Below are 57,135 nucleotides of genomic sequence, written 5' to 3'. Positions count from 1 at the left end.
GCACTTTCGAGGCCGTGCCGTCCTCGCGCGAGCCGACGCGTCCCACCAGCTGAGTTGCGCCAAACCGGTCCCAGACCTCGTCGTTGTCTGACGCGTGCTTGCCATCGCGGTGTCGGTCGCGGCGACACGCCGGTCGATCAGCCACAATCGAACGGATGTCTGAGTACTGGGATAGGCTGCGAAGCGGGAAGTTGCACCGCGGCGCCTGGCGCGCGGCATAGCTACCCGTAGTGACGGCCCTGCCATCCAGTGCTGACGAAACAAGGCGAAGGAATCGACAGTGAGCATGACGTTCCGCATGGGCGAGCTATTCTCAGGTCCAGGAGGGATGGCCCTGGGCGCGCACATGGCGGCTACGGAGCTCAACGTGGACCTCCGGCACGCTTGGGCGAACGATCACGACGAAAGCACCGTCGATACCTACGTCGCCAACATCCCGGGTGCGACGTCCGACACGGTGCATTTCGGCGACGTCCGCAATCTTCCAATCGCCGAGCTCGGGAGCATCGATGGCTTCGCATTCGGCTTCCCTTGCAACGACTACAGCCTCGTCGGTGAAAGTCGCGGGTTGAAGGGAGATTTCGGCCCTCTGTACCAGTTCGGCATCGATGTGCTCGATGAGTATGAGCCAGCCTGGTTCGTAGCGGAGAACGTCTCCGGATTGCGAAGTTCGAACGGCGGCCGGGACTTCGCGAAGATTCTCCGCGCGATGTGTGACGCTGGCCCGGGCTACGTCCTCACCCCGCACCTATACAAGTTCGAAGAGTACGGGGTGCCGCAGCGCCGCCACCGCATCATCATTGTCGGCATTCGTGCAGACCTCGCAACCGCAGGCGTGACTTTCCGCGTTCCGAAGCCGACTCACCCAACCAAGTCGGACTGGAAGACCGTCGGACAGGCGCTCACGGGGATTCCGGCAGAGGTCACCAATCAGGAGCGCACCCGCCAGTCGCCCACCGTCGAGCGGCGTCTGAGCTACATCGATCCCGGCGAGAACGCCTTCAACGCGAAGCGGATGCCCGAGGACCTTAAGCTCAAAGTCAAGGGCGCGACGCTCAGTCAGATCTATCGTCGCTTGCAACACGATCGTCCGTCGTACACGCTGACCGGCTCAGGCGGCGGTGGCACACATGGCTATCACTGGAAGGAGAACCGCGCTCTGACCAACCGTGAGCGCGCGCGAATCCAGACGTTCCCCGATTGGTTCAAGTTCAAGGGCTCGAAAGAAAGCGTCCGCCGACAGGTCGGTATGGCTGTGCCTCCCGAGGGCGCGCAGAAGGTCTTCGAAGCGCTGTTCAAGTCCTTCGCTGGTGCCCCGTACGATCACATCGAGCCGAACCTCGCGGTCACCGACGCGACCGTGCATCTGGCGTCCCCGCGGAGCCTCGAGAGAGACGTGTAACACGAGCACCAATCCCTTTGCGTATTCTTGCAGGGACGGTCAGGGAGGACGCGACGCATGCGAGAAGAGCCATTGGTCCCTGGTGTGGAGCTCCTTGAGTCCATGCGGTCTGTCGGGTACTCCTTCAACGCGGCAGTCGCCGACATCGTCGATAACAGCATCGCCGCCGGCGCACGGCACATCGATGTCCTCGCTGACACCGTGAGTGGTTCATACGTGTGCTTCTTCGATGATGGCTCCGGCATGGACGCCTCCGGGGCCCGCGACGCACTCAAGCTCGCCGGTACGCGGAACTTCGTGCGGGGAGAGACAGACCTGGGCAGATTCGGCCTCGGTTTGAAGACAGCTTCCCTCTCTCAGGGGCGGCGGCTCACGGTACTGACGAAGCAGGGCGGAGTGGTGACCGGGCTCCAGTGGGACCTCGACTTCGTTCTGCGCACAGGAAACTGGTCGATCCGCGTGCTCGAGGAAGCGGATATCGATGCGGCGCCTCAGAGCGAGCTCATCCGCCGCGGGGATCACGGGACGCTGGTCATATGGGAGTCCTTGGATTACCTCCTCGCCTCGGCGCACGATGTCTCGGGCTGGATGAGTTCACGCCTCAGCGAGTTACGCAACCACCTGGGGCTCGTGTTCCAGCGGTTTCTTGAAGGTCGCGACGCGCTACGGCTCAGTGTGAACGGCATCAAGGTGAGCCGAATCGATCCGTTCCTCGAGGACAACCGACGCACTCAGGTGTCGCCTGTAGAGAACGTGACGATCGAGGGGCACCCGGTCGTCGTCGAGGCCTTCACTCTTCCGCACGCGAGCGACCTCACCACCAGCGAGGGCAAACGTGAGGACCTCGGCGCCCGGATGCGTGAACATCAGGGGTTCTACGTCTATCGGAACCGCCGCCTTGTCAGCGCCGGAGGCTGGCTCGGTCTTGCAAAGCAGGACGAGCTGAGCAAGCAGACTCGCGTGCGGGTCGACATCCCGCCCGAGCTCGATCACCACTGGCAGCTCGACATCAAGAAATCCCGCGTCGAGCCACCTCAGGCGTTCCGTCAACGCTTCCGGCAGATCATAGACCAAGTCAAGATCAAGAGCACCCGCATACACACATTCCGGGGGCGGCAATCCGAGCCCACGGACTTCACCTTTCTCTGGAAAGTGATCGAGGACCGCAACGGGTTTCGGTACGAGGTGAACTCGGACCACCCTTCGGTGCAGGCCGTTCGCTCAGCATTGCCGAGAGGCGCAGCAGGCACGTTCGAGAATCTCCTTGCGGACCTCGCGACGTGCTTTCCAGCGGCCGACGTCTACGCACGCATGGCGGGCAATCAGCAACGAGAAGTCCCCCTGCTCGTTGAGACCGCGATCGCCGCCCGGTTGCGAGCGCTCCGCGATGGAGGAGCGATCGACACCGAACCTGCACGAATGTCAGAGGCACTTGGCAAGATCGAACCATTCAACTCTGTAGAGAACCTGCGTGACCTCGTGACCGAGGTGTGGAAGGAAGTCTGATGCAACTCAGCCCCGATGCCGCAAGGCTCCGCGAAACGCTCGCGGTCCAGATTCGCCATGACCCCGGCCACGTGATCGAGCTCACGCGACTTCAGGAACTCGCGGGGACACTCGCTCCACTGATGGCACCCGAACTCTCGCGTTCTGAGATAGACGTTGTGCTCGATCTGCTCATGGAGCAGTACAACGTCGTGATGGCAGACGGCTACGGCGTCGTGGACAAGGAGACGTTTACGCCCTGGCTCGCGGATCGGAAGACGGAGGTCGACCTTGCTCGGTCCGAGGCGTACGCCGAACTGTTGCTGCAACGCGGATGGTCTGGCGCGGTGATCGACGCGCTCGACCGCCAAACGGATCGCATCATGGATCTGCTCGGGGACCCAGCCAAGACCGGCGATGCGCCCCGGCGGGGAATTGCCATCGGAGAGGTGCAGTCTGGCAAGACCGCGACCTACATCAGTCTGCTGGCGAAAGCGATCGACTACGGCGTCAAGGTGATAGTTGTCATCGGAGGTCACACTGAGGACCTCCGGCGTCAGACGCAGAGGCGCATCGACTCGGACCTGACCGGCATCGATTCTTCTTATCTTGCCGACAATATCGCGAGCAACGACGTCGCGCACGTCGGGATCGGGAAGATCAACAAACATCTTCCGCTGTCAATCAACGTGCTAACGACCACGCAATCCGACTTCAGTGCGCGAAGCAAACGAGCCGGTCAGGTCGCACTGGGAGCCGGAACGCCAACCGTCTTCGTCGTCAAGAAGAACAAGACAGTTCTCAACAATCTGGCCCAGTACCTAAGCGCCGCCATGCCAACAGGTGGCGACCAACCACCGCTACTCGTTATCGACGACGAGGCCGACTGGGCGTCGATCAACACGAACGACGAGACGAACGTGACTGCGGTCAACGCCGCCATTCGCAAGCTACTCAAGCAGTCGGCGCACAACAGCTATCTGGGCATCACTGCAACTCCTTTCGCAAACATCTTCATCAACGACGAGATCGAGCAGGATCTCTTTCCCCGCGACTTCATCCAAGTGTTGGAAAGCCCGTCGAACTACCAGGGAGTCAACGCCTACTTTGGGCGCGCGGCACACCCGGCTCTGGTCGAGGACGTGGATGACACTCTCGCGGTGTTGCCCTACGCACACAAGGCGAACTCGCGAATCGAAGAGCTGCCCCTCTCGGTGCGCCGCGCGATTGCAGGCTTCTACGTAGGCACGGCGATTCGTAGAGTCCGCGACGGCGACGCCAGCCCCGCTTCGATGCTGATCAATGTAAGCCGGTTCAAGGCAGTCCAAGCGCAGGTCTTTCACCACGTGCAGGATTGGATTCGCGCGTTGTCATGGGCAATCACGTCTGAGTTCGGCCTACCTGAGGGCGGATCGATGAGCAAGCGGACCCAACTCCTCGAGGAGGCCTACAACGACCTTTACCCTGACGTCGACGTCACATGGATGAGTGTCCGCACTGAGCTGATCGGTGTGGCTGATGAGCTTCGAGCGCAACTCATCAATGGCGACACCAAAGCCGAACGTGACAAGTGGCTGATGCAGACCCCCCGCCGGATAAAGGAAGCGGATGCTCTGATCCCAACCGTGTACGTGGGTGGCGACGTGCTCGCCCGCGGACTCACGCTCGACGGGCTCCAGGTGAGCTACTACGCACGTCGGGCGGCTGCTGCCGACACGTTACTTCAGATGGGACGGTGGTTTGGGTACCGTCCCGGCTACGAGGATCTTGTCCGCCTCTGGATCGATCCTGCAACTGCTGAGCTGTTTCGGTGGACCTCCGAGCTCTCGCAGGAGCTCCGTGACTCTCTCGCCGAGATGGAAGCAAAGGAGCTCACTCCCAAGCAGTTTGGGCTTCGTATGAGACGGCATCCCGAGGGATTCCTGATCGCGAGTGCACGAAAGATGCAACACGCCGAAGACTTCGAAGGTACTATCTCGCTCAACGGCAGGACCTGGGAATCGCACAACCTCGTGCACGACGAAGACGAGCGACGCCGGAATCTGGAGGCTGTCGCCACGCTCTACACAAACCTCAGCGACCGACCACAGGCACCTCAGTCCGACCCATACGTATGGCGGGATGTCCCTGGTGAGGTGATCGCTGACTTCCTTGCGTCGTTCAAAGTTCACCGGTCCGACCCCACACTCGGCTCCGCTCCGGGGCAGCTGAGCCCGCTCCTGGCGCGGTTCTCGGATATCAAGGGGAGCGAACGTTGGGACGTCGCGTTCATGCAGGGCGCAGGTAAGGAGGCTGACGTGCCCGGACTGCCGGCAATCGCGACGAGCGTGCGCAACACTATGTATGTCGAAGGCGACGAGCTCCACTTCAAGAACCGTCGTGTCGCTGCGAGCGGCGACCTGTTCAAGACGCTCCCCGCTGCGGACAAGGAGGAACTCCAGCATCTGTACGCGGATAGCCACGCTGCCGACTACCGAGTGCGCGGAAGGCTCCCTCGGCCAGTACTCGTCGTATATACCGTCACCGGAGCAACCAATACCAGTAAGAAGCTCGAAGGTGGACGGACACCATACACGGCAACGGTGATCAATCCCGTTGCAGCAATCGTGATCGCGCCCCCAACTCTCACCCCCGAGGAGGAGATCGACGAAATCGCGAATGACCGTGGTGTGAAGTGGAAGATCAATCGCGTCTTCGCACGCCATGAGCTCGGTATGTTCGAAGACAATGACTTCGATGAGGAGGAGCAATGACCTCCGCGAAGCAGTTCGAGCTCGCGCTAGCAGGCGTCGATCTCAAGACGGTGCCCCTGCACCACGGCGTGTTGAGCGCATACGCGCTCAACGCACACGGGCACCCCGCGCTACTCGTCAGGGTGCCGCAGGAATTCGATCGAGAGGTCGAAGGGACGCGCGGCATCGACGTCCATGTTGACCCCGTCGGCTCGGCTAACCGCTTCTTGCGCTTCCAGTCCGAGTCCGTGGGTCTCACAGTCATGTTCGAGGCCATCGTTGACTCACTCCTCGACGCGAGCAACGACGCCGACCGGCTGGAGGTTGCTCTGGTTCACCTGATCCGGCACTTTGAGGACCTCCGGGACATGTTTGCTTCTCGCGATGGACACCTCAAGGGGGACTTGATCCGCGGGCTGTACGCGGAGCTCGCCATGCTTCTAGAGCTTCGGGACGCTGGCCTCGCGGCCGACGCCGCGGCAGCCGCGTGGCAGGGGCCATATCGCATCGCCAAGGACTTCGTGCTGGCCCGGGCGCGGTGCATCGAAGTCAAGTCGATCAGGCGCGTCAATCATCGGATCAAGATCTCCAGCGTGGAACAGCTCGATCCTCGCGACGATGACCTTCGGCTCGCGGTCCTCCCAATCGAGAGATGCGCGCCCGGGGATGGGCGCGGGTTGGTGGATCTCGTCAGGGAGGTCGCCGAGTGGATGGACTCGCAGCCCTCCGCGCGGGCCGCGTTCGCGAAGGCGCTCGCGGCGCTTGGATTCGAGGCGGACGACCCGTTCTACCAGCGCTATCACTTCGAACAGGGAGACTGGAAGTGGTTCTCCGTGCACGGCAACTTCCCCCGTATTCGCCCTGACGACGTGCCCACTGCCGTGCAGAATGTCACGCACACTCTGGACATCGACCAGCTTGGCGACTTCACCTCGAGCTCACACTGGACACTAACGCACTGAGAGAGTGACAGCATTGTCTGACTTCTACGACGAGTTCGCGAATTCCATCCATATCCGCGCCGAGGGGAACTCCGCCTTTCGACTCGAGGCATTCGGCTATGAGGCCGCCGATCGCCTCGAGACTGCCGAGGTCGTTCAGGACCTCACGATCGTGCCACTCCAATGCCGCGGGCGCAATCGATCACCGCTTCGAATCCTCGGGTACGCAGAGGACACAGCAGATAGCTCGCTCGTCGTCATGTGCTCGGCGTTCTACGACGGGCCAGGCGCGAAGCTGACGAAGACTGACGCGCGAGTTGCTTTCAAGGCGGGTGTTGGCTTCATCGAGCAGTCTGCGGACGGCTATCTCGGCGAGAACCTCGAGATCAGCTCGAACGAGGCGGAGCACGCAACGTACTTCCGCGACCTCCTTCGGAGGGACCCCCGAAACTCCCTCGGCAAAGTAGTCAAGTTCAAGTTCATCCTCGTGACTGACGGCACGATGAGCGACCGGATTCGATCTATCGATTCCGACGAAGTGTGTGGTCGGCCAGCGACCTACTCGATCTGGGATCTCCGGCGGTTCGAGGACCTCGCGAAGTCCGAGAGTGGTCAGGATGACTACGACGTCGACATCACGAAGTGGCTTCCCGACGGGCTCCCCTGTCTTCCCGCTACCTCGAGTGAGTCGCCCACGCAGTCCTATCTGGCGGTCATCCCGGGACATCTCCTCGCGGGCGTGTTCAATGAGTACGGGAGCCAGCTACTCGAGTCGAACGTGCGCACCTTCCTCAGTGCGCGCGGCAAGGTCAACCGAGGAATTCAGCGAACCCTCGCAAACGAGCCCGAAATGTTCCTCGCATACAACAACGGGCTGACGACCACGGCCACAGGCGTTGTCGTCAGAGAGACGCCTGAGGGACCGAGGATCACGTCGCTTCACAACTGGCAGATCGTCAATGGCGGCCAGACGACTGCGTCCCTCGCCCACTTCATTCGAACGCAACGCGGCACCAGCGTCGACCACGTTTCGGTTCCCATGAAACTTGTCACCGTCGCACCCGAAGGGGCAGCCGATGTCGTCTCATCCATCTCGAGGTACGCCAATAGCCAGAACGCTGTCAGCGAAGCTGACCTGTTCTCGAACAGTCCGTTTCACGTCCGACTCGAGCAGATCAGTCGACGTCTGCGCGCTCCTGCCCCCGACGGACACCACGTCCAGTCGAAGTGGTTCTACGAGCGAGCCCGGGGGCAATGGGAGAACCAGCGCAATGCTGGACCAGCGTCGCACGTCAAACGATTCGAGCTTGAGTACCCGAAGAAGCAACGGGTCACGAAGACCGACTGGGCCAAGTACGCGTTCAGTTGGAGCAAGCGGCCGCACGAGGTCAGTCGCGGTGCGCAAAGCAACTTCATGGCGTTCGCGAAGCTCGCAGCTGAAATGTGGGAGAAGGACGAAGACCAGTTCGGTGACGCGTACTTCCGCGCGGGTGTCGCCAAGGCGATCATTTTCACTGAGACACGCACCGCGATCATGGCATCCGAATGGTACGGCACCGGCTACCTGGCAAACATCGTGACGTACGCAGTTGCTCGATTCGCGTATGAACTAGAGCAACGCTTTCCAAAGGCAAAGTACGACCTCGAGAAGGTGTGGCGCACGCAGGGGATCTCGGCCGCCAGTCGCGAGTCCCTCGTATCGATCGCACGCTCGATGAGCGAAGTCCTGACTGACCCGACGCGCCCCCAAGCGAACGTCACACAATGGGCGAAGCAGGAGGAGGCCTGGAAGCGTGCCCAGCGGCAACCTGTCACCATCGACCCTCGCGTCGAGGCGGACCTCGTCGATGCCGCGGAGGTCCGCGCGCGGACAGTCGACGCAAAGAGGGAGCGGGTAATCGACACGGGCCTCGAGGCCGTCACTCGTGTCATGAAGGTAAGGAAGTCGGTGTGGGCGGACGTACTACGTGAGGCAAGCGGGGCGGGCGTCCTGAGCCCCACAGATCTGGACATCATCAAGGTGGTGACGAGTGGCGCCATTCCTTCCGATCGTCAGGCAACCCGCGCATGGCGAGCGCTGGAGCGGTGCGTCGATGAAGGGTTCGTTCTCGCTGACGACCTGTCGGCGTGACATGGGGCAGATCGGGATGATCCTGGCGACGTGGCCTCATGCTCCATCCTCATCGACGCATCCGACGGCCTGACCCTCGCACCCCGCTTCGGTCTCCGTCAACGAGGCCAGGGTCGAATTCCGCGTCGTCGTGGCCGACGACGCAGACGGTGCCACCTGGGTACTGCGGATCCCCCTCCCGAGGTTGTGGATGAGGCCAAGAAGGAGGCGCAGATCCTCGATTCCGAATCTCAACGTCGCCGGCGACCACAGATAATCGAATATCTGCTCGTTGCACAGAGTCGCCTGCCGCTCCTCCCAAACTCATGCTCCGTTCATCGACACCGTCCGCTACTCTTACTCGAAGGTTCACGAGTCACAGCTGTCGGTACCTGGCCGGCTGTGCGGCAACCCTCTCGGTCGAGTGGGGTGCCCCAGGGGAAGAACCGGCCCGCCACGGCCGTGCGCGGGCAAGTCGATGGATGCCCGCTGGCGGCGCGCGCTCGCGCACCCGCGGGATCCGGGAAGGAGCACTCCCATGTCTCTCATCAACGTCGATTCCGGCGACCGCGACGACCTCGACCCGCACGACGGGTGGGGCGACGTCCCCGAGGCCGACCGCCCGCTCTGGTCGCGGTACATGATCGACCACCTGCCGTGGTTCCCCGGCGCCGTCATCATGGCGCACCTCGCGCCCGGCCTGCTCAACGGGAACACGCACGCGCCGAAGACCTGGAAAGACACCGCCCGCGCCCTCCACGCCGCCGGCTTCACGCCCGCTCAGTACTACCTCCTCGCCGAGCTGCTGAAGAGCGAGTTCACCCGCGGCACCCTCGACATCCGCGCCCACGCCCACCTGTTCGAGCTGTGGCCGCACGAACGGCGCGGACCGATCCAGTTCCGGCTCAACGCGCACGCCTGGGCCCCGTGGCTCGAACGCGTCGCCGCCGGCGAATCCCCGCGGCGCGCGCTCCAGCACGTGCTGCGCGGAGGCCACCTGCCCCCGCTCGGCGGGCTCCTGCACCCCGACGGGACGCTCGAGACGATCGGCGACTGACACACCGGCGGGGCGGGCTGAGAGGCCCGCCCCGGCCACGCCGACGCTCGAATCGCAGAATCGGCTCAACTCCGTCAGCCTGACCCCAGCGCTCGACTACCAATAATTGGTACCCTTGGTTCATGGCGCAGAACACCTCGATCAGCCTCGACGATCACTTCTCCGCGTTTCTCTCGCGCGAGGTCGACTCCGGGCGCTATCGCTCCGCGAGCGAGGTGATCCGCGCTGGTCTGCGGCTCCTGGAAGACCGGGAGACGCAGCTCGCCGCTCTGCGAGCCGCGCTCGTCTCCGGCGAGAACAGCGGCGAGGCCGAGGAGTTCGACTTCGACGCGTTCATCGCGTCGAAGAGGCGATGACGCCCTACCGGTTCACGCCTGCGGCACAGCGTGACCTCTCCGGAATCTGGGACTTCACAGAGGAACGCTGGTCTCCTGCACAGGCCGAGACATACATCCTGGAGATCCGTGCGGCGATCGAACGGATCGCGACGGATCCCGATCGCGGACATAGATGCGATGACATCCGCGAGGGATACCGCCGCTATCGCATCGGGAGCCATCTCGTGTTCTACGTCGTCACCGACGATTCGATCGACGTGATCCGCGTCCTGCACCAACGCATGGAACCGGGCCGGCATCTGTAGGCCCACCTCCTCCTCGACGGCGAACGGATCACCGGCGTGATCGACTGGACGACCGCCCGGGTCGACGACCCCGCCCGCGACTTCTCCTTCCAGCTCGGCGCCGCTGGCGACGACATGCTGCAGGTGGCCGTCGACGCGTATGTCGCGGCCGGCGGGCGCACCTGGCCGGGCCTCGCGACGCAGGCGCGCCGCATCTGGGAGGCGAGCCCCCTCACGTACGGGATCTTCGCCCTCGAAACCGAGGATCCGGTCCACCGCGCCGCCGCCGAGGCGATGCTGAGCCCCGAACTGTAGAGGCGCCGAGAGAAGGCAGCATCACCGAGGATCGCGCCAAACCGCGATAATCCCCTTCTCTCGACGATTCGGCCTCATCTCGGAACTGCGCCCGACGCCGCGCAACCTGCCGCCACGCATTGGCACCCCACCCCGCACCCCACGTACCGTGGCCGTATGAGCGACGAGCAGCCGAAGAACATCGTCCAGAACGCCCGCGTGCAGGAGGCGCTTGCGGCGTGGGCCGAGAAGAAGGATCCGCAGACGCACAGCGACGTGCTGCGGCGCGCGGCATCCGGGCAGCTGCTGCTCGACATCAGCCATTCCGAGTTCGCGGATCCCGAGAAGCCGATGCAGGAGGGCGACAAGCTCGTCGTCACGTCGGTGCGCGACGACGAGGGCAAGGATCTGCTGCTCGCGTTCACCGACAACCCGCGCCTCGAGGCGTTCGCGCCCGGCGACGAGGGCCGCTCGCTCGCGCAGCCCGCGGCGGCGACGCTCGCGCAGGCGATGGAGCACCACGACGGGATCGCGATCGACGCGGGATCCGACGGCGCGTTCATCACATACGCCGACGAGATGACGCGCGCGTTCGGCGACAGTCTCGCCGACGCCTCGCGCCTGGCATCGGCCATCGTCGACGGCGGCGTCGAGCTCGACGAGTTCGTGCGCATGCTCCACGACGCGGTGGTCTATGTGGGCGGGATCCCCGTGACCGACGACGACGGCGACACGATCGGCTACAACATCGCGAGCGCCACGCGCCCCGACGGCCAGGTCCTGCACGCCCTGTTCACGAGCCCCGCCGAGCTGTGGGCGTGGGAGTCGGCCGCGATCGCCCAGCCGACGACGCTCGAGAAGGTCGTCGCGTCGGCGAAGGACGACGGGATGGCGGGGATCGTCGTCAACCCCGTCGGCCCCGCCGCCGAGCTCCAGCTCGACTGGTTCGAGGACGCCGAGAAGGCCGGCGGCGCGGAGGCAGGCGACGCCGACAGCTGACCCCGCCTACTCCCCCGCAGCCTCACCGACGAGGATCCGCGCGAGCTCGTCGGGCTTCGTCAGCTGCGGCCAGTGGCTCGTCGGCAGCTCGATCACCGACATCTCCCGCACGGCGCGCATCTCGGCCGTCATCGGGTGATCCGCCGCGACGAGCTGCTCGAGCTGCTCGACGGGGAACGCCGTCGCGACGATCGTGATCGGCACCTCCCAGCGCGCCTCGTCCGACAGGACGATCGGATCCGTCGCGACGCGCTCGGGCACCGGGATCGCGCGCGCGATGAAGTCCGCGAGCTGATCGTCCGCGAAGTCCTGGAACTCGACCTCGGCGAAGTACGCGGCGCGATCCTCGGGGAACGGCACGACCCCGCCCGCAGCCGGCAGCTCGTCGTTGACGGCGAATCCCTCCGGCGGCGGGAAGGCGTCGACGAAGACGACCCGCGCCACGCGATCAGGCCGCGCGTCGGTCGCCCCCACGCCACGGCGCCGCCCGCCGAATGCCCGACGAGGACGACATCGCCCTCGACATCGTCGATGATCCGCACGACCGCATCGACGTGATCCTGCAGCCCCACATCGATGCCGTCGCCCGGCGCATATCCGGGCAGGGTGGGCGCGTGCACGCGATGGCCCGCCGCCTCGAGTGCGGGCACCTGGCCGCGCCCCGACGATCCGTCGAGCCAGAATCCGGAGATGAGGATCACGTCCATACCGCGAGGGTAGAGGGAACCCCCGACGAGGGGAACAGGTGGATTCGCACGCTGCCCCGCCGTCGTGGTATCCAAGGCGGATGATGTCCTCCCCCGCGCCCGCCGTCGACCGCGCGGCCCGCCTCGCCGTCACGCTCTTCCCCGTGCTCGTCCTCGTGGCCGCCGTGATCGGCTTCTTCGCCCCCGGCGCCGTCGTCCCCCTCGCGCCATCGATCCCGTGGCTGCTCGGCATCGTCATGTTCGGGATGGGCCTGACGCTCACGCTGCCCGACTTCACCCGCATCGCGAAGCGGCCGTGGATCGTGGCGATCGGCGTCGCCCTGCAGTTCATCGTCATGCCGCTCGCCGCGTGGGCCATCGCGGTCGCCCTCCAGCTCCCGGCGGAGCTCGCGGCGGGCCTCATCCTCGTCGGCTGCGCGCCGGGAGGCACCGCCTCGAACGTCGTCACCTACCTCTCGCGCGGCGACACCGCCCTGTCCGTCACGGTCACGGCGTGCTCGACGCTGCTCGCGCCCGTCCTCACGCCGCTGCTCACACTGTGGCTCGCCGGCCAGTTCCTCGACGTGCCGTTCTCGGCGATGATGCTGTCGGTCGTCCAGACCGTGCTCGTCCCCGTGATCGCCGGGATCCTCGTGCGGATCCTGCTGCGGCGCTGGATCGAGCGGGTGCAGCCCGTGCTGCCGTGGGTGTCGACGATCGCCATCGCCCTGATCGTCGCGATCGTCGTCGGTGCAAGCGCCGAGCGGATCATCGAGGCCGGGCTCATCGTCTTCCTCGCCGTCGTGCTCCACAACGGCTTCGGGCTTCTGCTCGGCTACGGCGCGGCGTCCGCGATGCGCATGACCCAGCGCGAGCGCCGCGCGATCGCCGTCGAGGTCGGCATGCAGAACTCGGGCCTCGCGGCGTCGCTCGCGGCCGCGCACTTCTCACCCCTCGCGGCCCTGCCGGCCGCCGTGTTCTCCGTCTGGCACAACCTCTCGGGCGCCGTGTTCGCGATGGCCCTCGGGCGCCGACCGATCACGGATGCGGATCGCCCGGAGGCGCAGACGGAGCGCGACACGCGCTGAGCGGGACCATTCAGCGGCGCGCGGTCGCCTGCCAGCGCCTCATCGCGTTCAGCCCGCCAGCAGCTCCTGGTGCTCGGGGTGCGCGTCGAACCAGTCGGCGACGTACCAGCACACCGGCACCACCCTGAGCCCGCCGCGCGCCTCGATCGCGTCGACCGCGCGCTGCGTCACGACCGCCGCGTAGCCGTGGCCGCGGCGGGCGGGGTTCGTGAAGGCCCGGGTGAGGGCGATCGTGTCGCCGCGCACGCGGTAGTCGAGCACGCTCACGAGCTCGTCGCCGCGGCGCAGCTCGTATCGCGACAGGTCCGCGGCATCCGTGAAGGTCAGGTCAGCACTCACCCCACGATTCAACACCCGTTCAGCGCACCACGACCTCGATCTCGGGATTCCGGAACTCGGGAGCGAGCTCCTCCTCGCGCTCCATGTCGAGCACGGGGAACCCGTCCGATGCCCAGTGCACGCGGCGCACGAACGTGTCGCGCCCCGTCAGGCCGTTGTGGTCGGTGCGGGCGTGGAAGACGTAGAGGTCGTTTCCGTCCTCATCCGTCGACCACATGCCGTGCCCCGTGCCGAGCTGCCACTCGCCCGCGAACGGGCCCGACTTCTGCAGCGGATGGTTCAACCGGGTCCACGTGGCGGGATCCGCGAGGTCGGCGCCGACGCCGGCGGGCGCCGTCGCGAGGCCCGTCGTGTAGGTGTCGCCGACCGACGAACCCGAGTAGATCATGTGGATCACGCCGTCCCGCACGAGCACGTTGGCTCCCTCGGCGATGACGTTGTCCCACGCGTATTCGGGCGCGATGATCCGCACGGGATCCGTCGTGAGGCGCGTCGGATCCGCGGGATCCATCTCGGCGAGGAACAGCGATCCGAGCATCTGCCACACGTAGTGGTGGCGCCCGGAGTCCTGGAAGTACGTCATATCGAGCGAGATGCCCTCGATGTCGTTGAGGTCGGATCCGTCGGCGCGCAGCACGTGGCGGGCCGCGGTCCAGTTCGCCGGAACGGAGGGGTCGAGGTCGCGGCCGTCCGCGTCCTTCTTCAGCTGGACGATGCTCGCCCGCCCCGTCCACATATCGGGCTTTCCGTCGGCCCCGTCGTAGCAGGGCATGAACAGGATCGACAGCGTGCCGTCGATGATGTGGAACTCGGGCGCCCAGAAGCACCCCGTCATGACGCCGCCGTGCGCGTCGACGTCGCCGGTGCGCAGCAGGTCGATCTCGGCGTTTCCACCCGCGGCGATCGCCTCGTCGGACAGCTCGGCGATCGTCCTGCCCACGCGGATCGGCATGTGGGGCCCGCCCGGCACGTCCGGATCGACGGGGTTCATGTGCAGGTCCTCGGTCGCGATCAGGAGGAAGATCTGCGTGCCGTTCCCGTCGAACGCGAAGATCGAGGGATCCGCGCGCTCGTCCGCGAACGGCGCCGGGTACTCCGCCTGCCGCACGGATCCGCGGATCACGTAGCGCCCCGGCGTCGAGGTGTCGACGGCGGCGATCGCGTCGGCGTCCCACGCGACGGCGAGGGATCCCGTGGATCCGTCGTCGTAGCCGAGCGAGATCCGCGCGGGCAGGCGCCCCGCGTCGAGTGCCTCGCCGACGGCGAGCTCGACCGGCTCGAACGCCCCGGCCGAGGTGTTCCGGATCCGCCCGAGGCGCACCCCGAGCGCCCGCGCGATCTCGGGCGGGACGTCGATCGAATTGCCCGAGCGGAAGTCCTCGACGCCGGGCGCCGACGCCGCGCGCGCGAGCGCCGGCACGGCGCCCGCGGCGACGGGACCGCGCGTGGCGGGATCCGCGAGATCGGCGAACGTCGTGTGCATCGGCTCGCCCGCATCGGACGTCCAGGCGACGACATAGCGCTCCTGATCCGCGTCGTATATCGCGGCGGGGGCGTTCACACCGTCGTCGACCCCGAGGTCGATCAGCCCGATCTCCTCGTACGCGAGCAGGTCGACCGATCGCGCGTAGAGGAGGCTCGACGCCTGCGTGCCGTCGGAGCCGCCGCCGCGCGCGACGCGCGTCGCGACGATCCCGAAGCCGCCGGGCTCGACATGGATGTGCGGATCCACGAGGCCGCGGACGATGTCGCTCGGCGTGCCGCGCGGCCCGGGCGCCTCAGAGGTCTTCGCGAAGAAGACGCCGTAGTTCTCGTTGAGCGGCACCCAGCCGTCGCCGAAGTCGAGCGCGAGGTGCACGCTCAGCGCGATGTCAGCGTTGTTCGCCTCCTGATCGGTCGTCGGAACGCGGTCGTACGCGAGCAGGCGCACGGATCCGTTCGGTTCTCCCACGGTGGACTCCCCTTCGAGCTCGTCGCGGCGCGCGTGCGCCTTCCTCCGCCCCGACTGTTACCGGGAACACGATGGAGCCAGGGTATCGCGCGCCCCTGCCGCCCCCGCGGCGCACCCCGACACGCGCTGTCACAGAACCCGTCGCAGATTGACACGAACGGTGATGGGCCGTCACAATGAGCCACATGACTGACGACACGCAGGTTCTGTCCGCCCGGGAGGCGAACGGAGTCTCCGGTGCGATGATGCCGGGTCGCGTCGTCATGTGCTGTCGAATGTGTCGCTGAGCCGCCCCGCCAGCTGAGCCCTCCCCAGACGCCGCCGGATCCGCGCCCCTCGCGCGCCGCACCCGCCGATCTGGAGCACGCATCGCCTCGCTCGAGGCGCGTGCACCGCGCCGCACGCGCATCGACGCATTCCCCGCGCATCCGCACACCGGATCCGCGCACACCACAAGGACCTCCCTCATGACCACCCTCACCGCACCCGCCATCCGCACCGCCCGACCGACCCGCGCGACGCACCTGCACGCGGTACCCTCACTCCGTGAGCAGCAGGCTTCCCGCACGGCACATCCCTCGAACGGCCGCATCGTGAACGACACCCCCGCGCCCCAGCCTGCCCAGACGACGGCGGGCCTGCCCGCCGGCACCGAACCGCGCGGATTCGCCCTCTACGTCGGGCTCGACGAGGCCTCGGCGGCCGCCGACGGTGTGAGCCTCAACGTGCTCGTCGACGCCCTGCGCCGCACGATCGCCGACCTCTCCCCGCGCGCCGACACCTATGCGACGGTCGCGCTCGCGCCACAGGACGCGGGCGGCCGCGACATCGACATCGTCCGGCTCGCGCTCAAGGAGCCGGGAGCCGTCGCACGCGTCCGCGCCGAGGCACCCGCGCGCGACGCCGACTCGGGCGTCGTCGTCGACATCTCGCGCAAGCGCGTGACGATCGACGGCGAGAGCGCGGCCCTCACCTACAAGGAGTTCGAGCTGCTGCAGTACCTCGTGCTGCGCGAGGGCCGCACGATCGAGCGCGCCGAGCTCGTCGACTCGCTGTGGCAGACGGGCGACGACGACGCCCCCGGCGAGCGCACGATCGACGTGCATGTGCGCCGGCTGCGCGCGAAGCTCAGCCGGTACGAGGACATCGTGCGCACGGTGCGCGGCATCGGATACCGCTTCGACCGCCACGCCGACGTCACGATCCGCTACGGCGCCGGCGCCCCCTCGCCCGATCGCTTCTGACGGGCATCCGCGAGCGCGCGACGCCTCGGTGGGATTCGGGTCACCCTCCCGGGAACCGACCAGTCTCCTGACGGGACGCGCGCCTCACGGCCCGTGTGTTCTCTTCTGTCGGTGGTCAGGCATAACGTGACAGCCATGCTCACCACCGTTCGCGAATCGCCGCTGCAGGCGCGGTATGCGCCGCGCGGGCCGCTCGATCTGCGGGTGACGGTCGGCTCGCTCCAGCGCGGGCCGGGCGACCCGACGCAGGCGCTGGCAGGCGGCGTGATCTGGCGAGCGGTGCGCACACCGGACGGCGTCGCGACCCTCGCGCTCTCGCAGCTCGCCGACGGATCCGTGCGGACCGCCGCCTGGGGTCCGGGACGCGAGAGGGCGATCGCGCAGGTGCCGGCGCTGTGCGGGGCGGGCGATGACGTCGACGAGTTCGACGCGTCGCACCACCCGCTCATCGCCGAGGCGCACCGGCGCCATCCGGGCCTGCGGCTGACCCGCACCGACGCGCCCTTCGAGGCGCTGGCGCAGGCCGTCATCGAGCAGAAGGTCACGGTGCGCCAGGCGTTCGGCGCCTGGCGGCGGCTCGTGGCGGGCTTCGGCGAGCGCGCGCCGGGGCCCTCCCCGCGCGCGCTCTTCGCACCCCCGCCAGCCGAGGCGTGGCGGCGGATCCCCTCGTGGGCGTGGCACCGTGCGGGTCTCGAGCCCCCGCAGGCACGCACCCTCGTCCGCGCGGCGGCGCGTGGCGCGTCGCTCGAGCGCGCGCTCGCGACGGCGCCTTCGGGCGACGCGCGCGGCGCGGTCCTCACGTCACTGCCCGGCGTCGGGCCGTGGACGGCCGCCGAGACGCGGATCCGCGCGTTCGGCGACCCCGACGCGGTCAGCGTGGGCGACTTCCACCTCGCACACCACGTGGGCTCTGCCCTCGCCGGCTCGCGCACCGACGACGACGGCATGCTCGCACTGCTCGAGCCGTGGCGGGGGCAGCGTCAGCGCGTCATCCGCCTGATCCTCGCGGCCGGCGTCGTCGAGCCGCGCCGCGGGCCGCGCCTGCACGTCGAAGACCACCGGGCGCGATGAGCCGCGGCCCCGCGCCTCGCGGCCCCAGATCCCGCGATCCGCGCCACAATGGAGGCATGTCGCCGCGCGCCCGCAGGATCCTCATCGCGATCGGTCTGTTCGCCCTGGCCGTCCTCATCGGCTCGATCCTCGGCAGCCCCTGGCTCGGCGGCACGATCGGCGTGCTCGTCGGGATCGGCGCACTCATCTCCTTCGAGTCGAAACGCGGCGGCAACCAGGGCATCTACGACAAGGACGACAACGGCGCCGAGCTGTAGTCGCGGCGCCGCTCTCACCGCTCTCGCAGGAGACTCAGAGAGCCCGGTCGTTACCTGTTCGTTATCAAAAGGTGACAGACCCGCGCGATCGGCGCCGTGACGCGGATCGCGGGTATCTGACGCGCGTTCTCAGGTTTCCGGCCCGATCGGGGTCTCCCACGTGCGAATCCGGACGATACCGGGGGTTCTCCGCGCGCGCACCCAGAATCGCGCCGCATCGTCGATGACCGGCGGACGTGCCAGCGCACCCTGAGGCGCACCGACCGACGCCCCGCAGCGACCCGACTGCGATCCCCCGCACAGATCTTTGGACGATTTCCCGGATGACGACTGACGAGACGCCCCTGCTCACCCCCTTCCCCCGCGCGAACCACCTCAGCCTGCTCCGCCGCGAGCGCGAACGCCGCCGCACGCGGATCGGCCTCGTCTCCGCACTCGCGGTCGGCGTCCTCGCCGTCGGATCCGGCACCGCGGCGTATGCGATGGACACGCCGCTTCCGCGCGAGGACGCGGGCACCGTCGAGCTCGCCTCGGGCGAGACCGCCGCTGAGGCGCAGGAGACCCTCGACGCCGCGAAGAGCCTGCTGAAGCGCGCGGAGGACAAGGTCGACACCTCCGGCCTCACGGCGTCCGTCGAGTACCTCGAGAACTACGAGGGCATGCCGGCGTATGTCGCGAGCGACGCGACGGCCGATGCCAGCGCGGCGATCGAGGAGCTCACCGTCGAGGTGACGGAATACGAGCGCGAGCAGGCCGAGAAGGCCGAGCAGGAGCGCAAGGAGCAGGAGGAAGCCGCCGCGGCCGCCGCCGCCGAGGAGAAGGCGGCAGCCGAGGCCCTCGCCGATGCGAACACCGTCGACGGGGCGAAGGCCACGGCCCAGCAGCTCGCTCTCGACACCTACGGCTGGGGATCCGACCAGTTCGGCTGCCTCGACCTGCTGTGGACGAAGGAGTCGGGCTGGAACTACCAGGCCGCGAACCCGTCGAGCGGCGCATACGGCATCCCGCAGTCGCTGCCCGGCAGCAAGATGGGCACCGTCGCGGACGACTGGGCGACGAACGCCGCGACGCAGATCACGTGGGGCCTGCAGTACATCTCCGCGACCTACGGCACCCCCTGCGCCGCGTGGGGTCACTCGCAGTCGGTCAACTGGTACTGATCCGTGTCGCGGGCGGCGCGGCTGGATCCGCCGCCCGCGACACGATGCGCCCCTACTTGGTGCTGAACGCCGCGTCGAACGATGCCTCCGGCGGCGTGATCGCGTTGAGCTTCCGCACGAACTCGAGGGCCTCCGGCGCGCCCTGCAGGCGATCCATGCCGGCGTCCTCCCACTCGACGCTCGTGGGGCCCTCGTAGCCGATCGCATTGAGCGCACGGAACAGCGGCTCCCACGGCACCTCGCCATGACCCGTCGAGACGAAGGTCCAGCCGCGACGCGGGTTGGCCCACGGCAGATGGGATCCCAGCACGCCGTTGCGGCCGTCGAGGTTCGTCACCGACTCCTTCACGTGCACGTGCAGGATGTGGTCGGCGAAGTCGAGCACGAAGGCCACGGGGTCGAGCTGCTGCCACATGAAGTGCGACGGATCGAAGTTGATCCCGAAGCCCGGGCGGTGCCCGATCGCCTCGAGCGTGCGCTTCGCCGTCCAGTAGTCGTACGCGATCTCGGACGGGTGCACCTCGAGCGCGAAGCGCACGCCCTCCTCTTCGAACACGTCGATGATCGGGTTCCATCGGTCGGCGAAGTCCTGATAGCCGGCCTCGATGGCCTCGTCGCCGACGGGCGGGAACATCGCGACGTACTTCCAGATCGACGACCCGGTGAAGCCCGTGACGGTCGTCACGCCCAGCCTCGCGGCGAGGCGCGCGGTGTTCTTCAGCTCCTCCGCGGCGCGCTGACGCACGCCTTCGGCATCCCCGTCGCCCCAGACGCGGTCGGCCAGGATGTCCTGGTGCCGCTGATCGATCGGGTCGTCGCATACGGCCTGGCCCGTGAGGTGGTTCGCGATCGTCCACACCTTCAGGCCGTTGCGCTCGAGGATCGCCTTGCGGTCCGCGATGTAGGCGTCGTCGTCCCAGCGGGACGGGTCGAGGTGGTCGCCCCAGCAGGCGATCTCGAGCCCGTCGTAGCCCCACTCGCCCGCGAGGCGGCAGACCTCCTCGAACGGCAGATCGGCCCACTGGCCGGTGAACAGAGTGATCGGTCTCGTCATGTGCTTCTCCTCCTGAGATCGGCCGGTCAGACGGCGGTCCAGCGGGCGTCGGCGGCCGAGCTCTCCTCGACGGCCGCGAGCACGCGCTGCACCTGCGCGCCGTCGTCGAATGTGGGCGTCGGCGCGGATCCGTCCGCGATCGCGTCGACGAAGTCCTTCACCTGGTGGCTGAAGGCGTGCTCGTATCCGAGCATGTGCCCCGTCGGCCACCACCCCTCGAGGTACGGGTGGCCGGGCTCCGTCACGATGACGCGGGTGAACCCCTGCTCGCCGTCGGGCGCCGTGCGGTCGTACACCTGCAGTTCGTTCATGCTCTCGAGGTTGAACGCGATCGCGCCCGCGGAACCCGAGATCTCCACCGTCAGCTCGTTCTTGCGGCCCGTCGCGAAGCGTGTCGCCTCGAACGCCGCGAGCGCGCCGCCGGAGAGGCGCCCCGTGAAGATGGCGACGTCGTCGACCGTGACGTCGCCGTACTCGTCGCCGCCCTTGCCCGCGATCCCGACGCGCTCGGTCTCGACGGGGCGCTGCTTCACGATCGTCTCGATGACGCCCGAGACCGTCGTCAGCTGCTGCCCCGTGAGGAACTGCACCAGGTCGACGGCGTGGCCGCCGATGTCGCCGAGCGACCCCGCGCCGGCCTCGTCCTTCTTCAGACGCCACGAGAGCGGCGCCTCGGGGTCGACCAGCCAGTCCTGCCGGTACGCGGAGCGCACCTGTTGCACCGTGCCGATCCGCCCCTCGGCGATGAGGTCGCGCGCGCGGGTGAGGGCGGGGACGCGGCGATACGTGAAGCCGAGCATCGCGACGCCATCGGACCCGCGCGCGGCGGCGGCCATGCGGTCGGCATCCTCGACCGTGTTCGCGAGCGGCTTCTCGCACAGCACGTGCTTGCCGGCCTCGAGAGCGGCGATCGCGATCTCGTCGTGCGAGTGGCCCGGCGTGACGATGTCGATCACGTCGAGGTCGTCGCGCGCGACGACCTCCCGCCAATCGGTCGCGGCCTCGGCCCACCCCCACTTCGCGGCGGCCGACGCCACCGCGTCCTCGTTCCGGCCCACGATCACCGACATCTCGATGTCGCGCGGCAGGTCGAACACCCGCGGCGCGGTGCGCCACGCCTGGGAGTGCGCGGCCCCCATGAATCCGTATCCGATCATCGCGACGCGGAGGGGGGCGCGTACTGGTTCGCTCATGTACTGATTCCTTCTCTCGTGTGGTCGGCCCGCGGGCGCGGACCGGGCGGCGGGGTCGGCCCCGCCGCCGGGGTCAGGCGGTCAGGACCGGAAGCCGATCTCGAGGTAGTGCTCGACGTTCTCGGCCGTGACGACGGGCGCGTTGAGCTGGATCATCCGCGGCACATCGGCCGAGGCGAGGTCCGAGAAGTCCTTGTCCTGCGCGACCAGTCGGGCCAGCTTGATGCCGTCGGCCGCCTGCGTCGACGGGTAGACGACCGTCGCCTGCATGACCGTGTCGCCGGCCTGGATCTGCTCCATCACGTCGAGGGATCCGGCGCCGCCGACCATGAAGAACTCGTCGCGACCGGCGTTCTCGATCGCCGCCAGGACGCCGATGCCCTGATCGTCGTCGTGGTTCCAGATGGCGTCGATCTCCGGCTCCGCCTGCAGCAGGTTCGACGTCGCCGTCTCGCCGCCCTGGATGGTGAAGTCGGCGGCGACCTGCGTCGAGACGGACAGGCCGCAGTCGTCGAGCGCATCGGCGAAGCCCTGCGAGCGATCCTGTGTGAGCGGCAGGTTCGCGATGCCCTGGATCTCTGCGACGACGGCATCCGGCTGGTCGCCGAGCTCCTCGCAGATGTACGTGCCCGCCGAGACGCCCATGCCGTAGTTGTCGCCGAGGATCGTCACACGGGACGCGAAGGGGCTCGAGAACTCGCGGTCGACGTTGATGACGGGGATCCCCGCCTCCATCGCGTCGAGAGCGACCTCCGTCAGGGCGTCGCCGTCGAACGGCAGCAGCACGATGGCGTCCACGCCCTCGTTGATGAACTGCTCGATGTGGCTGATCTGCATGTTGACGTCGTTCGTCGCCTCGGCCTGGCGCAGCTCGATGTCGTCGTACTGCTCGGCGGTCTCAAGTGCGGCGCTCGAGATGGCGCCCATCCAGCCGTGATCGGCGGCAGGCGCCGAGAACCCGATCGTGACGGTCTCGCCGGTCTCGTCGTTGGCGGTGCCGCCACCCGAGCTGGTGGTCGTGCCGCCGCCCGTGGTCTCCTCCTCGGGCGGTTCGCCGCCGAGGCAGCCGGTCAGCAGGAGTGCGCCCGCGGCGAGCGCGGCGGGGACGGCGACCATGCGGCGCCTGATGGTGCGTTCGGACATCTGATCTTCCTCGATTCCATCCGTGGGTGTGTGCTGTGGGAGGACGTCGCGCGTGCGGTCAGGTGGATCGCGGGCGACCCGCGAACCGCTGCTGCAGGAGCACGGCGACGACGATGATGGCGCCCTTCGCGACGAGCTGCGCCGATGTCGACATGTTGTTGAGCGTGAAGATGTTGGTCAGGACCGTGAAGATGAGCACGCCGAGGACGGTGCCGAAGATCGTCCCGCGACCGCCCGCGAGGAGCGTGCCGCCGACGACGACCATGGCGATGGCCTCGAGCTCGTAGAGCATGCCGTGCGTCGAGGTGCCGGCGCCCGTGCGCCCGAGCATCATGACGGCGGCGATGCCCGCCGTGAGGCCGGCCAGCCCATAGATGTACAGCATGTGGCGGCGCACCTTGATGCCCGCCAGCCGCGATGCCTCGGCGTTGCCGCCGATCGCGACGGTGCGGCGCCCGAACGTCGTGCGGTTCAGCAGGAACCAGCCCGCGACGGCGACCACCGCGAAGATCCAGACGAGGATCGGCACGCCGAGCGGATCCAGCCGGAAGAAGTCGCTGAACTCCGTGACCGTCACGCGCTGCGTCTGCCGGTTCGAGATCAGCTCGGCCAGGCCGCGGGCCCCCGCGAGCATGGCGAGTGTCGCGATGAACGGCACCACCTTCCCGTAGGCGACGATCACACCGTTGACGAGTCCCGCTGCGGTGCCGACGACGATCGCCGTCACGGCGATCACGAGCCAGTGGACGTTCCCGGCCATGTTCTGCGTCGCCCACGTGGTGGCCCAGACGGTGGCCAGCCCCATCACGGATCCGACCGAGAGGTCGATGCCGCCCGAGGTGATGACGAACGTCATCCCGACGGCGAGCACGCCGAAGACGGCGGCCAGACGCAGGACCGTCATCAGGTTGCCGATGTCGACGAAGCGCTCGCCTCCCGTGATGGCCCCGACGATGCACAGCAGCACGAGCGCCACGATGAGCCCCAGGCTGTGGCCGCCGGCGCCCGACAGCATCGATCGGATCCGCCCCTTCTCCCGGGATGCGGTGGTCACCTGTTCGCTCACGCGTCCGTTCCTTCCATGACGAGGTCGAGCACGCGGTGCTCGTCGATCTCCTGCGCGGGCGCGGTGTGCACGATCCGCCCCTCGGACACCACCAGCACGCGATCGGCGAGCCCCAGCACCTCGGGGATCTCGCTCGACACCATGAGGACCGCCGTCCCGGCGTCGGCGAGGCGCCGCACGAGGGCGTAGATCTCGCTGCGCGCGCCGACGTCGACGCCGCGGGTCGGCTCGTCGAGCAGCAGCACATCGCAGCCGTGCACGAGCCATCGGGCGAGCATCGCCTTCTGCTGGTTGCCGCCCGACAGCGTGCGGATCGGGCGCTCGACGCCCGTCGGCCGCAGGTCGAGCGCCGTGGCCTGCTCGGCCGACTCCGCCTTCTCGCGGCGCTCGTCGAGCCAGCCCGCCTTCGCGATGCGCGCGAAGGACGAGAGCGTGATGTTGCGGTAGACGGGCTCGTCGAGCAGCAGTCCCTGGCTCTTGCGCTCTTCGGGGGCCAGCCCGATGCCGGCGCGGATGGCGCCGACCACGGATCCTCTCCGCAACGGCTCCCCGTCGATCGCGACGCGGCCGGCGGCGGGGCGGCGCGCGCCGTACACGGCCTCGAGGATCTCGGACCTCCCGGATCCGACGAGGCCGGCCAGGCCCACGATCTCGCCCGCCCGCACGGTGAACGACACGTCCGAGAACTCTCCGGGGGCGGTCAGGCCGTCGACCTCGAGCCGGATCGGCGCGCCCGCCGGCACACCGGGGCGCTCGGGGAACGCCTCGGCGACCTCGCGGCCCGTCATGAGCCGGATGAGCTCGTCGGTCGGGGTCGACGCGACGTCGAGGCCGCGCTTCACCGTGCGGCCGTCCTTGATCACGGTGATGCGGTCGCCGATGCGGCGGATCTCCTCGAGGCGGTGCGAGATGTAGATGATCGCGATGCCCTGCGCTGTGAGGCCGTCGACGACGCGGAAGAGGTTGTCGACCTCGCCGGAGTCGAGCACCGCCGACGGCTCGTCCATGACGATCACCCTGGCGTCGCGCGAGAGCGCGCGGGCCATCGACACGATCTGCTTGCCGGCTGCCGACAGGGATCCGACGATGCGGTTCGGTGCGATCTCGGCGTGGCCGAGCCGCTCCATCAGCCCGCGCGTGCGCTCTGCGGCCATGCGGCGCTGGGTCACGCCCACTGTGGCCAGCTCGTGGCCGAGGTAGATGTTCTCGGCCACCGTCAGGCCGTCGACGACGTCGAGCTCCTGGTACATCGTCGCGATGCCGTGCCCGAGCGCGGCGACGGGATCCGGGATCTCGATCGCCTCGCCGTCGATGAGGATCGTCCCCTCTGTGGGCTGGTGAGCCCCCGCGAGCACCTTGATGAGCGTCGACTTCCCGGCGCCGTTCTGGCCGAGGAGGCAGTGCACCTCTCCGGGGCGCACGTCGAGGTCCACTCCGTCGAGCGCTCTCACGCCCGGGAATGCCTTGACGATGCCCTGCATCTGCAGGAGCGGTTCGGTGGGGTCCTCGCTGACCATATGGCGAAGCTATCCCGACTTTTGTTGCCTGTCAATCAAAAGTGTGTGTACGTTGCTGTCACCGGCCGCTGGCGGACAGCGGGCGCGGACGACGGGACCGACGAAGGTGCGTGGTTGAATTTGCTCATGGAAGGGCTGCAGAAGTTTCCGCCGCGCCCCACCGGCGCCGGGGACATGTTCCAGCTGTTTCGCGACGGGGCGCCGCGCACCCGCGCCTCCCTCGTCTCCGAGACCGGGCAGGCGCGATCCACCGTCGCCGCGCGCATCGACGCGCTCACCGCCGTCGGGCTCCTGGCGCCGGCCGGCGAGGCCACCAGCACGGGCGGGCGCCCCCCGTCGACGTTCGCCTTCGCACCGACGAATCGGATCGTGCTCGGCGTCGACCTCGGCGCCACACACGCCCGCCTCGCCGTCACCGATCTCGCGGCGAATGCGCTCGCGGCGACGCAGGCGCCGCTCGCCATCAGCGATCCCCCCGAGCGCGTGCTGGCGTGGGTCGCCGAGACCGGCGCGGCCCTCGTGGCCGAGGCCGGCCGCCGACTCGACGAGCTCGCGGGCGTGGGCATCGGCCTCCCCGGCCCCGTCGACCACGCCGCCGGTCGCCCCGTGAGCCCGCCCATCATGCCCGGCTGGCACGGCACCGACGTCCCCGGTATCCTGCACGGCATGCTCGGCGCCCCCGTCGTCGTCGACAACGACGTGAACGTCATGGCGCTCGGCGAGCACCGCACCGTCTGCCCCGACGAGCAGAACCTGCTGTTCGTCAAGGTCGCCACGGGCATCGGCGCCGGCGTCGTCATGGACGGCGAGCTGCGCCGCGGTGCGCAGGGCGCGGCGGGCGACATCGGTCACGTCGCGGTGCCGGGCGAGACCGACACCACCTGCCGCTGCGGCAACATCGGATGCCTCGAGGCCGTCGCGGGCGGCGGCGCGATCGCCGACCGGCTGCGGCGAGGCGGCGCGCACATCGACACGACGCAGGACATCGTCGACCTCGTCCGCGCCGGCGACATCGCGGCCAGCCAGGCCGTCCGGCAGGCGGGGCGCGACATCGGCCTGGTGCTGGCGACCTCGGTGAGCATGCTGAACCCGTCGCGGATCATCGTCGGCGGGATCCTCTCCGGCGCCGGCGAGCACCTCATCGCCGGCATCAGGGAGATCGTCTATCAGCGCTCCCTGCCGCTCGCGACCCAGCATCTGCGGATCGTGACCTCGCGCGCCGGCGCACAGGCGGGGGTCGTCGGCGCGGCCACCCTCGTCACCGACCGGTTCCTCGCGCCCCACTCGATCGACGCGCTCATCACCGTGAAGGAGGACACGTGAACACGCGCACGGCTCTCGTCGTCCGAGGCGGCTGGGAGGGACACGATCCCATCGGCTCCACGGACGTCTTCATCCCGCACCTGAGGGATTCCGGCTTCGACGTGACCGTCGAGGATTCGCTCGAGGTCTACGCCGACGAATCCGTCATGTCGGGCGTCGACCTCATCGTCCAGTGCTGGACCATGGGCGACATCCTCGTCGATGAGATGCACGGGCTGCGCCTCGCCGTCGAGAACGGGGCGGGCCTCGCCGGCTGGCACGGCGGGATCCTCGACGCCTTCCGCGGTGCGACCGACTTCCACCACATCGTCGGCGGCCAGTTCGTCGCGCACCCGGGCGACGCCGTCGACCACGAGGTCGTGGTGCGCCCCGAACGCGCGGACGATCCGATCCTCGCGGGCATCGGGCCGCGGATCCGCCTCACGACCGAGCAGTACTGGGTGCAGACCGATCCGCTCTGCGACGTGCTCGCCACGACGACGCACGCCGTGCGGCCCGACGCCCCGTGGAACGAGCCCGCCACCGTGCCCGTCGCCTGGACGCGCCGCTGGGGACGCGGGAAGGTGTTCGTCTCGACGATCGGCCACGGTCCTGAAGACCTGCGGATCCCCGAGATCCACACGATGATCAGCCGCGGGCTGCTCTGGGCGGCACGGGAACGCTGAGTCACGTTGACTCAGGGTCCGCCCCGTGCCGCTCCGCGTGACGGCGCGCCGAGATTCTGACGGCGCGCCGAGATTCTGACGATTCCGACGGATCCGTCAGAATCTCGGCGCGAAGTCAGTTCCTCAGCGCGAGCGGGCGAGGATCGCGTCGACGAGGACCTCCGCGGTGTCGCGTTTCGTGCCCTCCACGTCGGCGACGACCTCATCGGAGTCGTCGACGACGAGGAGGTGGTTGTCGTCCTGCTCGAATCCGGCCGTCCAGCCGACCTCGTTCGCGGCCAGCAGGTCGGCGCCCTTGCGGCGGCGCTTCGCCACGGCGCGCTCCGTGAGGCTCTCGCCGTCGACGGGCGTCTCGGCCGCGAAGCCGACGATCGTCTGGCCCTCGCGGCGGCGCCGCGCGAGCCCCGCGAGGATGTCGGGCGTCTCGACGAGTTCGAGGCGCAGCGGCCCCTCCGCGTGCTCCTTCCGGAGCTTCTCATCCGCGACCTCATGCGGGCGGTAGTCGGCGACCGCGGCGGCCATCACGACGACATCCGCGGCCCCCGAGCGCGACTCCACCGCACGCTCGAGATCCTCGGTCGTCGACACCGGGACGATCCGGATCCGCGGATCCCCCGCCGCCCGATCGAGCACGGACCTGTCGACGTTGGCGGCGAGGAGCGTCACGTCCGCGCCGCGCCGCGCGGCGGCGAGCGCCACCTCGACGCCCTGGCGTCCGCTCGAGCGGTTGCCGATGAAGCGCACGGGGTCGAGCGGCTCGCGCGTGCCGCCCGCGGTGACGAGCCAGGCGCTGCCCGCGGCACCACCGGATCCGTGGTGCAGCTCGCGCAGGACGGCGTCGTGGATCCGCTCGGGCTCGGCCATGCGGCCCGGCCCGCTGTCGCCGCCCGTGAGCTCGCCCGTCTCCGGGCCGATCATCCGCACGCCGCGCGTCGTCAGAGTGTCGACGTTCGCCTGCGTCGCCGGGTGCAGCCACATCTCGGTGTGCATGGCGGGGGCGATGAGGACCGGCGCCGTCGTCGCGAGGAGCGTCGTGCCGAGCAGATCCCCCGCGAGACCGGCCGCCATCTTCGCGATCGTGTTCGCGGTCGCGGGCGCGACGACGACGAGGTCGGCGCGCTGGCCGAGCGCGACGTGCCGCACCTGGGCGACGTCGTCGTGCACGCTCGTCGTGACAGGGTTGCGGCTGATCGCCTCCCACGTCGGCTGGCCGACGAAGCGGAGCGCGTCGTCGGTCGGGATCACGTGCACGTCGTGCCCGTCCTTCACGAGCAGGCGCACGAGCTGCACGGTCTTGTATGCGGCGATCCCGCCTGTCACACCCACGACGACGAACATGGATCCATCCTCGCAGGATCCCGCCAGTCCGTGTCGCGCGCGCCCGCATACGCTGGAGGGCGATCCCCATGTGCACCGTCGTCTTCCGCGTCCCAGGCGCCCCCACAGATCCCGTCCTCGTCCTCGCCGTGCGCGACGAGGATCCCGCCCGCGCCTGGAACCCGCTCGGCGAATGGTGGCCGGACCGGGCGGGCGTCATCGGCGTGCAGGATCGCCGCGCGGGCGGCGCCTGGCTCGCCGCCCATCCGCGCCGCGGCCGCCTCGCCGTCACGCTCAACCGCGAGGGCGAGCCCGCGGTCTCGCCCGACGCGATCCTGTCGCGCGGCGCGCTCGCCCTCGACGCCGTCGACGGCCAGGCGCCCGACGCGCACGACCGCATGCGCGGCTTCAACCTGCTCGCCGTGCACGGCGGATCCGTCGAGATCACCTCCTGGGACGGTTCCCGCTTCGCGCGTGACGAGGTCGGCCCCGGAACGCACATGCTCGCCCACCACGACGTCGACGACCCGCGCAGCGCGCGCATCGCGGCCTGGCTCGACGCATTCCGCGCCGCGCCCGCGACGATCGCGGGGTGGACCGACGTCCTCGCCCGGACGGGAGAGCTCGACCCGGCAGACGACCGCGCGATCGCGCGTGACAACCGACCGCACGGCTACCCGACGATGTCGACGCTGGCCTGCGTCGCGTCGGTGCGGCCGGGCCGCGCGGAGGTGCGGTACGCCGAATTCGCGACCCCCGGCGCCTGGTCCCCGCTGACGTTCGCATGACCGGCCACCCCGCGTCCCCCTGCACAACGACGCCAATTCTTCGTGTCGGCCCCGCGACACGCCGCCGATCCGGCGTCTTCGCACAGAATTGGCGTCATTATGCAGTTCGTGCCTCGGGGCCCGCCGCATGATGGGGACCTCGCACGCGGTGTCCGGTGCCGCGGCGTGGGTGGCGATCACCACCACGACACCCGGCTTCGGTTGGGAGCGACTCGATCCGCTCGGCGTCATCACGGGCGCTCTGGTCTGCGCCGGCGCGGCCCTGCTGCCCGACATCGACCACCCGTCGTCGACGGTCGCGGCGGGCCTTCCCGGCGGGCGGGTGATCTCGGGCGCCGTGAGCGGGCTCACCGGCGGTCACCGCAAAGGCATGCACTCGCTCGTCGCCGTCATCGGCGTCGTCATCGGCGCCGTGGCGCTGTCGTTCGCGACGTGGACGCCGCCCAGCTGGGACGCCGAACTGCCCGTCGGCCCCGCGATCGGCGCGGCCGTCTGCATCGCGATCGGCACGAAGTGCCTGCGGATCGCGCGCGGCTGGTTCGCGTCGTGGCTCGTCGGAGTCGCCGCGGCTGGCGGAATCATGTGGTGGTTCCCGGATCAGTTCGGCTGGCTCGCGACCTGCGTCGGGGTGGGGTTCGTCGTGCACCTCATCGGCGACACGCTCACGACCGGCGGGGTGCCGTGGCTGTGGCCGCTCATGCTGAAGCGCCCCGTGGTCTTCCGCCGCACACTGCTCATCACGAAGCTGTGGCCCCGGCGCGGATCCTTCGCCCTGCCCCTGCTCGGCGACGCGGGCTCGTGGCGCGAGTGGATCCTCACTCTCGCCCTCGGCGCGTTCGCCGCATGGGGCCTCGTCGGTGCGGCCGTCCGGCTGCTCGCCCCGCTCTTCGCGTAGGGCCGAGACGCACGACCTGGCCCACGCCGCCGCGAGGCTCGGATCGGCGCGCGGGCCCCAGATGCACAACGACGCCGATTCTGTGCGGACTCGGGCGACACGCCGGTGTTCCGGCAGCCGATGCGCAGTTCTGGCGTCGTCGTGCAGAGAGAGCCCGCGCGACCTCAGCTCGTCGCGGCGCGATCCCTCATCAGCCGCTGGGCGATGAAGGGGAAGACGAGGACCGTGAGGGCGCCGCCCGTGACCATCGTCGAGGCGACGGTCGTCGAGATGAGGTCCGACGACGCGGCGATCTGTGTGACGGCGACGATGATCGGCAGGCCGGTTGCGGCGTAGAGCCCGAGCGCGGCCCTTTCGCGCGTCGTCTCGAGCCCCGAATGCGTCGGCGTCCACGCCTCGCGCAGGAACACCGGCAGGCCGCGCACGACGGCGACCACGAGGACGAAGCCGATCAGCAGCGGCCACTGCGCGAAGACCGCCGCGAGGTCGATGCCCATCCCGCTCGTGACGAAGAAGACCGGGATGAGGAGGCTGAAGCCCACGACCTCGACCTTGTGCATGACCTCGTCGGCGTGGCCGGGCACGGCGTTCCGCAGCGCGGCGTTGATCAGCAGCCCTGCCGCGAACGCACCGAGCGCGACGTCGAGGTCGAGCACGGCGGTCAGCAGCATGAGCGTGATGAGGATGAACACGGTGATCCGCAGCGTCGTCTGCATCGTCGAGTTCGACGCCGCGACGAACGCGCGCCCGAGCAGCGGGATCCTGCGGAAGAAGCGCCCGGGGATCGCGACGGTGGCGACGGCGGCGGCCGCGAACGCGATGAGGATGAGCGCCGCCTGCCACGTGCCGCGCGTCGACAGCAGGAGCGACATCGCGACGATCGGCAGCAGCTCGCCGTAGGCGCCGTGCACCATCGTCGCGCGGCCGAGAGGCGTCGCCATCGCGCCGGAGTCCTTGAGGATCGGCAGGAGCGTGCCGAGCGCCGTCGACGTCGAGGCGATGCCGAACACGACCGCCACCCGCCATTCCCCCTGCACGAGCAGCAGCCCCGCGCCGACGCCGAGGACGGCGCAGATGATCCAGGTGAGCGCGGCGTGACGCCCCTGCCGGCCGCGCATATCGGAGGTGCTGACCTCGAAGCCCGCCAGGAGGAAAAGGAAGCCGATGCCGAGCTCGCGCAGGAACTCGACGGGCTCCGTCAGCTCGGCGAGAGCGAGCACATGCGGGCCGATGACGACGCCGAAGGCGAGGAGCCAGACGACGTCGGGGATCGCGCGGCGCGTCAGCAGCGCGAGGATCGGGCCGAGCACCGCGGCGAGCGCGATCCACCACATGGACGCGAGGTTGTCGATGAGCATGTGCGCTTCGGCCATGCGCCGAGGCTATCGGGCGCGGACGGGGGTTCCCACAGGGTTCCCCCTCGCCCGCCCTCCCCCTTGCCGGCGCGTGAGATTCTGACAGAGGCAGGCGCTGCGGCGCCCGCCTCCCCACACGCACGACCTTGGAGACCCCATGCTCACTGTCAACGCATACGGCGCGACCTCCGCGACGGATCCGCTCGTCCCCCTCACGATCGAGAGGCGCGACGTCGGCCCGCGCGATGTGCTGATCGCCATCCGCTACGCCGGCATCTGCCACAGCGACATCCACACGGTGCGCGAGGAGTGGGGCCCGATCACGTTCCCGCAGGTCGTCGGCCACGAGATCGTCGGCGAGGTGACAGGCGTCGGATCCGAGGTGACGAGGCACGCCGTCGGCGACCGCGTCGGCGTGGGCTGCATGGTGAACTCGTGCGGCGAGTGCGACCAGTGCCTCGCCGGCGAGGAGCACAACTGCGAGCAGGGCAACATCCAGACCTACGCGTCGACGGACCGCGACGGCACCATCACGCAGGGCGGCTACTCGACCCACGTCGTCGTCGACGAGCGCTTCGTGTTGAAGGTGCCCGAGTCGATCCCGTACGAGGCGGCCGCCCCGCTGCTCTGCGCGGGCATCACGACCTACTCGCCGCTCGCCCGCTGGGGCGCCGGCCCCGGCAAGAAGGTCGCGGTCGTCGGCATGGGCGGGCTCGGCCACATGGCCGTGAAGATCGCCGTCGCCATGGGAGCCGACGTCACGGTGCTGTCGCGCTCGGAGTCGAAGAAGGCCGACGCGCTGGCGTTCGGCGCGACGCGCCACGTCTCGACGGGCGAGGAGGGCGCGCTGCGCGCGCTGCGCGGATCCTTCGACCTCATCATCAACTCGGTGAGCGCCCCGCTCGACATGGACGCGTACCTCGCGACGCTGCGCCCGCACGGCGCGCTCGTGAACGTCGGCGCGCCGCCCCAGCCGCTGCCCGTCAGCGTGTTCTCGCTCATCGTGGGCGGGAAGTCGTTCGCGGGATCCAACATCGGATCGATCGCCGAGACGCAGGAGATGCTCGACTTCTGCGCCGAGCACGGCATCGCGCCGGAGACCGAGCTCATCGGCGCGGACCGGATCAACGAGGCGTACGAGCGCGTGCTCGCGAGCGATGTGCGCTACCGCTTCGTGATCGACACGGCCACGCTCTGATCCCGATGGCGGCCGAGCGTCACCCCGCCGCCTCGGCGTAGCGCTCGGCCGCCGACGCGACGCGCACCTGGTAGTCGAAGGTGTCGTTGTACGAGCGGATCGCGCGGATCCACTGCTCGCCCGCGGCGAGGGATCCGTCGAGCCGGCAGAGATAGCGCGCCGCCGTCGCGGCCGCGTCGTCGATGCTGTGCGGATCCGCGACGCCGTCGCCCGTCGCGTCGACCGCCCAGATCCCCCAGGTCTCGGGGATGAACTGCAGCGGCCCGACCGCGCGATCCCACGTGGCGTCGCCGTCGAGGGCGCCGCCGTCGGTGTCGCGGATCGCCATGGTCTCGTTCTCGCCGTCGAGCGGGATCCCGACGATCGACGGGCGCGCGACGCCGTCGGCGTCGATGGATCCGCCCTGCAGCGTCCCGTGGTGGCTCTCGACCCACCCGATTCCCGCGAGCGTGTTCCAGCCGACCGCGCAGCCCTCGGCGCGGGAGCGCACATCGGCAGCCGCGTACGCGGCGAGCGCCCGCTCGGGGATCCCCGTCTCGTGCGCGGTGTCCGCCACCCACGCGGCATCGACGGACCCGTCCTCGGCCGTCGGCGCGGCAGCGGGTGAGGCGACCTCGACGCGCGGGCCGGCATCGCCCTCGAACGCGGAGAACTCGATGGGCTCGACCGAGATCGTGCTGATGATCGTCACGACGCCGAACACGCCCAGCGCGCCGACGCCGCCGATCAGCGCCACGACAGCGAGCGCCGCCCCGATCCCCCGTCGCCTGGCCACCCGGCCATTGTGTCCTTCTCACCCATGCGGAAGCCGAGAGCGCCGGCACGCGGGAGCGCCGCCGATAGGGCATGATCGATCCGTGAGGCACCATTCGCACCCCAGCGGCGCAGGGATCGCGGCGCTCGTGCTGGGCGTCGTCGCAGTGCTGTGCGCGTGCGTGCCCGTCCTGGGCGAGATCCTCGCCCTGGTGCCGGCGATCGCGGCGCTCGGGTTCGGGATCCTCGGCGTGCGGCATCACGAGATGGGGCGCACCCCGCGCGCGGGCATGGCCGTCACGGGCGCCGTGCTCGGCGGGCTCGCCCTCGCGATCGTCGGCCTGCTGTTCGCCATGCCGCACATGCCCTGACCGACGCCGCTACCCTCGTCCCATGAAGCACACGCGGGGGCGGGTGACGACGATCGAGTCGCTCACGGAGCTGGACCGCCGGCTCGACGCGGGCGCGACGCGCCTCCACGGCTGGCGCATCGTCGGACTGGACCTGCGCGATCGCACGGAGAGCCTCGCTGCGTGCGACACCTCGCGCACGACATTCGCGGGCTGCGCGCTCTCCGTCGACGACGCGCACCTGCACGCGATGCGCGGCGCACTCGTCCTGCCGACGATCGATGCGGCCCCCGTGGATCCGCATCGCCGCACGCTGTACGCGCCCGACGAGCTGTTCGACGGACCCGACTGGTCGTCGTCGCTCGACGGCCGCGCCTATGCGTGGCAGCAGACGGCGGACGATCGAGACGCACTGCTCGCCCGCACCCTGCACGACGACGGCGTCGACACCGCCCTGCGGGCGTGGGTCGCCCGGCGCGGACTCGTCGGCGTGATGGGCGGGCACGCGCTCCAGCGCGACGAGGACGGGTTCCGCGACGCGGCGCACCTGGGCCGCGCTCTCGGCGCCTTCGCGACGGTCGCGACGGGCGGCGGCCCCGGCGCCATGGAGGCGGCGAATCTCGGGGCACGCCTCGCCGACCGCGGTGAGGACGAGCTCGAGGGCGCCCTCGACGAGCTCGCCCTGACACCGTCCTTCCACCCGTCGATCGACGCGTGGGCGGCCGCGGCGCGTGCGGTGACGGATCTGGTCCCGGATCCTGTCGACTCGCTCGGCGTGCCGACCTGGCACTACGGCCACGAGCCGCCCAACCTGTTCGCGACGGCGATCGCGAAGTACTTCCGCAACGCGCTGCGCGAGGCCGTGCTGCTCGAGATCTGCGACCGCGGCATCGTGTTCCTCCCCGGCGCGGGCGGCACCGTGCAGGAGGTCTTCCAGGACGCGTGCGAGAACTACTACGCGACAGACGAGGCCATCGCGCCCATGGTGCTCGTCGGGCGCTCGTACTGGACCGACACGCTCCCCGTGTGGCCGCTGCTCACGGCGCTCGCGGAGGGCCGCGGGATGGAGAGCCGCGTGCACCTCGTCGACTCGGTCGACGAGGCCGCCGCCGTCATCGCCGCGGGGTGACGGCGCCCGTCACATCTCCTCGTGGGTGTTCGGGTCGGCGCCCCAGAGCCGCCCGCGCTCGAGGTTGCTGAGCCGCTTCACGTCGATGTCGGACAGCTCGAAGCCGAAGACGTCCGCGTTCTCGCGCTGGCGCGCGGGGTCGGCCGACTTCGGGATCGGCGTGGACCCCAGCTGCACGTGCCAGCGCACGACGAGCTGTGTCGGGGTGACGCCGTGGTCGTGCGCGAGCTGCGCGACGAGGGGCTCCGCCAGCAGGTCGCTGCGCCGCGCGAGCGGGCTCCAGCTCTCGGTGCGGATGCCGTGCTCGGCGTGGAACGCGCGCAGCTCCCCCTGCGGGAAGTACGGGTGCAGCTCCACCTGGTTCACGGCCGGGGTCACACCCGACTCGTCGATGAGTCGCTCGAGCATCGGCACCGTGAAGTTCGAGACGCCGACCGAGCGCACGACGCCCTCGTCCCGCAGCGCGAGCATGCCGCGGAACGTGTCGACGTACTTGTCGACGCTCGGGTTCGGCCAGTGGATGAGCAGCAGGTCGATGCGGCCGAGGCCGATCGTGCCGTTCGACTCGCGACCCGACGCGATCGCCTCGTCGTATCCGTGGTGGCGCCCGGGGATCTTCGTGGTCACGATGATCTCGTCGCGGTCGACGTCGGCCGTGCGCACGGCCTCGCCGACCTCGCGCTCGTTGTCGTAGTTGACGGCGGTGTCGAGCACGCGATAGCCCGTCTCGATCCCGGACCGGATCGCCGCGATGCCGTCATCGCCCGCGAGCTTGTAGGTGCCGAGCCCGACCTCGGCGAAGGTGTGTCCGTCGTTCAGGGTGATCTGCGGGATGTCGAGGGTCACGGGGTGGTCCTTCCGGTCAGCGGAGATCGTGGTCTCGAGCCTACGCGCGCCACCAACACGACGCAGTCGATCCTCCGGCCTCGCGCCGCGACACGCCGCCCGACGGGCCCTCGGCCTCCGAATCGACTGCGTTGTGTTGGTGGAGGGCCGGGATCCCGGACGGATCCGGACCGTGGGAGCCGCCCGCCGCCCCCTACGCTGGGATCGTGGGCCTCGCCGTCATCGTCCTCGCCGCCGTCACCTGCTGCGGCCTCGCCCTCATGATCGTCGCCATCGTCATGGCGCGCCGCGCCCGCGCGGAGGCACCCGGGCGGGCCACGATCGTCGCCGAGTACGCACCACCCGAGCGCGTGGACGCCGCAAGCGCCGCGATGATCCTCCAGCGACCGCGACGGGTCCTGCCCGCGAAGGTCCTCGAACTCGCCGTGCGCGGGGCGGTGCGGTTCGTCCCGTCCGAGCGCAGGCGGCGCCGCCTCGTGCTCGCCCTCGGCCATCCCCGCGGGCTCTCCCCCGCCGAGGCGCAGCTCGTGCGCGGGATGTTCCCGCCGGGCTCGGACACCTTCCGCCCGTCGCGCCGCAGCAGGCGCTGGACGGAGGCCGCCGGGCGGATCCTCTCCGACACCCGCAGAGACGCGATCCGCTGGCAGAGCCGCCTGGACGGCGCGAACGCGATGATCCTCCTCGGCGTGCTCGCGTTCCTCGCCGAGCTCGTCATGATCGTCGTCGCGGGGCTGTCGGGCGCGCCGCTCGGACTCGTGATGGGTCTGGGCTTCGTCGGCGTGATCGCGGCGATCCTTCCCGGCCCGATCCTCGGCCGCGAGTTCGTCACCGCGATGGGCGCGGAGGCGCGCGACCACCTGCTCGGGCTCAAGGAGTTCATGCACTGGGCGGAGGAGGACCGGATCCGCGCGCTGCAGGCGCCGGAGACGGCCGAGGTGATCGGAGGAGACGATGGCGCGGAGCTGCGGCTCTACGAGCGCCTGCTGCCTTACGCCGCGGTCTTCGGGATGACGAAGGAGTGGCTGCGGGTGCTGCGCGCCCGGTACGACGAGTCGGGTGCCGCTCCCTTGTGGCTGGATCCGGCGATCGCCGACCTCGACGCCATGGGCGCCGACGTCGACGCGATGGTGGATTCCTTCGCCTCCGACGTCAGCGCCTCGGGTGATGGCGGGGGCGACGGGGGCGGCGATGGCGGCGGAGGCGACTGAACACGACATCGGGGCCGGGGCAACGCGCCCGGCCCCGGTGTGAGCCCGGATCAGAAGATCGCGCTGAGGGCGAGGTAGCCGCCCGCGCCGATGAGTCCGGCCGCCGGGAGCGTGATGATCCAGGCGAGTCCGATGGGCCGCATGAGCTTCCAGTTGGCGGCCTTGTTGACGAGGCCGACGCCGAGCACCGCACCGATGAGGATGTGCGTGCTCGAGACCGGCAGGCCGAGGACGGATGCGAGCATGACGACCGAGGCCGCGGCGAGCTCGGCGGCGAAGCCGCTCGCGGGGTGGATCTCGGTGAGGTTCTTGCCGACCGTCGTGATGACCTTGCGTCCGATGAACCACAGGCCCGCGAGCAGCGCCACGCCGAACGCGACCATGACGGCGGGCGGCACCGCGGCCTCCGCCTCGACCGCCCCGCTCCGCAGCGTGTCGAGCACCGCCGCGAACGGACCGACCGCATTCGCGATGTCGTTCGCGCCGTGGCTGAAGGCGAACGCGCTCGCCGTGAACACCTGCATCCATGCGAACAGCAGATACGTCGACTTCGTCAGCGCCTGCTTGCGCAGCGTCTTCGTGAAGATGTACACGGCCATCCACACGGCCGCGCCCACCATGCCCATGATGAGGTAGCTGCCGACCGCGTCGATGCCGAGGTGCAGGTTCTTGAGGCCCTTGAACAGCATCATCGACGAGATGATGATCGCCCCGCCGGCGGCGAGCAGCGGCACCCACGTCTCGAGCGCGCGATGCGAGTCGAGCGACGTCGCCTTCTGGTCGATCTCGTGGAGCTGCTGGTAGTACTCGGTCTCGAGCTCGGTGGGGTCGTAGTCGGGCTGACGGAACACCGCCGCATCCTGCGCCATCGCGTTGTTGTACGAGATCTGCTGGATCTCGCCGAGACGCTCGAAGCGCTCCTTGTGCCGGGTGCGGTGCTCGGCGCGCTCGGTCTTGAGCTCCCGGATCGCCGCATCGGCCTGCTCGTTGTACACGAGGATGTAGCGCTTGATCGCCCAGAACAGCGCGAAGGCGAGCAGGCCGCCGAGCGCCGGCGACAGGATCCACGAGATCGCGATCTGTCCGATCCCGCCCCACTGCACCATCTCGAAGCCGCCCGTGCCCGTGGCGATGCCCATCGTGACGGCCGCGCCGACGATGCCGCCGATGATGGAGTGGGTCGTCGACACGGGCCAGCCCATGCGCGTCGCGACGAGCAGCCAGATGGCCGCCCCGAGGAGCGCGGACATCATGATGAAGATGAAGTCCATGGGGCTCTGTGCGACGACGTCGAGTTCGACGATCCCGCTGCGCACCGTGTCGGTCACCTCGCCGCCCGCGAGGACGGCGCCCGAGACCTCGAACACGGCCGCCACGATGAGCGCCTGCTTCATCGTGAGCGTGCCCGCGCCGACGCTCGTGCCGAACGAGTTCGCCACATCGTTCCCGCCGATGTTGAAGGCCATGAACAGGCCGAACACGATCGCCGTGATGAGGAGGATCCGGTTCGTGCCGTCGGAGACCCAGTCGAACGACCAGAGCGTGAACGACACGAGGGAGATCGCCATGAGGAGACCGAAGGTGAGATGCCACCACTTGTCGGAGGCGTCGCGTTCGGGCGCGTCCTCCCTCAGCGGGACGGTGGTCTGGATTGCCATCGGGTCGGCTCCTTCTCGGTCGCGAACGCAGGGTTCGCGGCTGAGAGTATGCCGGCGCCGGCGCGGCCGGATGACCCGTGGATGACGCCCCGCTGAACTCTCGATGACCCCCGGGGGTCGCCTCAGAAGATGGCGCTGAGGATCAGGTAGCCGACGGCGCCGATCGATGCCGCGACAGGGAGGGTGATGACCCATGCCATGGCGATCGGCTTCATGAGCTTCCAGTTGGCCGCCCTGTTGACGAGCCCGACGCCGAGCACCGCGCCGATGAGGATGTGCGTGCTCGAGACCGGCAGGCCGAGGACCGATGCGAGCATCACGACCGCGGCCGCTGCGAGCTCCGCCGAGAAGCCGCTCGCGGGGTGGATCTCGGTGAGCCGCTTGCCGACCGTCGAGACGACGCGGCGGCCGATGAACCAGAGCCCCGCGAGGAGCGCGATGCCGAAGGTGATGAGGATCGGGAGGGGCACGACGGCCGAGTCGCCGACCGCGTTCGTGCGGAACACGTCGAGCACGGCGGCGAAGGGGCCCACCGCGTTCGCGATGTCGTTCGCCCCGTGGCTGAAGGCGAACGCGCTCGCCGTGAACACCTGCATCCATGAGAACAGCGTGAACGCCGCCTTCTTGAACTTCTTCTTCTGCAGTGCCTGCGCGAAGACGTACACGCCGACCCACACGGCGATGCCGACCATGCCGAGCCCGAACACGAGCACGGCGGGCTCGATGTCGAGTTCGAGGTTGTGCAGGCCCTTCACGACGAGCATGCCGGCGAGGAGGATCGCGGCGACCGCGGCGACGAGAGGCACGAGCGTCTGCAGGGCCCTGTGGCCCTCCTCGCGGTCGTCTACCGCGTGGCTGAGGATGAACCTCTTGATGAGCCAGAAGATCGCGAACGCGACGATGCCGCCGAGGAGGGGCGAGACGACCCACGAGAGGACGATCTGACCGATCGCGTCCCACTGCACCATCTCGGCGCCGCCGAGGCCCGTCGCGATACCCATCGTGACCGATGCGCCGACGATGCCGCCGATGATCGAGTGCGTCGTCGAGACGGGCCAGCCCATGCGCGAGGCGAGGAACAGCCAGAGAGCGGCGCCGAGGAGCGCCGACATCATGATGTAGACGAAGTCGTCGGGTCTCTGCGACACGACCTGCAGGTCGACGATCCCCTTGCGCACCGTATCGGTGACGGATCCACCCGCCAGCACGGCCCCCGAGACCTCGAACACCGCCGCGACGATGAGCGCCTGTTTCATGGTGAGCGTGCCGGAGCCGACGCTCGTGCCGAACGAGTTCGCCACATCGTTGCCGCCGATGTTGAACGCCATGAAGACGCCGAATGCGATCGCGGTGATGAGGAGGACGCGGTTGGTCTCGGCGGAGACCCAGCCGAGCGACCAGAGGGCGAACCCGATCACCGCGATGGCGAGCAGCGCGCCGAACGCGAGGTGCCACCACCTGTCGCTGGGGTCTCGCCCGTCGAGATCCGCGTCGTCGGGAAGGTCGGATTCCGCCTGAGAGGAGGTGTCGGTCGCCACCGGGTGGTTCTCCCTGAGATGCGTGGTGTGAGCGCCCGTCCGACGCCTCGCCGTGGCGCACGAGAGGCGCGCACACGGGTTTCGAGAAGATTAACAACCGCAGCCGCGTGCGCGCCATGAGCGACGCGAGGATCCTCACGAGGGACCCTCGGAGTGAACGAGCGGTGAACGCGGCCTACCGCGCGGGCACCGCGCACGATGGCGCGGGCTCCCCCTCCTGGGCGCGCCAGGCGGCGAGGCCGCCGGCGAGGGAGCGGATCCGACGATCCCGCCACCCGTCCCGCGCGGCGAGGTGCTCGGCGGCGCGGCGCGAGCGCACGCCGATGGCGCAGTGGAGCACGATGTCACCGGCGTCCGCGACGGCGCGCGGCGGGTCCTGGCCCGCCTCGATGGCGGCGAGCTCCCAGCGCACGGCGTCGGGGATCCCGCCGTCTTCGTCGGGCCCCCGCACGTCGACGACGAAGGGCGGGTCCTCCCCCGCCAGCTCGCCTCGCAGCTGCGCGGCGGTGACGATTCCGGGATCGGCGCCGGTCGCCGCGGGCCGCAGTGCGACCTCGCGCCAGCTCGCCCCGAGCGCGTCGATCACGACGAGCCGGCCGAGCAGCGTGCGCCCGCGCCCCGTGACGAGCTTGATCGCCTCGGCCGCCATCTGGCTGCCGACGATCGCGCAGAGCGGGCCGAAGACGCCCGCCGTGCCGCAGTCGGGGGCGGACGACGGCGCGTCGGGATAGAGGTCGCGGTAGCGCACGCGGTCCGCGGCCGAGAAGACGCTCACCTGGCCCTCGTCGCGCAGCACCGACCCCCACACGACGGGGATCCCCGCTGCGGCGGCCGCGTCGTCGACGAGGTAGCGGGTCGCGAAGTTGTCGGATCCGTCGACGACGAGGTCGTATCGGGCGAGCAGCTCGGCCGCATTCTCGGGCGACAGCCGGATCCCGTGCGCCTCGACGGCGAGGTCGGGATCGATCGCGCGCAGCCCGTCGCGCGCCGAATCGATCTTGCGCCGCCCGATGTCCGCGGCGCCGTGCAGGAGCTGGCGCTGCAGGTTCGACAGCTCGACGGCGTCGTCGTCGACGATGCCGAGCGTGCCGACGCCCGCCGCGGCGAGTCCCATGAGGCAGGGCGCGCCGAGGCCGCCCGCACCGATGACGAGCACGCGCGCGGCGCGCAGCCGGCGTTGGCCGTCCTCCCCCATGCCCGGGAGCATGATCTGCCGCGAGAACCGCTCGCGCTCGGCCGGTGCGAGGGGCGGGCCGGGCGCGACGAGCGCCGTCACAGCGCGACCTCCCCGACCGCTCCTCCGACCGTCGCCGTCGCGGCGCCCGGAGCCTCCACGTCGGGGGCCGCGAACGCGGGCATGCCCCCGAGCTCGGACGACGCCCGCGCGAGGCGGCGCCGCGGGATCCGCCCCGCCCCCGCCGCGAGCCGGCCCGCCGCGACGGCATGACGGAAGGCCGCCGCCATGCGCACCGGGTCATGGGCGCGCGTGACGGCGGTCGCGAGCAGCACGGCATCGCATCCCAGCTCCATCGCGAGCGCCGCATCGGACGCGGTGCCGATCCCCGCGTCGAGCACGACGGGGACGCCCGCGCGCTCGGCGATCATCTCGATGCTGTGGGGATTGAGGATCCCGAGACCCGTCCCGATCGGGGCGCCGAGCGGCATGACCGCCGCGACACCGGCCTGCTCGAGGCGCAGCGCCGTGACGGGGTCGTCGTTCGTGTAGGCGAAGACGGCGAATCCCTCCGCGACGAGGCGCTCGGCGGCGTCGAGCAGCTCGACGGGGTCGGGCAGGAGCGTCTCGTCGTCGGCGACGACCTCGAGCTTGATCCAGTGCGTCCCGAACGCCTCGCGCGCGAGCTCGGCGGTCAGGATCGCCTCGTGCGCCGTGCGGCACCCCGCGGTGTTGGGCAGCAGGCGGATCCCCCGCTCGCGCAGCAGCTCGTAGAGGGATCCGTCGCGCTCGGCGCCGTATCGACGCACCGCGACCGTCGTCAGCTCGGTGCCCGAGGCGTCGAGCGCGCCTCCGAGCACGTCGAGGCTCGGCGCGCCGCCCGTGCCGAGGATGAGGCGCGAGCCGAGGGCGACGCCGTCGATCTCGAGCGGATCCGTGGGCGCGTGCGATGTCGTCATGGTCAGCCTCCCTGCGCCGCGGTCAGCACCTCGACGCGGGCGCCGCCTGCGATGCGATGCGATTCCCATGCGCGGCGCGGCACCACGGCGTCATCGACCGCGACGGCGATGCCGAGCGGTTCGCCGTCGGCCGGCTGCCCGTCCGGGCCGATCTCGCGCCCGGTGAGGGCGGCGACGACGTCTGCGGGCCCGGATCCGTCCGGCAGCGTCAGGCGGTCGCCGTTGACGATGATCTCGATCATGTGCGTGCTCCTTCGAGTGTGCGACGTGCGCCGTCCTGCGCCGGCGGGCGGACCGTCCGCGCGCCGGCGAAGCGCCGCGGGTCGAGCGGCCCGATGTCGATGCCGGGATCCCCGCCCGCGGCGAGCGCCGAGATGATGTGGGCGACGAGCGGCGCGAACAGCACGCCCGCGCGGAAGGTCCCCGTCGCGACGAGCAGGCCGTCGCCCGCACGTCCGACCAGCGGCAGGTGGTCGGGCGTCGCGGGGCGTGCGCGCGCCGTGTGCTCGACGAAGCGGCATTCCTCGACCGACGGGACGAGCGCGATGGCGTCGCGCAGCAGCGCGTGCACGCCGCCCGCCGACACCTCGTCGTCGCCGTCCTCGCGCTGCGTCGCGCCGACGACGAGGGTGCCGTCGGGGCGCGGCACGAGGTACACGGGGCGACCGCGGACGCGCCCGCGGACCGTGTGCCGCAGCCGCATGCCCTCGGGGGCCCGCAGGCGCAGGATGTCGCCGTGGACGGGGCGGACGGCGCCGCCGAGGTCGAGGCCGTCGATGCGCCCCGTGCCGTGGGCGATCACGGTCTCGCCTGCGCGGATCCGGCGACCGTCCGCCAGTTCCACGCCCGTCGCGCGGCCGGATCCATCGCGTGCGATGCGCACCGCCCGCGTGCGCACGACGCGGTCGCCGATATCGGCCCGCAGCGCGGCCGCGAGCCGGCGCGGATCCACGCGGTGGTCTCCCTCGGCCAGCAGCGCGCGGGAGACACCGGGCGCGAGGAGCGGCTCGAGCGACCTCGCCTCGCGCGACGACAGCCGCCGCACGCCCGCGGACCCCGCGGGAGCCGGTGCCGCGGCGCCTGCCTCGTCGCCGCGCCACGCCGCCGGGCGGACGGATGCGGATCCCCTCGCGAGCGCGCTCAGCTCGTCGAGGCGACGCGCATCGGCGGCATCGGCGCCCACGACGAGCGTCGGTGCGCGCTCGTACGCGCACGCCTCGGCCCCGCCCGGCACCGCCGCGACGAACTCCGGATACGCCTCCACGGCCGCCCGCCCCAGCGCGTAGAGGACGGGCTCCGTGTGCTCGAGCTCGCCGAAGGGGCTGAGCATCCCGGCGGCCGCGTGCGTCGCACCGCCGCCCGGATCCGGGTCGACGACGCGCACACTCGCGCCCGCGGCGCGACACACGGCCGCGATCGCGGATCCGACGACGCCCGCGCCGACGACCGCGACGTCGGCGTCAGACGCGCACACGGGGCTCGTCGAGGTAGACCGTCGCGCCCTGCGCGAGGAACTCCTCCGACTTGCGCCGCATCTCCACGATCGCCTCCTGCTCCGCGGCGCCACCGAAGCGGTCGCGGATGTCCTGCGAGATGCGCATCGAGCAGAACTTCGGTCCGCACATCGAGCAGAAGTGCGCCGTCTTCGCGGGCTCGGCCGGCAGGGTCTCGTCGTGGAAGTCCTCTGCCGTGTCGGGGTCGAGCGAGAGCGCGAACTGATCGCGCCAGCGGAACTCGAAGCGCGCCTTCGACAGGGCGTCGTCGCGTTCGTGCGCGCCGGGGTGGCCCTTCGCGAGGTCGGCCGCGTGCGCCGCGATCTTGTACGTGATGACGCCCGTCTTCACGTCGTCGCGGTTCGGCAGCCCGAGGTGCTCCTTCGGCGTGACGTAGCAGAGCATCGCCGTGCCGTAGCGGGCGATCTCGGTCGCGCCGATCGCCGAGGTGATGTGGTCGTAGCCGGGGGCGACGTCGGTCACGAGCGGGCCCAGCGTGTAGAACGGGGCGCCGGAGCAGAGCTCCTGCTGCCGCTCGACGTTCTCGCGCACGAGGTGCAACGGGATGTGACCCGGCCCCTCGACCATGACCTGCACGTCGTACTCCCACGCCCGGTGCGTGAGCTCCGCGAGCGTGTCGAGCTCGGCGAACTGCGCCGCGTCGTTCGCATCGGCGGTGGATCCGGGGCGCAGCCCGTCGCCGAGCGAGAACGACACGTCGTAGCGCGCGAAGATCTCGCACAGCTCGTCGAAGTGCGTGTACAGGAAGTTCTCCTGATGATGCGCGAGACACCACCCCGCCATGATGGATCCGCCGCGCGAGACGATGCCGGTCACGCGGTCGGCCGAGAGCGGCACGTAACGCAACAGCACGCCGGCATGGATCGTCATGTAGTCGACGCCCTGCTCGCACTGCTCGATGACGGTGTCGCGGAAGATCTCCCACGTGAGCCGGTGCGCGTCGCCGTCGACCTTCTCGAGCGCCTGGTAGATCGGCACGGTGCCGATCGGGACGGGCGAGTTGCGGATGATCCACTCGCGGGTGGTGTGGATGTCGTCGCCCGTCGACAGGTCCATGACCGTGTCGGCGCCCCACTTGGTCGCCCACGTGAGCTTGTCGACCTCTTCCGAGATGGAGCTCGTCACGGCCGAGTTGCCGATGTTGGCGTTGATCTTCACGAGGAACGCCTTGCCGATGATCATCGGCTCGGCCTCGGGGTGGTTCACGTTGAGGGGGATGATCGCCCGGCCCGCGGCGACCTCGCTGCGCACGAGCTCGACGTCGCAGCCCTCTCGGAGCGCGACGTAGCGCATCTCGTCGGTGATGATGCCCTGGCGGGCGTAGTGCATCTGGGTGACGGTGCGCCCCTCGACGGAGCGCAGCGGCGCCTGATCATGGCCGCGCCACTCAGCCGAGGCCTCGCCGCGGCGGGCGGCGGCGCGGCCGTCGTCCTGCAGGTTGCGGGGGCGACCCACGTACTCCTCGGTGTCGCCGCGGCGGCGGATCCACTGCTCGCGCAGGCGCTGGATGCCTCGGACGGGATCGCCGCCGGGCCCCTCGGTGCGGTACGCCGTGAACGGCGCGTTCTCCTCGCCGTTCGGCGAGTCGGAGAGCGCGATGCGGGTGACCGGCACCCGGATGTCGTGCTCGTCGTCGTGCAGGTGGTCGAGCGAATGGGTCGCTTCTCGGGTGCGCAAGATGGCGCTCCTCACTTCCTCCGCCGGTATGAGCCGGTTCAGGTTCGACGGTCGCGGGCAGCATCAGCCCGATCTCAGCCCCTGCTGGGACTCCCGTGTGGTCGCGGATCAGGTTAGCAGGGTCCGCGAGCGGCGCAAGTCGGCGTCAGCGGGCGGCGAGGAGTTCCTCGAGGCGCGCGTATTCCTCGTTCGACATGCCGTATCCGTGCTCGGCCGCAGGGTACTCCGCCGCGCGCACCTCGCCCACATATGCCGCCACGCCGGCATCCATCCGCGCGCGCAGGGCGTCGTAGCGCTTGACGAAGCGCGCGGCCGGCCCGTCGTATATGCCGAGGAGGTCATGGAAGACGAGCACCTGGCCGTCGGCCGCGGGTCCGGCGCCGATCCCGATGACGGGGATCCCGATGCGCGGCGCGATCGCCGCCGTCGCGTCGCTGGGGATCGCCTCGAACACGACGGCGAAGCAGCCGGCGGCCTCGAGCGCGAGGGCGCCCTCGCACACCTCGAGGGCCTCCTCGGCCGTGCGCCCGCGAGCGCGGTAGCCGCCCTGGCCGTTCGCCGTCTGGGGCGTGAGGCCGACGTGCCCCATCACCGGGATCCCCGCGCGCACGATCGCGCGTGCCCGCTCGGCCGAGGTGCCGCCGCCCTCGAGCTTGACGGCGTCGCAGCCGGTCTCCTTGACGAAGCGCTGCGCGGTCGCGATCGCCATCTCGTCGGATCCCTCGTATGAGCCGAACGGCAGATCGGCCACCATGACGGGCCGCGTCAGCCCGCGGCGCACCGCGCGGCAGAGCATGATCATCTCGTCGACCGTGACGGGCACGGTGCTGTCGTAGCCGAGCACGGTCATGGCCGCGGAGTCGCCGACGAGGACGACGTCGGCGCCGCCCGCCTCGGCGGCGAGCGCGCTCGGGTGGTCGTAGGCGGTGATCATGGCGATCTTCTCGCCGCGCGCCTTCATGGAGGCGAGGTCGCCGACGCGCAGGCGGGGCCGGTCCGCCGGGGTCGCGCTCATCAGACGTCTCCGAGCAGTTCGCCCACAGCGTCGTCGACGGCCGCGATGTCGTTCGCGCGGCCCACGTGCACGACGGTCGGCTCGTAGTCGGCGAGTTCGGCCTCGTCGTAGTCGGCGTAGGAGACGACGATGATCGTGTCGCCCGTGTGGACGAGGCGCGCGGCGGCTCCGTTGACCTGCATCGTGCCGGATCCGCGCTCTCCCCGCAGGGTGTAGGTCTCGAAGCGCGCGCCGTTGTCGACGTCGAGCACGTGCACCTTCTCGTGCACGAGGATGTCGGCCGCCTCGAGCAGGTCGGGGTCGATCGTGATGGACCCGACATAGTGCAGGTCGCTGCCCGTCACGGTCGCCCGGTGGATCTTGGACTTGAGCATGGTGCGGCGCATCAGGCGCCTCCCCTCAGGATGTGATTGTCGATGAGGCGCGCGGCCCCGACGCGGGCGGCCACGGCGAGCAGAGCGTCGCCGTCGACCCGCGCGACCTCGCGCAGGTCGTCGGCGTCGCGCAGCTCGAGGTACTCGGGGTCGACGCCGGCGGCGTCGAGGATGGCGCGGGCCGCGGCGAGGATCTCCCCCGCGTCGCGGGCGCCGGCGCCCGCCGCGTCATCGGCGGCCGTGAGCGCGCGGTTCAGTGCCGTGGCGCGCTCGCGCGCGTCGGCGTCGAGGTAGATGTTGCGCGAGCTCATGGCGAGGCCGTCGGGCTCGCGCACGATCGGGCAGGCGACGACCTCCACGGGCAGGTTCAGGTCGCGCACGAGGCGCCGCACGACGAGCACCTGCTGCGCGTCCTTCTGACCGAAGAACGCGGCATCGGGCGCGACGATCGCGAACAGCTTCGCGACGACGGTCGCCACGCCGTCGAAGTGGCGCGGGCCGCGGCTGGCACCGCACAGCACGTCGGTGACGCCGGAGACGTGGATCGTCGTCGCGAATCCATCGGGGTAGATCTCATCCGCTGCGGGGACGAACAGGATGTCGATGCCTTCGGCGTCCGCGAGAGCCGCGTCGCGCGCTTCGTCCCTCGGGTACGAGCCGAGGTCCTCGTTCTGCCCAAACTGCGTCGGGTTGACGAACAGCGACACGACGACGAGGTCGTGTGCGGCACGGGCGGCGCGCATGAGCGACAGGTGCCCCTCGTGGAACGCACCCATCGTCGGCACGAGCCCGATCGAGTCGCCGTTCACCCGGGCCGCCGCGATGGCGGAGCGCACCTCGTCTATCGTCCGCAGGATCCTCATGAGGCGTTCCTCTCTGCCAGCAGGCGGGTCCCGTCGCGCAGGGCGTCGAACAGCGCGGCGACGTCGGGAAGCGCCGCGACGGCCGCGCGGTGGCGGGCGACCGTCGCGTCGTCGCCCCGCGCGATCGGCCCCGTGAGCGCAGGCGCTCCCTGGCGTTCCCAGTTGTCGAGAGTGCGCCGCGCGAGCGGTGCGAGCATCGCGCGGGCGTCCGCCGGGGCGATGCCGGCCGTGCCGGCGACGCGCTCTGCCGCGTCTTCGAGGGTGACGAGGAAGTTCGAGGCGATGCAGGCCGCCGCGTGATACGCCGCGCGGCGATCGTCGTCGATCGGGAAGGACCGCGCGCCGATCGCGCGGGCGAGGCTCTCGGAGGCGGCGAGCGCCTCCCCTGTCCGGCCGGCGACCGCGCACGCGATTCCCTCGAACGCGTCGGGTCCGTCTCCGCCCGCGAAGGTCTGCAGGGGGTGGATCCCGAAGTCGACCTCGTCGAGCGACGTAGCGCCCGAGGTGTGGCCGATGAGGGCGGCCCGCCCTCTCGCCGCCCGCGCGGCGTGCGCGATCTCGCGATCGGGAACGCACAGCAGCACGATGTCCGCCGTCGGGATCTCCTCGCCTCGCCCCGTCGGGCCGAGCACGTCGACGCCCGCGGCGCGGAGGGCGCGCGCGAACGCGCCGCCGAGCCGGCCGCTGCCGACGAGGGCGACGCTGCGGGTCTCGCGAGGGGGCGTCGAGGGGATGCTCATAGGGTGCTGCGCGGGGGTCGTGCGCGACTCGAGTATCCGCCCGCCACGCCCCGCGTCACAAATCGATGATCATATCGACAACTTAATCTCGCTACCTGCTTCACAGATATGCACGTACTCAACCACGTGGGTCAGCAGAATGATTTCATCGACGACTGTCGACATCGCATCTCCGCTGTCAGCCCGCACGCGCGGCGAGCGCCGCGACGCGGTCGACGACCTCGCGATTCATCGCCGGATCCGCGATCGTCGCGACACCGTCGCCCGCCTGCGCGCCGTAGTCGCCGAACGAGGAGTGGGACGCCCCGGCGATCTCGACGAGCACCGCATCCGCGGGCAGGCGGTGGGATGCGCTCTGGATCTTCTCCGGGGTGGAGAGGCCATCCTCGCTTCCGCCGATGCTCAGCACCGGCAGCCCTGACGCCGCCAGGTCCGTCGCGCAGTACGATCCGAACAGGACGAGCGCATCGGCGTCGGCGGCCAGACCGCAGGCACGCACCCCACCGAGCGAGTGCCCCCCCGACGATCCACGTGTCGACGTCGGGTGCGAGCGCGGTGAAGTCATCGAGCGGGCGAGGGTCGAAGAAGGCGAGGTTCAGCCATGGCCGGGTGATGACGACCGTCATCCCCTCTTCCGCGACGAGCCCCGAGAGCCGGTTCGCGTAGGCGGCGGCATCGACCTTCGCACCGGGGACGAAGACGAGCCCGACCCCCGAATCGCCCGCGGTCGGCGACAGCGTGATCGCGGCGTCCGTGTCGGCGTACGCGATCGCCGCGTCGCTCGTGACCTCGTCGAGCGGGCCCGCCTCGGCCTGCATGACCCCGACCTGGCTCCAGATCAGAATCGCGGCGACGGCGACGAGAATGAGCCCTCCGAGCGCACCTCCCGCCCAGGCGAGGATCCGCACCCACACAGGGCGCCGCGTCGCCGTCTTCGTCATCAGATCAGCCTATGCGCCGAGCCAGCACGGGCCGCCTGGGAACGTCGCATCAGCTCGTTGCCTGGGCGCTCCTGATGCGAAACCTATGAATAACGAAAAGATCACGGAAACCCCTTGCTCGCCGTTACCTCACCGTTATAGAGTGCTCAGCACGGTGATCGTTTTGCTGTGGCGGTCATCGCATGTGATTGCAGGACACTCTTGGTGCAAGGGACACGAGCCCGGTCGAAGTCATCTTCGGCCGGGCTCTTCCGCGTCGCAGCGGTCAGACGCGCGCGGCGTTGCCCGCGTGGACGAGCGCATCGATGTGCCGCTCGATCTCGTTGAAGGCGGGCGAGTTCGGATCCCGGTCCTCCCCCAGGTCGACCGCAACGATCTCACGCACATGACCGGCGATGCCGTGCGCCGTGCCGCCCGCCATCACGATGACGCGATCGGCGAGATAGACGGCCTCCTCGATGCTGTGCGTCACGAAGAGGACCGTCACGCCCGCGTCGCGTTGGATCCGTTGCAGCTCGTGCTGCATGTCAGTGCGCGTGAGCGCGTCGAGCGCCCCGAAGGGCTCGTCCATCAGCATGACCGACGGCTTGTTGGCGAGGACCCGCGCGATCGCCACGCGCTGCTGCATGCCGCCGGAGAGCTGGTGCGGGAAGGACCTCTCGACGCGAGCAAGACCGACCGCTTCCAGGGCCTCCCGCGTCCGCGCTGCGGCCTCCGCGCGGGCGAGCCCGGCCTGGCGCGGTCCGTACGCGATGTTCTCGGCGACCGTCAGCCACGGGAACAGGCCGTAATCCTGGAAGACGACGCCCCGGTCCGGCCCCGGGCCCGCGATCGGCGCACCGGCGACGAGCAGGTCGCCGTCCGTCACCGTCTCGAAGCCGGCGACCATCCGCAGTACGGTCGATTTCCCGCATCCCGACGCTCCGACGATGCACACGATCTCCCCCGCGCGGATCTCGACGTCGACGTCCTCGACCGCGGCGAGCGCGGTTCCCGGGTATCGCTTGCCGAGGCCGCGCATCGCGATGTCGGCGGGGGCGACACGGGTCTGAGCTGCTGTCCTGTTCATGGTCGGATCCCTCAGGTGAGGATCGGGCGGCGCCCGAACGCGAGACGGAAGATGAGAGTGAGGAGGCGATCGGCGACGAACCCCGCGAGGCCGATGACGATCATGCCGGCGATGATGAGGTCAGTGCGAGACTGCTCGCGCGCCTGGGTGATGAGCGCGCCGAGCCCCGTGTTGATTCCGACCGTCTCGCCGACGACGAGGATCACCCACGACAGGCCCATCGCGATGCGCATACCGCCGATGATGCTGGGCGCGGCCGCGGGCAGCACGACCTTGTACAGCGCTTGGACCGGCGGGGTCCCCAGCATCGACGCGGCCTCGAACAGCCTGCCGGGTACCTGATGCACGCCCGAGACCGTGTTGAGGAGGATCGGGAACACCGCCGCGATGAAGACGAGGAAGATCGTCGACCGGTCACCGAAGCCGATGATGAGAAGCGACAGCGGTGCCCACGCCGTCACCGGAATCGGACGGACCAGGTTGACCGTCGGCTCGAGCAGCGTGAAGAGCAGCCTCGATCGCCCCATCAGGACGCCGAGAGGAACGCCGACGACCACGGCGAGCCCGAATCCCTGCAGCACACGCAGCGTCGATGCAAGCAGGTGCGCCCACATCGTCCGGCTGTACGAGTCATCGTGCACCCCGCCGAATGCGAAGTCGACGAGCCGTGACCCGACCTCGGCCGGCGTCGGCAGGAACTCCATCATGATCCCGAACGGCAGCACCCACCCACCCTTGGCGCCGAGGTGCCACAGCACGAGGACTGCGATCGGAACGGGCAGCGCGATGAGCCAGGCTGGTACAACGCGCCGTTTCTGCTCGGTCGATGCAAGTCCCTTCTCGGATGGCGCGATGGGCGCGACAGTCGCGGTCGACATGGTCACTCGACCTCGACCTGGTCGACGAATGTCGTGTCGACGAGCTCCTCGATATCGGCCTCGTTCGCGATCTGGTCGAACGCGGCCATCTCGACGCTCATCGCCTCGAGCGTCGCGATGAAGGCCTCGTCGACCTCCCAGCGGGGCCAGATGTTCTCGATCGCGGCGTCGACGACATCCTTCTCGATCGCGAACTCGTCGACGAGCCCGGCCGACCACTCGTCGGGGTGCGCCGCGAGGTGCTCGCTGGCGGCCACGTGGGCGTCGACGATCGTCTGCACGACCTCGGGGTTGTCGGCGATGTAGGACGGGCGCGCGGCCAGCACGATGTTGGTGCGGCCGATTTCGGTGTCGTAGGCCGAGATGAGCTCGTAAGCGCCCTCGGTGATCGCAATCGACGGCCCCGTCTCCGCTGAGATGAACGCATCGATCTGGCCGGATCCGTAGGCCGTGGCCATATCGGAGAACGGCAGGTTCACGAGCTCGACGTCGGAGAGCGGGTCCAGGCCCTGCGCCTCGAGCGTGCGCTTGAGCAGGATCTCCTGCGTCGCGCCCATCGGGAAGCCGACCTTCGCGCCGATGAGATCGTCGACCGAGGTGATATCCGGCGACGCGACGATGCGCGTCCCTCCGTCGGCAGACGACGCGACGATCGTCACGTCCTGTTCCTCGGCGACACCGGAGATGACCGACGCGGCCCCCGTTACGCCGAAGTCGATCGATCCTGAGACCACGGCGTTCTTGATGTCGCTCGAGGTGTCGAACAGGACGACCTCGATCTCGGTTCCCTCCGGCGCGAAGTCGTCATAGGTGAACGGCGTGTACAGATGCGGCTGTGCGCGCAGTGTGCCGATCGTGATCGCGCCCCCGGCGGTCCCCGCTTCAGCGTCGGCGATCGTCGAGTCGACGGAGCATCCGGCGAGACCGGCGCTGAGAGCCAAGACAGCTGCGGTGGCCGTTGCGGCCTTCGTGATGGTGTGCATGAGTGATCTCCAGGTGTCGTGGTGCGGTGCGCCGCGGCCCGGCGCTGGCGGGTCAGGCGGAGGCGAGCACGCCGGCGCGATATGCACGCCAGCCGCCGGTCGAGGTGATGTCTCGGAGAGAGCGGTCGGACACCGACGCGATGAAACCGATCGCCGTCGTCCCGTCATCGAGCTCGATCTCGCCGAGCCCGAGCGGCGCGGCGATCCCGGCGAGGAACGTGCCGAGCGCCGCGGGCGACAGCCGCCACAGCTCGCCCGGCACGCATTCGCCGTCGTCGGCGCGCACGATGGCAGGGCGGTCGACGATTCCGGGCACGAGCAGCATGCGGTGGCCATCGGACGTCGCGATGTCGCGGATGAACCGCCCGCCGAGTTCTGCAAGCTGGTGATTGAGCGGCTCGCCCGTGAGATGCGCGCCGAAGACGGCCACCTCGGTTCCCGGCGCTCCGACGAGGGGCGCAATGGGCTCGCCGCGGAATCGAGCGGCGAGGTCGGCGACGATCTGATCGTGGAAGGCGGGCGCGACGAAGGTGACACCGAATTCGCCCTCCGCGTCGACGGGCCCAGTGGGGACCGCGACGGCCGACATATCCATGAGGTTGACGAAGTTCGTGAAGGTGCCGACGAGCGAGTTCACACCGATCGGATCCGCGTCGAGCTGCGCGAACGTCGGGTGAAGGGGGGCGGTCGGGATGAGCAGAGCGGTCGTTCCCTCGAGCGTCTCCCGTGCGACCGACGTCAGCTGCAGAAGGCGCTGCTGGTCGGCGATCACCTCAACGCCTGTGATCCGCATCGCCTTCGCCGCGATCGCCGCGACCGATGGATCCGCCCCGTCCGGGTGCTCCGCGAGGAACGTGCCGTAGGAGGAGGCGCGCTCGGCGACGAGCCCGCCGTCGTAGAGCAGCTTCGCGGCCTCGAGGAACGGCGAGAAGTCGATCTCGACGATCTCGGAGCCGATCTCGCGGGTGCGAGCGATCGCCGTCGAGAAGGCGTCGTGCATCGCCGGAGTGAGGGAGCCGAGGTCGGCGTCCCGCGGCACGGCGACCACCGCGGAGTCGGGGGCGGCCTGCGGCGCGTCCTGCGGCCAGGCGCGCGAGTGCGGATCGAGCTTGCTCGGCCCGGCGATGACGCGGAGCACCCGCGCGGCGAGCGCGACGTCGGGCGCGAACACCGAGACCGTGTCATACGAGGGGCAGGCGGGAACGACCCCATCGGAGGGAACGAGGCCGACCGTCGGCTTCAGCCCGACGACGCGGTTGAAGGCTCCGGGCACGCGACCGGATCCGGCTGTGTCCGTTCCGAGCGAGAAGTCGACGAGGCCGTGCCCGACGGCCGCGCCGGAGCCCGCGCTGGATCCGCCGGACACACGGTCTGCGTGGTGTGCGCTCGACGGGCGCCCGTAGGGGCTGCGCGCGCCGACGAGACCGGTGGCGAACTGATCCATGTTGGTCTTGCCGACGAGCAGTGCGCCTGCGGCGAGGAGTCTCTCGACGACGGTCGCCGTGTGCTGCGGGATGTGCGAGAACGCCGGGTGTGCCGCTGTCGTGGCGAGTCCCGCGACGTCGATGTTGTCCTTCACCGCGAACGTCGTACCCGCAAGCGGAAGGGACTCACCCGCAGCGAGTCGCTGCGCCACGACCTCCGCATCGGCGGCGACGTCGGCCTCGTCGCGCAGCGAGATCCAGATGGAGTCGGCCTCGGATGCCGTGATCCGCGCGAACGCGTCGCGGACGGCGAGGATGGGGTCGGGGATGCTCATGTGGTTCTCCTGTTTCACGGGGCCATGTTCGACAGCTGCATGGCCCGCGCCGCGCGGGCCTCGACGATGGACTGCGACTGTCCGACGTGCTTCCTCAGGCGGTCGCGTGCCTCGCGCAGGCGACCGGACAGGACGGCCTCGAAGATCTCGAGGTGCTCGCGGATGGTCGCGTCGACGCGGTCCTGCGTGAGGTAGTCATGCATGCGCACGGGACGGATCCGACGGTTCACACGCTCGAGCGCACTCGTCAGCTCGGAGTTCCCCGCGGAGCCGAGAAGCGCGAGATGGAAACCTTCATCGGCCATCACGAAGCCCGGATCGGGTGCGATCTGCGCCTCAGCGCGCTCCTGCCACAGCGCCTGCTCGGCCTCGAGCATCGCCGTGTCATGACGCACCGTCGGATCGTCGATCGCCCGCTCGAGCCCACGGGTCTCGAGCACGACACGCAGCTCGTACAACTCGGTGAACTCGGTGAGCGTCGGCGTGTAGCGAAACAGCGCTCCATCGCGTTTGATGAGGAGTCCGTCGACCTCGAGCCGCGCCAGGGCATCGCGCACGGGAGTACGCGAGACGCCGAACTGCTCAGCGACGTTCTCCTCCGTATACCGGTGGAACGGGTCCGTCGCTGTCGTGAGCAACTGCTCACGCAGCGACTCGTAGACGCGGGTGCGCGCCGGAACGCGCCTGGCCCGGCCAGCCCCAGTTGCACTCAATGTTGTATCCATCGATGGACAGCGTCGTGTGCACATGTTTCGGCGGCGTTGCCCCACGGTCACCGGCGGCGGACGAATTGTGAACGGGATCGCCCGACGCGGTCACGCCGAGACGCATACACTTGCATGCATGCCGGATCGTCGTCTTGCCGTCGAAGCGTGGGAGAGCCTCTTCCGCGCGCAGCACGAGGTGTTCGAGGACATCAAGCGCGACTTCGCCGATTCCTCGCTGCAGCAGGGCGAATACGACGTGCTGCTCTCGGTCGTCCGGGGCACGGATGGCACGGCGCGGCTGCGCGACATCACGGAGAACATGCTCATCAGTCAGCCGAGCGTCTCGCGCCTCGTCGACAAGATGGTCTCGCGCGGCCTCGTGACGAAGTGCTCGGATCCCGAGGACGGGCGCGGAGCCCTCGTCACGGCGACCGAGGCCGGCACGCGCACCTTCCGCATGCTCGCCGTCGAGCACGGCCGCCACATCGCCGCGCGCATGTCGTCCCTCACGAACGACGAGCTGCGCACCCTCACCGCCCTCACGCAGAAGCTCCGCGCGTAGCGTCCCGGTCGCCACGACACGCCCTATCCGCCAACGTTGGGTTCTAGCGGTGGTCGCAACGCCCTGACTTTCAGGAGGTCGCGGCCATCGTGTCGTTTTCGGAGAAGCGTCAACAGTTCCTCGTCCTGCTCGACGAGGTCGGCAACGTGGGGATCGCCGCTCGCGAGCTGGGCGTGAACTACTACACCGCCCGCAATTGGGCGCGGAAAGCGGGAAAGCGATCGGTCCGCCAGCCGCGTCCGGATTCGCGCCAGGGCGAGTACAAGCGGCTCCGGGAAGAGGGAGCGTCTCGACGAGACGCGGCCCAGCGGGTCGGGATCCACGAACGCACCGCCCAGGACTGGGACCACGGTGTCCATCACTCGCGGAACTCGCGGTTTCATCCCGACGGGCGCCGCGTGAATTACTCCACCGGTCAGGTCACGATGGAGTCCATGACGACTCCACCACCATCACAGGTTCCCGAGCAGACGGGTTCTCGTCTGCTGTCGCTTCCAGAACGGGAGAAGATCGCGGATCTGACCCGACTCGGTTGGTCGTTGCGGGCGATCGGCCGGGACCTGGGAAGGTCGGCATCGACGATCAAACGCGAGCTCGACGCCCGGACCACCGGCGGCGTCTATCTGCCGTATGGCGCGCATCGTGACGCGGCCGTGAAACGGGCGCGCCCGAAGCCAGCGAAGCTCGCCCAGCCGGGACGGCTGCGGGAGTTCGTGTCGGACCGGTTGGCGCAACAATGGTCTCCGGAGCAGATCAGCGGCGTCTTGTCGCGTGATCACGCCGGCGACGAGAGCATGCAGGTGAGCACGGAGACGATCTACCAGGCGATCTATGTCCAGGCCCGCGGCGGCCTGAAACGCGCCGTCGTCGACGCGCTGCGCACCGGACGGACCCGTCGTAAGCCGCACCGATCGCCGGGACACCGCACGAGCCGGTTCGTCGATCCGATGATCATGATCAGCGACCGCCCCGCGGACGTCGAAGACCGCGCCGTCCCCGGGCACTGGGAAGGGGACCTGATCGTCGGGGCGGGCAACCAGTCCGCGATCGTCACCCTCGTCGAACGGTCCACGCGTTACGTGATGCTCGGGCATCTGCCTAGCGACCATACCGCCGAGGCTGTCCGGGATGTTCTCGTCCCCCTGATCGGTTCGTTGCCTGCGCATCTGCGCGGGTCGCTGACCTGGGACCAGGGATCGGAGATGGCCGACCACAAGGCATTCCGGATCGCCACGAACGTCCCGGTCTACTTCTGTGATCCCGCCGCGCCCTGGCAACGCGGCTCGAACGAGAACACCAACGGGCTGCTGCGGCAGTACTTCCCGAAGGGCACCGATCTGTCGATCCACGGTCCGGAAGATCTCGAGCACGTCGCGCAGAAACTCAACGGCCGTCCCCGCAAGACACTCGGTTGGGACACCCCAGCCGAGCGTCTGCTACAACTCGTATAAAACACCCGGTGTTGCGACCACCACTGGAATCCGCC

Annotated in this window: 53 protein-coding genes, 3 pseudogenes and 2 riboswitches; of the genes and pseudogenes, 25 read left to right on the top strand and 31 right to left on the bottom strand. The window is 69.6% G+C overall.

Features of this window, described 5'->3' with window-relative positions; genetic code table 11:
* The first annotated feature begins 286 nt into the window (after nucleotides 1–286).
* From GB932_RS12655 to GB932_RS12610, 10 genes and pseudogenes are all read left to right on the top strand, one after another.
* Nucleotides 287–1,402: a DNA cytosine methyltransferase gene (locus GB932_RS12655; RefSeq protein WP_156761074.1), complete on the top strand. Its 1,116-nt coding sequence runs from the start codon at nucleotides 287–289 to the stop codon at nucleotides 1,400–1,402.
* 57 nt (nucleotides 1,403–1,459) lie between these two features.
* Nucleotides 1,460–2,908, top strand: a complete 1,449-nt coding sequence (locus GB932_RS12650) for an ATP-binding protein (protein ID WP_156761057.1) — start codon at nucleotides 1,460–1,462, stop codon at nucleotides 2,906–2,908.
* Nucleotides 2,908–5,640 carry a Z1 domain-containing protein gene (locus GB932_RS12645; RefSeq protein WP_156761056.1) on the top strand — a complete coding sequence of 911 codons (2,733 nt, stop codon included), beginning with the start codon at nucleotides 2,908–2,910 and terminating at the stop codon, nucleotides 5,638–5,640. Before GB932_RS12650 ends, GB932_RS12645 begins: the two co-directional genes overlap by 1 nt.
* Nucleotides 5,637–6,581, top strand: coding sequence for a PD-(D/E)XK motif protein (locus GB932_RS12640; RefSeq protein WP_156761055.1), 945 nt, complete (start codon nucleotides 5,637–5,639; stop codon nucleotides 6,579–6,581). Before GB932_RS12645 ends, GB932_RS12640 begins: the two co-directional genes overlap by 4 nt.
* 13 nt (nucleotides 6,582–6,594) lie before the next feature.
* Nucleotides 6,595–8,691, top strand: a complete 2,097-nt coding sequence (locus GB932_RS12635; protein ID WP_156761054.1) for an AIPR family protein — start codon at nucleotides 6,595–6,597, stop codon at nucleotides 8,689–8,691.
* A gap of 346 nt (nucleotides 8,692–9,037) precedes the next feature.
* A riboswitch (SAM riboswitch) is annotated at nucleotides 9,038–9,153 on the top strand.
* Between the two features lie 55 nt (nucleotides 9,154–9,208).
* Nucleotides 9,209–9,727, top strand: a complete 519-nt coding sequence (locus tag GB932_RS12630) for a hypothetical protein (RefSeq protein WP_156761053.1) — start codon at nucleotides 9,209–9,211, stop codon at nucleotides 9,725–9,727.
* Nucleotides 9,728–9,849: 122 nt separating this feature from the next.
* Entirely contained in the window at nucleotides 9,850–10,083 is a 234-nt protein-coding gene (locus GB932_RS12625) for a type II toxin-antitoxin system ParD family antitoxin (RefSeq protein ID WP_156761052.1), read from the top strand.
* Nucleotides 10,080–10,370, top strand: a complete 291-nt coding sequence (locus GB932_RS12620) for a type II toxin-antitoxin system RelE/ParE family toxin (protein WP_156761051.1) — start codon at nucleotides 10,080–10,082, stop codon at nucleotides 10,368–10,370. The genes GB932_RS12625 and GB932_RS12620 overlap by 4 nt, the downstream gene beginning before the upstream one ends.
* 15 nt (nucleotides 10,371–10,385) lie before the next feature.
* Nucleotides 10,386–10,664 (top strand): annotated as a pseudogene (locus tag GB932_RS12615) (phosphotransferase); the annotation flags it as partial.
* A 156-nt stretch (nucleotides 10,665–10,820) separates the two neighbouring features.
* Entirely contained in the window at nucleotides 10,821–11,642 is an 822-nt protein-coding gene (locus tag GB932_RS12610) for an SseB family protein (protein WP_156761049.1), read from the top strand.
* A 6-nt stretch (nucleotides 11,643–11,648) separates the two neighbouring features.
* Here GB932_RS12610 and GB932_RS12605 read toward each other — a convergent pair whose 3' ends face one another.
* Nucleotides 11,649–12,116, bottom strand: a complete 468-nt coding sequence (locus GB932_RS12605) for a hypothetical protein (protein WP_306769958.1) — start codon at nucleotides 12,114–12,116, stop codon at nucleotides 11,649–11,651.
* Nucleotides 12,117–12,163: 47 nt separating this feature from the next.
* Nucleotides 12,164–12,349, bottom strand: a pseudogene (locus GB932_RS19645) (alpha/beta fold hydrolase); the annotation flags it as partial.
* Between the two features lie 80 nt (nucleotides 12,350–12,429).
* Between GB932_RS19645 and GB932_RS12600 the strand changes: the two are divergent.
* Nucleotides 12,430–13,416, top strand: a complete 987-nt coding sequence (locus GB932_RS12600; protein ID WP_156761048.1) for a bile acid:sodium symporter family protein — start codon at nucleotides 12,430–12,432, stop codon at nucleotides 13,414–13,416.
* A 48-nt stretch (nucleotides 13,417–13,464) separates the two neighbouring features.
* Here the strand turns inward: GB932_RS12600 and GB932_RS12595 are convergent, their stop codons facing one another.
* Together GB932_RS12595 and GB932_RS12590 are read right to left on the bottom strand one after the other, a co-directional pair.
* Nucleotides 13,465–13,755: a GNAT family N-acetyltransferase gene (locus GB932_RS12595; protein WP_156761047.1), complete on the bottom strand. Its 291-nt coding sequence runs from the start codon at nucleotides 13,753–13,755 to the stop codon at nucleotides 13,465–13,467.
* A gap of 19 nt (nucleotides 13,756–13,774) precedes the next feature.
* Nucleotides 13,775–15,706: a family 43 glycosylhydrolase gene (locus GB932_RS12590; RefSeq protein ID WP_197517466.1), complete on the bottom strand. Its 1,932-nt coding sequence runs from the start codon at nucleotides 15,704–15,706 to the stop codon at nucleotides 13,775–13,777.
* A 467-nt stretch (nucleotides 15,707–16,173) separates the two neighbouring features.
* On the opposite strand from GB932_RS12590, the gene GB932_RS12585 reads away from it, so the two are divergent.
* The 4 genes from GB932_RS12585 (at nucleotide 16,174) to GB932_RS12570 (ending at nucleotide 19,438) form a co-directional block, all read left to right on the top strand.
* Nucleotides 16,174–16,950: a winged helix-turn-helix domain-containing protein gene (locus GB932_RS12585; protein ID WP_156761046.1), complete on the top strand. Its 777-nt coding sequence runs from the start codon at nucleotides 16,174–16,176 to the stop codon at nucleotides 16,948–16,950.
* A 135-nt stretch (nucleotides 16,951–17,085) separates the two neighbouring features.
* A complete protein-coding gene (locus GB932_RS12580; protein WP_156761045.1) occupies nucleotides 17,086–18,021 on the top strand; it encodes a DNA-3-methyladenine glycosylase family protein in 936 nt (311 codons plus the stop codon).
* A gap of 56 nt (nucleotides 18,022–18,077) precedes the next feature.
* Nucleotides 18,078–18,278 (top strand): hypothetical protein, encoded by a 201-nt coding sequence (locus GB932_RS12575; RefSeq protein ID WP_156761044.1) that lies wholly within the window; start codon nucleotides 18,078–18,080, stop codon nucleotides 18,276–18,278.
* A gap of 323 nt (nucleotides 18,279–18,601) precedes the next feature.
* Complete coding sequence (locus tag GB932_RS12570) at nucleotides 18,602–19,438, top strand: aggregation-promoting factor C-terminal-like domain-containing protein (protein WP_231916174.1); 837 nt, start codon at nucleotides 18,602–18,604, stop codon at nucleotides 19,436–19,438.
* A gap of 52 nt (nucleotides 19,439–19,490) precedes the next feature.
* On the opposite strand, the gene GB932_RS12565 is transcribed toward GB932_RS12570, so the two are convergent.
* The 5 genes from GB932_RS12565 to GB932_RS12545 all read right to left on the bottom strand — a co-directional run bounded on the left by GB932_RS12565 (nucleotide 19,491) and on the right by GB932_RS12545 (nucleotide 25,411).
* Nucleotides 19,491–20,492 carry a sugar phosphate isomerase/epimerase family protein gene (locus GB932_RS12565; protein WP_156761043.1) on the bottom strand — a complete coding sequence of 334 codons (1,002 nt, stop codon included), beginning with the start codon at nucleotides 20,490–20,492 and terminating at the stop codon, nucleotides 19,491–19,493.
* Between the two features lie 26 nt (nucleotides 20,493–20,518).
* Entirely contained in the window at nucleotides 20,519–21,685 is a 1,167-nt protein-coding gene (locus GB932_RS12560; RefSeq protein WP_231916173.1) for a Gfo/Idh/MocA family protein, read from the bottom strand.
* 81 nt (nucleotides 21,686–21,766) lie between these two features.
* A complete protein-coding gene (locus GB932_RS12555; RefSeq protein WP_156761042.1) occupies nucleotides 21,767–22,828 on the bottom strand; it encodes a substrate-binding domain-containing protein in 1,062 nt (353 codons plus the stop codon).
* Nucleotides 22,829–22,886: 58 nt separating this feature from the next.
* Nucleotides 22,887–23,843, bottom strand: a complete 957-nt coding sequence (locus tag GB932_RS12550) for an ABC transporter permease (RefSeq protein WP_156761070.1) — start codon at nucleotides 23,841–23,843, stop codon at nucleotides 22,887–22,889.
* 47 nt (nucleotides 23,844–23,890) lie between these two features.
* Nucleotides 23,891–25,411 (bottom strand): sugar ABC transporter ATP-binding protein, encoded by a 1,521-nt coding sequence (locus tag GB932_RS12545; RefSeq protein WP_156761041.1) that lies wholly within the window; start codon nucleotides 25,409–25,411, stop codon nucleotides 23,891–23,893.
* Nucleotides 25,412–25,537: 126 nt separating this feature from the next.
* Here GB932_RS12545 and GB932_RS12540 point away from each other — a divergent pair, with 126 nt between their 5' ends.
* Nucleotides 25,538–26,734, top strand: coding sequence for an ROK family protein (locus GB932_RS12540; protein WP_156761040.1), 1,197 nt, complete (start codon nucleotides 25,538–25,540; stop codon nucleotides 26,732–26,734).
* Complete coding sequence (locus GB932_RS12535; protein ID WP_156761039.1) at nucleotides 26,731–27,399, top strand: ThuA domain-containing protein; 669 nt, start codon at nucleotides 26,731–26,733, stop codon at nucleotides 27,397–27,399. The genes GB932_RS12540 and GB932_RS12535 overlap by 4 nt, the downstream gene beginning before the upstream one ends.
* A 123-nt stretch (nucleotides 27,400–27,522) precedes the next feature.
* On the opposite strand, the gene coaBC is transcribed toward GB932_RS12535, so the two are convergent.
* Nucleotides 27,523–28,737, bottom strand: a complete 1,215-nt coding sequence (gene coaBC, locus GB932_RS12530) for a bifunctional phosphopantothenoylcysteine decarboxylase/phosphopantothenate--cysteine ligase CoaBC (protein WP_156761038.1) — start codon at nucleotides 28,735–28,737, stop codon at nucleotides 27,523–27,525.
* Between the two features lie 68 nt (nucleotides 28,738–28,805).
* On the opposite strand from coaBC, the gene GB932_RS12525 reads away from it, so the two are divergent.
* On the top strand, nucleotides 28,806–29,504 hold the full coding sequence (locus tag GB932_RS12525) for an NRDE family protein (protein ID WP_156761037.1): 699 nt from the start codon (nucleotides 28,806–28,808) through the stop codon (nucleotides 29,502–29,504).
* Between the two features lie 127 nt (nucleotides 29,505–29,631).
* Complete coding sequence (locus GB932_RS12520) at nucleotides 29,632–30,399, top strand: metal-dependent hydrolase (protein ID WP_156761036.1); 768 nt, start codon at nucleotides 29,632–29,634, stop codon at nucleotides 30,397–30,399.
* A gap of 164 nt (nucleotides 30,400–30,563) precedes the next feature.
* On the opposite strand, the gene GB932_RS12515 is transcribed toward GB932_RS12520, so the two are convergent.
* Entirely contained in the window at nucleotides 30,564–31,772 is a 1,209-nt protein-coding gene (locus tag GB932_RS12515; protein ID WP_156761035.1) for a cation:proton antiporter, read from the bottom strand.
* 139 nt (nucleotides 31,773–31,911) lie between these two features.
* Here GB932_RS12515 and GB932_RS12510 point away from each other — a divergent pair, with 139 nt between their 5' ends.
* Nucleotides 31,912–32,952, top strand: coding sequence for an NAD(P)-dependent alcohol dehydrogenase (locus GB932_RS12510; protein WP_156761034.1), 1,041 nt, complete (start codon nucleotides 31,912–31,914; stop codon nucleotides 32,950–32,952).
* A 19-nt stretch (nucleotides 32,953–32,971) separates the two neighbouring features.
* Here GB932_RS12510 and GB932_RS12505 read toward each other — a convergent pair whose 3' ends face one another.
* Entirely contained in the window at nucleotides 32,972–33,727 is a 756-nt protein-coding gene (locus tag GB932_RS12505; RefSeq protein WP_156761033.1) for a lytic transglycosylase domain-containing protein, read from the bottom strand.
* Nucleotides 33,728–33,809: 82 nt separating this feature from the next.
* Here GB932_RS12505 and GB932_RS12500 point away from each other — a divergent pair, with 82 nt between their 5' ends.
* Nucleotides 33,810–34,076: a hypothetical protein gene (locus GB932_RS12500; RefSeq protein ID WP_156761032.1), complete on the top strand. Its 267-nt coding sequence runs from the start codon at nucleotides 33,810–33,812 to the stop codon at nucleotides 34,074–34,076.
* 22 nt (nucleotides 34,077–34,098) lie between these two features.
* Complete coding sequence (locus GB932_RS12495; RefSeq protein ID WP_156761031.1) at nucleotides 34,099–35,184, top strand: LOG family protein; 1,086 nt, start codon at nucleotides 34,099–34,101, stop codon at nucleotides 35,182–35,184.
* 9 nt (nucleotides 35,185–35,193) lie between these two features.
* Here GB932_RS12495 and GB932_RS12490 read toward each other — a convergent pair whose 3' ends face one another.
* Complete coding sequence (locus tag GB932_RS12490; protein WP_156761030.1) at nucleotides 35,194–36,030, bottom strand: aldo/keto reductase; 837 nt, start codon at nucleotides 36,028–36,030, stop codon at nucleotides 35,194–35,196.
* 206 nt (nucleotides 36,031–36,236) lie between these two features.
* On the opposite strand from GB932_RS12490, the gene GB932_RS12485 reads away from it, so the two are divergent.
* Nucleotides 36,237–37,238 (top strand): DUF2207 family protein, encoded by a 1,002-nt coding sequence (locus GB932_RS12485; RefSeq protein ID WP_197517465.1) that lies wholly within the window; start codon nucleotides 36,237–36,239, stop codon nucleotides 37,236–37,238.
* 50 nt (nucleotides 37,239–37,288) lie between these two features.
* On the opposite strand, the gene GB932_RS12480 is transcribed toward GB932_RS12485, so the two are convergent.
* The 18 genes and pseudogenes from GB932_RS12480 to GB932_RS12400 form a co-directional block, all read right to left on the bottom strand.
* Complete coding sequence (locus GB932_RS12480) at nucleotides 37,289–38,896, bottom strand: inorganic phosphate transporter (protein ID WP_156761028.1); 1,608 nt, start codon at nucleotides 38,894–38,896, stop codon at nucleotides 37,289–37,291.
* Between the two features lie 122 nt (nucleotides 38,897–39,018).
* Complete coding sequence (locus GB932_RS12475; RefSeq protein WP_156761027.1) at nucleotides 39,019–40,434, bottom strand: inorganic phosphate transporter; 1,416 nt, start codon at nucleotides 40,432–40,434, stop codon at nucleotides 39,019–39,021.
* Between the two features lie 175 nt (nucleotides 40,435–40,609).
* Complete coding sequence (gene moeB, locus GB932_RS12470; protein ID WP_231916171.1) at nucleotides 40,610–41,710, bottom strand: molybdopterin-synthase adenylyltransferase MoeB; 1,101 nt, start codon at nucleotides 41,708–41,710, stop codon at nucleotides 40,610–40,612.
* Nucleotides 41,707–42,567 (bottom strand): thiazole synthase, encoded by an 861-nt coding sequence (locus tag GB932_RS12465; RefSeq protein WP_156761026.1) that lies wholly within the window; start codon nucleotides 42,565–42,567, stop codon nucleotides 41,707–41,709. Before GB932_RS12465 ends, moeB begins: the two co-directional genes overlap by 4 nt.
* Before the next feature lie 2 nt (nucleotides 42,568–42,569).
* Nucleotides 42,570–42,809: a sulfur carrier protein ThiS gene (thiS, locus tag GB932_RS12460; protein WP_156761025.1), complete on the bottom strand. Its 240-nt coding sequence runs from the start codon at nucleotides 42,807–42,809 to the stop codon at nucleotides 42,570–42,572.
* Entirely contained in the window at nucleotides 42,806–44,041 is a 1,236-nt protein-coding gene (gene thiO / locus GB932_RS12455) for a glycine oxidase ThiO (RefSeq protein ID WP_156761024.1), read from the bottom strand. The genes thiS and thiO overlap by 4 nt, the downstream gene beginning before the upstream one ends.
* Complete coding sequence (thiC, locus tag GB932_RS12450) at nucleotides 44,028–45,758, bottom strand: phosphomethylpyrimidine synthase ThiC (protein ID WP_306769955.1); 1,731 nt, start codon at nucleotides 45,756–45,758, stop codon at nucleotides 44,028–44,030. Before thiC ends, thiO begins: the two co-directional genes overlap by 14 nt.
* Nucleotides 45,757–45,865, bottom strand: a riboswitch (TPP riboswitch). Its footprint overlaps the gene before it by 2 nt.
* Before the next feature lie 38 nt (nucleotides 45,866–45,903).
* Nucleotides 45,904–46,773 (bottom strand): 3-methyl-2-oxobutanoate hydroxymethyltransferase, encoded by an 870-nt coding sequence (gene panB, locus GB932_RS12445; protein ID WP_156761022.1) that lies wholly within the window; start codon nucleotides 46,771–46,773, stop codon nucleotides 45,904–45,906.
* A complete protein-coding gene (gene panD, locus GB932_RS12440) occupies nucleotides 46,773–47,159 on the bottom strand; it encodes an aspartate 1-decarboxylase (RefSeq protein ID WP_156761021.1) in 387 nt (128 codons plus the stop codon). Before panD ends, panB begins: the two co-directional genes overlap by 1 nt.
* Entirely contained in the window at nucleotides 47,159–48,010 is an 852-nt protein-coding gene (panC, locus tag GB932_RS12435) for a pantoate--beta-alanine ligase (RefSeq protein WP_156761020.1), read from the bottom strand. Before panC ends, panD begins: the two co-directional genes overlap by 1 nt.
* Entirely contained in the window at nucleotides 48,007–48,750 is a 744-nt protein-coding gene (locus GB932_RS12430) for a Rossmann-like and DUF2520 domain-containing protein (protein WP_156761019.1), read from the bottom strand. Before GB932_RS12430 ends, panC begins: the two co-directional genes overlap by 4 nt.
* Nucleotides 48,751–48,928: 178 nt before the next feature.
* A complete protein-coding gene (locus tag GB932_RS19640) occupies nucleotides 48,929–49,315 on the bottom strand; it encodes an alpha/beta hydrolase (RefSeq protein WP_306769954.1) in 387 nt (128 codons plus the stop codon).
* 46 nt (nucleotides 49,316–49,361) lie between these two features.
* Nucleotides 49,362–49,568: pseudogene (locus tag GB932_RS19635) on the bottom strand (alpha/beta hydrolase); the annotation flags it as partial.
* A 388-nt stretch (nucleotides 49,569–49,956) separates the two neighbouring features.
* A complete protein-coding gene (locus GB932_RS12420; RefSeq protein ID WP_156761018.1) occupies nucleotides 49,957–50,760 on the bottom strand; it encodes an ABC transporter ATP-binding protein in 804 nt (267 codons plus the stop codon).
* 11 nt (nucleotides 50,761–50,771) lie between these two features.
* The gene (locus GB932_RS12415; RefSeq protein ID WP_156761017.1) at nucleotides 50,772–51,638 is read right to left on the bottom strand and encodes an ABC transporter permease; all 867 of its coding nucleotides are present in this window, start codon (nucleotides 51,636–51,638) and stop codon (nucleotides 50,772–50,774) included.
* A 2-nt stretch (nucleotides 51,639–51,640) separates the two neighbouring features.
* The gene (locus GB932_RS12410; RefSeq protein ID WP_156761016.1) at nucleotides 51,641–52,621 is read right to left on the bottom strand and encodes an ABC transporter substrate-binding protein; all 981 of its coding nucleotides are present in this window, start codon (nucleotides 52,619–52,621) and stop codon (nucleotides 51,641–51,643) included.
* 52 nt (nucleotides 52,622–52,673) lie between these two features.
* A complete protein-coding gene (gene atzF, locus GB932_RS12405; protein WP_156761015.1) occupies nucleotides 52,674–54,380 on the bottom strand; it encodes an allophanate hydrolase in 1,707 nt (568 codons plus the stop codon).
* Nucleotides 54,381–54,394: 14 nt separating this feature from the next.
* Nucleotides 54,395–55,093, bottom strand: coding sequence for a GntR family transcriptional regulator (locus GB932_RS12400; protein ID WP_231916169.1), 699 nt, complete (start codon nucleotides 55,091–55,093; stop codon nucleotides 54,395–54,397).
* A 130-nt stretch (nucleotides 55,094–55,223) separates the two neighbouring features.
* On the opposite strand from GB932_RS12400, the gene GB932_RS12395 reads away from it, so the two are divergent.
* Together GB932_RS12395 and GB932_RS12390 are read left to right on the top strand one after the other, a co-directional pair.
* Nucleotides 55,224–55,649 (top strand): MarR family winged helix-turn-helix transcriptional regulator, encoded by a 426-nt coding sequence (locus GB932_RS12395; RefSeq protein ID WP_156761013.1) that lies wholly within the window; start codon nucleotides 55,224–55,226, stop codon nucleotides 55,647–55,649.
* 317 nt (nucleotides 55,650–55,966) lie between these two features.
* Entirely contained in the window at nucleotides 55,967–57,100 is a 1,134-nt protein-coding gene (locus GB932_RS12390) for an IS30 family transposase (RefSeq protein ID WP_156760168.1), read from the top strand.
* Nucleotides 57,101–57,135 lie beyond the last annotated feature (35 nt).

Origin of the sequence: Microbacterium karelineae (assembly GCF_009745985.1) — a bacterium.
Classification (GTDB): domain Bacteria; phylum Actinomycetota; class Actinomycetes; order Actinomycetales; family Microbacteriaceae; genus Microbacterium; species Microbacterium karelineae.
This window is presented reverse-complemented; position numbering and strand designations above follow the sequence as displayed.

Bases quoted from the DNA above. Each gene is read 5' to 3' on its own strand.
- GB932_RS12430 (WP_156761019.1), bottom strand. From the start codon at position 48,750: ATGAGCATCCCCTCGACGCCCCCTCGCGAGACCCGCAGCGTCGCCCTC.
- GB932_RS12420 (WP_156761018.1), bottom strand. From the start codon at position 50,760: ATGAACAGGACAGCAGCTCAGACCCGTGTCGCCCCCGCCGACATCGCG.
- GB932_RS12545 (WP_156761041.1), bottom strand. From the start codon at position 25,411: ATGGTCAGCGAGGACCCCACCGAACCGCTCCTGCAGATGCAGGGCATC.
- GB932_RS12465 (WP_156761026.1), bottom strand. From the start codon at position 42,567: ATGACGACATCGCACGCGCCCACGGATCCGCTCGAGATCGACGGCGTC.
- GB932_RS12650 (WP_156761057.1), top strand. From the start codon at position 1,460: ATGCGAGAAGAGCCATTGGTCCCTGGTGTGGAGCTCCTTGAGTCCATG.
- atzF (WP_156761015.1), bottom strand. From the start codon at position 54,380: ATGAGCATCCCCGACCCCATCCTCGCCGTCCGCGACGCGTTCGCGCGG.
- GB932_RS12415 (WP_156761017.1), bottom strand. From the start codon at position 51,638: ATGTCGACCGCGACTGTCGCGCCCATCGCGCCATCCGAGAAGGGACTT.
- panB (WP_156761022.1), bottom strand. From the start codon at position 46,773: ATGAGCGCGACCCCGGCGGACCGGCCCCGCCTGCGCGTCGGCGACCTC.
- GB932_RS12515 (WP_156761035.1), bottom strand. From the start codon at position 31,772: ATGGCCGAAGCGCACATGCTCATCGACAACCTCGCGTCCATGTGGTGG.
- GB932_RS19640 (WP_306769954.1), bottom strand. From the start codon at position 49,315: ATGACTTCACCGCGCTCGCACCCGACGTCGACACGTGGATCGTCGGGG.
- GB932_RS12540 (WP_156761040.1), top strand. From the start codon at position 25,538: ATGGAAGGGCTGCAGAAGTTTCCGCCGCGCCCCACCGGCGCCGGGGAC.
- GB932_RS12520 (WP_156761036.1), top strand. From the start codon at position 29,632: ATGATGGGGACCTCGCACGCGGTGTCCGGTGCCGCGGCGTGGGTGGCG.
- panD (WP_156761021.1), bottom strand. From the start codon at position 47,159: ATGCGCCGCACCATGCTCAAGTCCAAGATCCACCGGGCGACCGTGACG.
- GB932_RS12645 (WP_156761056.1), top strand. From the start codon at position 2,908: ATGCAACTCAGCCCCGATGCCGCAAGGCTCCGCGAAACGCTCGCGGTC.
- GB932_RS12580 (WP_156761045.1), top strand. From the start codon at position 17,086: ATGCTCACCACCGTTCGCGAATCGCCGCTGCAGGCGCGGTATGCGCCG.
- GB932_RS12480 (WP_156761028.1), bottom strand. From the start codon at position 38,896: ATGGCAATCCAGACCACCGTCCCGCTGAGGGAGGACGCGCCCGAACGC.
- GB932_RS12550 (WP_156761070.1), bottom strand. From the start codon at position 23,843: ATGCTGTCGGGCGCCGGCGGCCACAGCCTGGGGCTCATCGTGGCGCTC.
- panC (WP_156761020.1), bottom strand. From the start codon at position 48,010: ATGAGGATCCTGCGGACGATAGACGAGGTGCGCTCCGCCATCGCGGCG.
- GB932_RS12640 (WP_156761055.1), top strand. From the start codon at position 5,637: ATGACCTCCGCGAAGCAGTTCGAGCTCGCGCTAGCAGGCGTCGATCTC.
- GB932_RS12560 (WP_231916173.1), bottom strand. From the start codon at position 21,685: ATGAGCGAACCAGTACGCGCCCCCCTCCGCGTCGCGATGATCGGATAC.
- GB932_RS12565 (WP_156761043.1), bottom strand. From the start codon at position 20,492: ATGACGAGACCGATCACTCTGTTCACCGGCCAGTGGGCCGATCTGCCG.
- GB932_RS12395 (WP_156761013.1), top strand. From the start codon at position 55,224: ATGCCGGATCGTCGTCTTGCCGTCGAAGCGTGGGAGAGCCTCTTCCGC.
- GB932_RS12510 (WP_156761034.1), top strand. From the start codon at position 31,912: ATGCTCACTGTCAACGCATACGGCGCGACCTCCGCGACGGATCCGCTC.
- GB932_RS12495 (WP_156761031.1), top strand. From the start codon at position 34,099: ATGAAGCACACGCGGGGGCGGGTGACGACGATCGAGTCGCTCACGGAG.
- GB932_RS12610 (WP_156761049.1), top strand. From the start codon at position 10,821: ATGAGCGACGAGCAGCCGAAGAACATCGTCCAGAACGCCCGCGTGCAG.
- GB932_RS12570 (WP_231916174.1), top strand. From the start codon at position 18,602: ATGACGACTGACGAGACGCCCCTGCTCACCCCCTTCCCCCGCGCGAAC.
- GB932_RS12410 (WP_156761016.1), bottom strand. From the start codon at position 52,621: ATGCACACCATCACGAAGGCCGCAACGGCCACCGCAGCTGTCTTGGCT.
- GB932_RS12625 (WP_156761052.1), top strand. From the start codon at position 9,850: ATGGCGCAGAACACCTCGATCAGCCTCGACGATCACTTCTCCGCGTTT.
- GB932_RS12555 (WP_156761042.1), bottom strand. From the start codon at position 22,828: ATGTCCGAACGCACCATCAGGCGCCGCATGGTCGCCGTCCCCGCCGCG.
- GB932_RS12600 (WP_156761048.1), top strand. From the start codon at position 12,430: ATGATGTCCTCCCCCGCGCCCGCCGTCGACCGCGCGGCCCGCCTCGCC.
- GB932_RS12630 (WP_156761053.1), top strand. From the start codon at position 9,209: ATGTCTCTCATCAACGTCGATTCCGGCGACCGCGACGACCTCGACCCG.
- GB932_RS12655 (WP_156761074.1), top strand. From the start codon at position 287: ATGACGTTCCGCATGGGCGAGCTATTCTCAGGTCCAGGAGGGATGGCC.
- coaBC (WP_156761038.1), bottom strand. From the start codon at position 28,737: ATGTTCGTCGTCGTGGGTGTGACAGGCGGGATCGCCGCATACAAGACC.
- GB932_RS12585 (WP_156761046.1), top strand. From the start codon at position 16,174: ATGACCACCCTCACCGCACCCGCCATCCGCACCGCCCGACCGACCCGC.
- GB932_RS12575 (WP_156761044.1), top strand. From the start codon at position 18,078: ATGTCGCCGCGCGCCCGCAGGATCCTCATCGCGATCGGTCTGTTCGCC.
- GB932_RS12620 (WP_156761051.1), top strand. From the start codon at position 10,080: ATGACGCCCTACCGGTTCACGCCTGCGGCACAGCGTGACCTCTCCGGA.
- GB932_RS12525 (WP_156761037.1), top strand. From the start codon at position 28,806: ATGTGCACCGTCGTCTTCCGCGTCCCAGGCGCCCCCACAGATCCCGTC.
- thiS (WP_156761025.1), bottom strand. From the start codon at position 42,809: ATGATCGAGATCATCGTCAACGGCGACCGCCTGACGCTGCCGGACGGA.